The 57671-nt window shown below is 52.4% G+C and carries 34 protein-coding genes; 22 read left to right on the plus strand and 12 right to left on the minus strand.

Going from position 1 to position 57671, the window contains the following annotated elements; genetic code table 11:
* Window positions 1–296: 296 nt before the first annotated feature.
* The 14 genes from pheS (at window position 297) to MXE39_RS06790 (ending at window position 20405) form a co-directional block, all read left to right on the plus strand.
* Window positions 297–1280, plus strand: coding sequence for a phenylalanine--tRNA ligase subunit alpha (gene pheS / locus MXE39_RS06725; RefSeq protein WP_246978093.1), 984 nt, complete (start codon window positions 297–299; stop codon window positions 1278–1280).
* A gap of 164 nt (window positions 1281–1444) precedes the next feature.
* Window positions 1445–3823, plus strand: a complete 2379-nt coding sequence (gene pheT, locus MXE39_RS06730) for a phenylalanine--tRNA ligase subunit beta (RefSeq protein WP_246978094.1) — start codon at window positions 1445–1447, stop codon at window positions 3821–3823.
* Between the two features lie 447 nt (window positions 3824–4270).
* Complete coding sequence (xseB, locus tag MXE39_RS06735) at window positions 4271–4549, plus strand: exodeoxyribonuclease VII small subunit (protein ID WP_246978095.1); 279 nt, start codon at window positions 4271–4273, stop codon at window positions 4547–4549.
* 219 nt (window positions 4550–4768) lie between these two features.
* Window positions 4769–5722 carry a polyprenyl synthetase family protein gene (locus MXE39_RS06740; protein WP_246978096.1) on the plus strand — a complete coding sequence of 318 codons (954 nt, stop codon included), beginning with the start codon at window positions 4769–4771 and terminating at the stop codon, window positions 5720–5722.
* Between the two features lie 738 nt (window positions 5723–6460).
* Complete coding sequence (gene dxs / locus MXE39_RS06745) at window positions 6461–8509, plus strand: 1-deoxy-D-xylulose-5-phosphate synthase (protein WP_246978097.1); 2049 nt, start codon at window positions 6461–6463, stop codon at window positions 8507–8509.
* Window positions 8510–8658: 149 nt separating this feature from the next.
* Entirely contained in the window at window positions 8659–9153 is a 495-nt protein-coding gene (locus MXE39_RS06750; protein ID WP_246978098.1) for a YajQ family cyclic di-GMP-binding protein, read from the plus strand.
* 90 nt (window positions 9154–9243) lie between these two features.
* Window positions 9244–10740, plus strand: a complete 1497-nt coding sequence (locus MXE39_RS06755; protein ID WP_246978099.1) for an AmpG family muropeptide MFS transporter — start codon at window positions 9244–9246, stop codon at window positions 10738–10740.
* A gap of 1783 nt (window positions 10741–12523) precedes the next feature.
* Window positions 12524–13876, plus strand: a complete 1353-nt coding sequence (locus tag MXE39_RS06760; protein ID WP_246978100.1) for a Na(+)-translocating NADH-quinone reductase subunit A — start codon at window positions 12524–12526, stop codon at window positions 13874–13876.
* Between the two features lie 3 nt (window positions 13877–13879).
* A complete protein-coding gene (locus MXE39_RS06765) occupies window positions 13880–15124 on the plus strand; it encodes an NADH:ubiquinone reductase (Na(+)-transporting) subunit B (protein WP_348647472.1) in 1245 nt (414 codons plus the stop codon).
* Window positions 15117–15899 (plus strand): Na(+)-translocating NADH-quinone reductase subunit C, encoded by a 783-nt coding sequence (locus MXE39_RS06770; RefSeq protein WP_246978101.1) that lies wholly within the window; start codon window positions 15117–15119, stop codon window positions 15897–15899. The genes MXE39_RS06765 and MXE39_RS06770 overlap by 8 nt, the downstream gene beginning before the upstream one ends.
* A complete protein-coding gene (locus MXE39_RS06775) occupies window positions 15900–16559 on the plus strand; it encodes an NADH:ubiquinone reductase (Na(+)-transporting) subunit D (protein WP_246978102.1) in 660 nt (219 codons plus the stop codon).
* Window positions 16560–16564: 5 nt separating this feature from the next.
* A complete protein-coding gene (gene nqrE / locus MXE39_RS06780; protein ID WP_246978103.1) occupies window positions 16565–17164 on the plus strand; it encodes an NADH:ubiquinone reductase (Na(+)-transporting) subunit E in 600 nt (199 codons plus the stop codon).
* Between the two features lie 9 nt (window positions 17165–17173).
* Window positions 17174–18403 carry an NADH:ubiquinone reductase (Na(+)-transporting) subunit F gene (nqrF, locus tag MXE39_RS06785; protein ID WP_246978104.1) on the plus strand — a complete coding sequence of 410 codons (1230 nt, stop codon included), beginning with the start codon at window positions 17174–17176 and terminating at the stop codon, window positions 18401–18403.
* A 1546-nt stretch (window positions 18404–19949) separates the two neighbouring features.
* Entirely contained in the window at window positions 19950–20405 is a 456-nt protein-coding gene (locus MXE39_RS06790) for a YhcH/YjgK/YiaL family protein (protein WP_246978105.1), read from the plus strand.
* Window positions 20406–20659: 254 nt separating this feature from the next.
* Here MXE39_RS06790 and MXE39_RS06795 read toward each other — a convergent pair whose 3' ends face one another.
* From MXE39_RS06795 to MXE39_RS06820, 6 genes are all read right to left on the minus strand, one after another.
* Window positions 20660–21568, minus strand: coding sequence for an ROK family protein (locus MXE39_RS06795; RefSeq protein ID WP_246978106.1), 909 nt, complete (start codon window positions 21566–21568; stop codon window positions 20660–20662).
* 286 nt (window positions 21569–21854) lie between these two features.
* The gene (locus MXE39_RS06800; RefSeq protein WP_246978107.1) at window positions 21855–23390 is read right to left on the minus strand and encodes a sodium:solute symporter; all 1536 of its coding nucleotides are present in this window, start codon (window positions 23388–23390) and stop codon (window positions 21855–21857) included.
* 406 nt (window positions 23391–23796) lie between these two features.
* Entirely contained in the window at window positions 23797–24678 is an 882-nt protein-coding gene (locus tag MXE39_RS06805; protein WP_246978108.1) for an N-acetylneuraminate lyase, read from the minus strand.
* 163 nt (window positions 24679–24841) lie between these two features.
* Window positions 24842–25516, minus strand: coding sequence for an N-acetylmannosamine-6-phosphate 2-epimerase (locus MXE39_RS06810; protein WP_246978109.1), 675 nt, complete (start codon window positions 25514–25516; stop codon window positions 24842–24844).
* 369 nt (window positions 25517–25885) lie between these two features.
* Window positions 25886–26617, minus strand: a complete 732-nt coding sequence (locus MXE39_RS06815; protein ID WP_246978110.1) for an oligogalacturonate-specific porin KdgM family protein — start codon at window positions 26615–26617, stop codon at window positions 25886–25888.
* Between the two features lie 58 nt (window positions 26618–26675).
* The gene (locus MXE39_RS06820; RefSeq protein WP_246978111.1) at window positions 26676–27824 is read right to left on the minus strand and encodes an N-acetylneuraminate epimerase; all 1149 of its coding nucleotides are present in this window, start codon (window positions 27822–27824) and stop codon (window positions 26676–26678) included.
* Window positions 27825–30273: 2449 nt separating this feature from the next.
* On the opposite strand from MXE39_RS06820, the gene MXE39_RS06825 reads away from it, so the two are divergent.
* A complete protein-coding gene (locus tag MXE39_RS06825; RefSeq protein WP_246978112.1) occupies window positions 30274–31167 on the plus strand; it encodes a MurR/RpiR family transcriptional regulator in 894 nt (297 codons plus the stop codon).
* An 894-nt stretch (window positions 31168–32061) separates the two neighbouring features.
* Window positions 32062–34350, plus strand: a complete 2289-nt coding sequence (locus MXE39_RS06830; RefSeq protein WP_247073891.1) for a hypothetical protein — start codon at window positions 32062–32064, stop codon at window positions 34348–34350.
* 1336 nt (window positions 34351–35686) lie between these two features.
* Here the strand turns inward: MXE39_RS06830 and MXE39_RS06835 are convergent.
* Complete coding sequence (locus MXE39_RS06835; protein WP_246978114.1) at window positions 35687–36757, minus strand: aldose epimerase family protein; 1071 nt, start codon at window positions 36755–36757, stop codon at window positions 35687–35689.
* A 2202-nt stretch (window positions 36758–38959) separates the two neighbouring features.
* On the opposite strand from MXE39_RS06835, the gene MXE39_RS06840 reads away from it, so the two are divergent.
* Entirely contained in the window at window positions 38960–41581 is a 2622-nt protein-coding gene (locus MXE39_RS06840) for a DEAD/DEAH box helicase (RefSeq protein ID WP_348647473.1), read from the plus strand.
* A gap of 776 nt (window positions 41582–42357) precedes the next feature.
* Window positions 42358–43134 (plus strand): DUF4253 domain-containing protein, encoded by a 777-nt coding sequence (locus MXE39_RS06845; RefSeq protein WP_246978115.1) that lies wholly within the window; start codon window positions 42358–42360, stop codon window positions 43132–43134.
* 136 nt (window positions 43135–43270) lie between these two features.
* Here the strand turns inward: MXE39_RS06845 and MXE39_RS06850 are convergent, their stop codons facing one another.
* Window positions 43271–44443 (minus strand): MFS transporter, encoded by a 1173-nt coding sequence (locus tag MXE39_RS06850; RefSeq protein WP_246978116.1) that lies wholly within the window; start codon window positions 44441–44443, stop codon window positions 43271–43273.
* Window positions 44444–45667: 1224 nt separating this feature from the next.
* Between MXE39_RS06850 and MXE39_RS06855 the strand changes: the two genes are divergently transcribed.
* Window positions 45668–46552, plus strand: coding sequence for an aldo/keto reductase (locus tag MXE39_RS06855; protein ID WP_246978117.1), 885 nt, complete (start codon window positions 45668–45670; stop codon window positions 46550–46552).
* 229 nt (window positions 46553–46781) lie between these two features.
* On the opposite strand, the gene MXE39_RS06860 is transcribed toward MXE39_RS06855, so the two are convergent.
* Window positions 46782–48674 carry a class I SAM-dependent methyltransferase gene (locus MXE39_RS06860; protein WP_246978118.1) on the minus strand — a complete coding sequence of 631 codons (1893 nt, stop codon included), beginning with the start codon at window positions 48672–48674 and terminating at the stop codon, window positions 46782–46784.
* 2123 nt (window positions 48675–50797) lie between these two features.
* Between MXE39_RS06860 and MXE39_RS06865 the strand changes: the two genes are divergently transcribed.
* Window positions 50798–51502, plus strand: a complete 705-nt coding sequence (locus MXE39_RS06865) for a GntR family transcriptional regulator (protein ID WP_246978119.1) — start codon at window positions 50798–50800, stop codon at window positions 51500–51502.
* A 272-nt stretch (window positions 51503–51774) separates the two neighbouring features.
* On the opposite strand, the gene yfbR is transcribed toward MXE39_RS06865, so the two are convergent.
* The 3 genes from yfbR to MXE39_RS06880 form a co-directional block, all read right to left on the minus strand.
* A complete protein-coding gene (gene yfbR, locus MXE39_RS06870) occupies window positions 51775–52404 on the minus strand; it encodes a 5'-deoxynucleotidase (RefSeq protein ID WP_246978120.1) in 630 nt (209 codons plus the stop codon).
* Between the two features lie 648 nt (window positions 52405–53052).
* Entirely contained in the window at window positions 53053–54234 is a 1182-nt protein-coding gene (locus MXE39_RS06875; RefSeq protein WP_246978121.1) for a prephenate dehydratase domain-containing protein, read from the minus strand.
* Between the two features lie 167 nt (window positions 54235–54401).
* Entirely contained in the window at window positions 54402–55145 is a 744-nt protein-coding gene (locus MXE39_RS06880; RefSeq protein WP_246978122.1) for a Bax inhibitor-1/YccA family protein, read from the minus strand.
* Between the two features lie 898 nt (window positions 55146–56043).
* On the opposite strand from MXE39_RS06880, the gene MXE39_RS06885 reads away from it, so the two are divergent.
* Both MXE39_RS06885 and MXE39_RS06890 read left to right on the plus strand, forming a co-directional pair.
* Window positions 56044–56289: a hypothetical protein gene (locus MXE39_RS06885; RefSeq protein ID WP_246978123.1), complete on the plus strand. Its 246-nt coding sequence runs from the start codon at window positions 56044–56046 to the stop codon at window positions 56287–56289.
* Complete coding sequence (locus MXE39_RS06890) at window positions 56261–57235, plus strand: sugar kinase (RefSeq protein ID WP_246978124.1); 975 nt, start codon at window positions 56261–56263, stop codon at window positions 57233–57235. Before MXE39_RS06885 ends, MXE39_RS06890 begins: the two co-directional genes overlap by 29 nt.
* Window positions 57236–57671 lie beyond the last annotated feature (436 nt).

A 57671-nucleotide genomic window follows, 5' to 3' on the forward strand; every position in this document is an offset into this window, starting at 1 on the left:
GGCCTGTTTTGCCTGAAAGGGGGGACTGGGCGGGCGCTGTTTACTGGCAGCTGCCCGAGGCCGGGCGGGCTTTGGCACATGGGAGGGGCATTTTTGCGCAACCCGTGGACATATGCGATAATCAATGGCTTATTCAGGGGCGTTATGGCCCCTGAAGCGATCTTTTCTGGTCGCACACCAGCCTCTGTTACGGGCACCTAATGCTTGAGTTTAAGCATGCCCTTAGAAAGCACAGCTGCACTGAGGCCAGGCTTAAACTTAAGTTCTTTTGTCAGTTATTTAAACGGTTTTTGTTAATGGATAAGCTAGTTCAGGCTAAGCAGGATGGCATAGCCGCCGCTCAGGGTGTCCAGAATCTTCAGGATCTGGATGCGGTTCGAGTCAATTATTTAGGCAAAAAAGGCCTGTTTGCAGAGTTTATGAAAGAACTGGCCCAGCTTGATGCCTCTGAGCGTCCACAGCGCGGTGCCATCATCAACGAAGCCAAGCAGGAAGTAGTTGCCGCCATTGAGCAGCGTCGTGCCGAGCTGGAAAAGGCAGCCATGGATGCCCGTCTTGCCAGCGAAAAGGTTGATATTACTCTGCCTGGCCGTCACCGCGACACCGGTACCTTACACCCTGTAACCCGCACTGTTGAGCGTCTTACCGAGCTCTTTGCCTCCATGGGTTATGAGGTAGCCTCCGGTCCTGAAATTGAGGACGACTACCACAATTTCGACGCCCTCAATCTGCCTCCACACCATCCGGCCCGTGACAGTCATGACACCTTCATGTTCCCTAACGGCCTGCTGCTGCGTTCACAGACCTCCTCTGTACAGATTCGCACCATGGAGAAGAAGGCTCCTCCAATCCGTATTATTTCTCCAGGCCGTGTATATCGTAATGACTACGATATGACCCACACCCCTATGTTCCATCAGATCGAAGGTCTGTATGTGGACAGGAATGTTTCCTTTGCTGACCTTAAGGGCACTATCTACGAGTTCCTGCAGAAGTTCTTTGAAGAGGAGCTTGAGGTTCGTTTCCGTCCATCCTACTTCCCGTTCACTGAGCCATCAGCCGAAGTAGACGTACGTCGCAAAGGCGGCAAGTGGCTGGAAGTTTTAGGCTGCGGTATGGTCCACCCTAATGTACTGCGCAATGTAGGCATCGATCCTGAAGAGTACAACGGATTTGCTTTTGGTATGGGTATCGAGCGTCTGACCATGCTGCGTTACGGCGTAAAGGATCTGCGTGCCTTCTTTGAAAACGATCTGCGTTTCTTAAAGCAGTTTGCCTGATTTCAGCGTCCAGGTCAGTATGGCCCTCAGGGGCCGCTAAGATAACCAATAACTTATAGCTAAGCTCCCCGTTTAAGAGCAGTGTTCACCAGCAGCACAGCGCAGCTGTGGGTCAGTAAGAGACTGATGTGAACTGCCAGTACGGGCCGCTTAGGGGAAATATTATGAAGTTCACTAAAAGCTGGGTCGATGAGTGGGTTGCCAACTCCTTAAGCGCTCAGGAAATGTCCGATGCCATTACCATGGCCGGTTTAGAAGTTGATACCTGTGAGGGTGTCTGTGCCGAATTTGACGGCGTGGTTGTTGCCAGGGTTGTAGAGTGTGAGGATCATCCTGACTCTGACCACCTGCACGTTACCAAAATCGATGCCGGTACCGGCGAGCTGCTGCAGATTGTCTGCGGTGCTGCCAACTGCCGTGCCGGTCTTAAGGTAGCCTGCTCCAAGGTAGGTGCTCACCTGCCAGGTATTACCATCAAGGATGCCAAACTGCGTGGTGTTGAGTCTCACGGCATGCTGTGTTCCTACAAGGAGCTTGGTATGGCCGAGGAGTCCGACGGCATTATCGAGCTGCCTGAGGATGCGCCTGTAGGCACCGATCTGCACGATTATCTGCAGTTAAACGATCACACCATCGACGTTGATCTGACCACCAACCGTCCTGACTGCCTGAGCATCCGTGGTATTGCACGCGAAGTTGCCGTGCTGACCCGTGGTGAGTTCAAGGATCTGGAGTGTGCTCCAGTTGCTGCCGTCATTGACGACACTTTCCCGGTAAAGGTTGAAGACACCGAGGCCTGCCCTCGTTACCTTGGCCGTGTGATCCGTGGTGTTAACCAGAAAGCTCACAGCCCGGTATGGATGGTCGAGAAGCTGCGCCGCTGCGGTATCCGCTCCGTATCTCCAATCGTAGACGTAACCAATTACGTCATGATTGAGCTCGGTCAGCCACTGCACTCCTTTGACCTCAACCGTCTGCATGAGGGCATTGTGGTACGTTTTGCCTGTGAGGGTGAGAAGCTGGTACTGCTCTCAGGTGAGGAAGTTACCCTTACTGACAAGACCCTGATTATTGCCGACCACAAGGGACCTCTGGGCCTTGCCGGTATCTTTGGTGGTGAAAGCTCCGGTATTAACGATGAGACCCGTGATGTCTTCCTTGAGGCTGCTTTCTTCTCACCACTGGCAATCAAGGGCCGTGCCCGTCACTACGGTCTTAAGACCGATGCCTCCCACCGCTTTGAGCGTGGCGTAGATCCTAAGCTGCAGATGCGCGCCATGGAGCGTGCCACTGAGCTTCTGATTGCCATTGCCGGCGGTCAGCCAGGTCCTGTAGTTGAGTGCGTTGATGAGGCCCGTCTCAAGAACGATCACCAGATCACTCTGCGTCTTGAGCGCCTGAACAGAATCCTCGGCTGCACCATTGCCCCTGAGGAAGTTGAGCGCATTCTCAAGACCCTGGGCTTAAACCCTGTAGCCATTGAGGGCGGCTTTGCCACTACTGCTCCATCATTCCGCTTTGATATTGAAATTGAAGAGGATCTGATTGAGGAAGTAGCACGTATCTACGGTTACAACAGCATTCCTAACAAGATGCCTGTTGCTGACATGTTAATGAGTGCCGAGCGTGAAGAGGTTCTCAAGGACCGTGCTCTGCGCAGCAGTCTGGTACAGTCAGGTTTCCAGGAGGCCATTACCTACTCCTTTACCGATCCAAAGACCCTTAGTGTCTTTAATGATCTGGAGCCTCTGGTACTGTCCACTCCAATTTCCGTAGAAATGTCAGCAATGCGTACTACTCTGCTGGCCGGTCTTGCTCTTGCTGCCCGTTACAATGTTAACCGTCAGCAGAAGCGTGTCCGTCTGTTCGAGCTTGGTCTGAGCTACATTCAGGATAAGGATGCTGAAAACGGCGTTCGTCAGGAGCCTATGATTGCCGGTATTGCTATTGGTGATGCTGAGGCTGAGTGCTGGAATCAGAAGGGCCGTCATGTAGACTTCTTCGATATCAAGGGTGATGTAGAGGCTCTGCTGGCTCTGACTGCCCGTGCCTCTGACTACAGCTGGCAGCCAACCCAGTGCCCGTTCCTCCACCCAGGTCAGGGCGCTGATCTCTTCCTGGACGGCCGTCGCGTTGGTGTAGTTGGTATGCTCCACCCACAGGCTCAGAAGGCTCTGGGCTTCAAGATTCCTGTAGCTGTATTTGAGATTGAGCGCAGTGCTCTGAGCACCCGTGTAATCCCACTGAGCAAGGACATCTCCAAGTTCCCATCCGTACGTCGTGACTTTGCCTTTGTTCTGGACAAGACTGTTCCAGCTGCAGCCCTGACTGGCGAGATCAGAGCACAGGGTGGCGCTCTGGTAACTGATGTCACCATCTTTGACGTCTTTGAAAACGAGTCTCTGGGCGACAAGCGCTCCATAGCTCTGGGCGTGACCCTCCACGACAACGACCACACTCTGGAAGATGCCGAGGTTGAGGGCGTAGTAGCCAGAATTCTTGAGGCTGTTAAGACCAAATTTGGTGCTGCTTTACGTGAGTAGTCACAAATTCAGCATCTGGCCTTTCCCAAGTGGTATCAGCATCATGTAAGCTGTATGGCCGGAATACTGAACCGTACCTGCAACCTGATGGTGTTGCGGGTACCTGCAGCAGACTGATGACTGTATGCAGGCCGGAGTGGCATCACCTGCCCGGCGGTTATTTATGATGCCTTTGACATGCAGCTGTACTGAATGACACCTGAGGTGTTAACAGTACAGCTGCTTAATTTTGTCATCAGATAAAAACTGTTCAGCCTGTCTGAAAGCCTCACCCTTAAACTGCCATAATAAGAGTCGAAATGGCCGCTTAAGGCTGATGCTTACAGTGCACCAGGCGCACAGCTGTGCTGTTTTCCCTGTATTGAGGAAGGGGCATTTATCTGTGTGCAGTCGCTCTGACCATTTCAGTGCGGACCTGCAATAAGTTAATCCACAAGGAGTCAGTAAATGGCTAACGAGAATGGTTTAAAAAGTCTTGATGAGAACTTAAGACAGCTCGAGCAGCTGGTATCTTCACTCAATGACACCAGTCTTTCCATCGATGAGGCCATTGCCCGCTACTCTGAGGGTATGAATCTGGCCATCGAGTGCCGCAAGAGCATGAACGAAATGAGCCGCAAGGTTACTCTGGTCCGTCAGCAGGCCATGCAGGCCATGAATCAGCTCAATGAGGACGAGAGCGCCATCAAGACTGACGGCATGCAGAATCAGCCACCAGTACAGTAAGGTATCTCTCGGGACAGAAACATGTCTGTCCATGCCTGCACCTGTAATAAGGCAGGAACAGACGGCCGCCATGGCCAGCCCGCCTCAGGCGGGCTGGCAGCAGCCCCGGTTTTAACCGGAAATGACTGCATGGTCTGTTCTCAGAGGAAACTGAAACACCCAAATTCTTCGCAACAGCTGCGCGCCATTGTGCTGGCGCTGCGGATAAGTGAGCATGACATGGATTTATTAGAGTTTTTTGGCAAAGTTCAGCACCGGGTTGATGCCTGCCTCAAAGCACGTCTGGCCCGTCTTCCTGCAGAGCCGGCCGAGCTTAAGGAAGCCATGGAATATGCCCTGCTTCTGGGTGGCAAGCGTGCCCGTCCGCTGCTGGTCTATGCTTCAGGCAGAGCCTGCGGTGCTTCATGGGAGGATCTGGATTATGTGGCTGCAGCCATTGAGTGTATTCACTCCTACTCCCTGATTCATGATGACATGCCGGAGATGGACAACGACATGCTGCGTCGTGGTCATCCTACTGTGCATGCCAAATACGGCGCAGCTGCTGCGCTGCTGGCCGGTGATACCCTTCAGGCCCTGGCCTTTGACCTGCTGACCGACAGCAACTGCCGTCTGGCTCCTGATGTTAAAGGACGCATGTGCGCCTGTCTTGCCCGTGCCTCAGGTTTTGAGGGTATGTGTGGCGGTCAGGCTATCGATCTGGCCTCTGAGCACAAAAAGCTGCCTCAGGATCAGCTTGAAAAGCTTCATTCTCTTAAGACCGGCGCTCTGATTACCTGTGCGGTACAGCTGGGCTTTATGGCCGGCCGCTATCAGGAAGCATGGGAGAACCGTCAGTCTGATGCCATTGCCTCTGCTGTGGGTCTGGTTGAGTCCAACCATATGAACAGGGAGTTTGAGTGTCTGACCGAGTATGGCCGCAAAGTTGGTCTGGCTTTCCAGGTATGGGACGATGTGCTCGATGTGGCAGGCGATACTGCTGTCATGGGCAAGAATGCCGGCTCTGATGAGTCCCTGGAAAAGAGCACCTATGTCACCCTGATGGGCCTTGATGCTGCCCGTGCCTATGCAAAGCAGCTTGCTGATGAAGCTCAGGCCGTACTCAAAAAGCTGTCTGTTGATACCGATATCCTCAGCCAGTTTGCTCATTTCTGTGTCACACGAGATCACTGATCAGTCTGCTGTCAGATGACAGCTGGCAGCAGCAGTCATCATTCAGACGCGCACTTAGGCAGTCTGTTACTGCCTCCGGCTGTCAGATGATGACCGAGGCAGTCAGATGCTGACTGAGGCAGTCAGTCAATGCCCATGACTGTCAGATGATGACTGAGGCAGTCAGTCAATGCCCATGGCAGTCATATGCTTACTGAATACCTGCATCTTCATATGCATCTGCATCATTAATCACTGACGCATGTGCTGCTCACGCAGCTGAGGCTGCGCTGGCGGAAGCGGAAGCGCCACAACCGCTTGCAGGTGGCGTGGCTTGATGCTGACCTGATGCCTGGATTTTAAAGCCCGCAGTGTGCCTGTCACTGCTGATGGGCACGTGCCCGTAAGCCTCCTGTGGGGCGGGCGCCGGATCATTAAGCATGCACCATGATATGAGTTGTTATTGCTTTACCCGTGCAGGATCTAAAGAATTTACATGAAAGCAGACAGCTGCCAGGCTGTCTATAAGGTTTATACCGGCATAATGGTGCTGCCCCTGTGAGTTATCGGGGACAGACTGTCGTCTGCCGTGGCGCTGTGATTGACCTTTCTCGGGATCAGTCCACAAAAAAATGTTTTTTGCTGTAAGAAATTTATGAGGGGAATACCATCAGCCTGATTGAGCAGGTCCTGAGGTAATACCGAAGCTGTGTTGCATTTTCAGGGATCTGTCCGTCATGGCGGTGGTTCTGAACGTTTGTGGAAGAATCAGAGATTTACAAACTTTTAGGCAGTATTAACGATGCCGCTGATGTCAGGGCCCTGTCCCGTGATGACCTGCCGCTGCTGTGCGACGAGGTACGCTCCTGCATTATCGATACAATCAGTAAAACTGCCGGTCACCTGGCCTCCGGTCTTGGTGTGGTGGAGCTGACCGTTGCCCTGCACTATGTTTACGATACCCCTCACGACATACTGGTATGGGACGTAGGTCATCAGGCCTATCCGCACAAAATCCTTACCGGCCATCGCAATGAGCTGGCTACTATCCGTAAGTACAATGGGCTGCACGCTTTCATCTGGCGTAATGAAACCCCTTACGATCTTCTATCTACAGGTCACGCTTCCACTTCAATTGGTTCTGCCCTTGGTATGGCTGTTGCCGAACGCAACAAGCCAAAGGATCAGCGTCGCAAGGTAGTTGCTATTATCGGTGATGGCGCTCTGTCAGGAGGCTGTGCCTTTGAGGCCATGAATCACGCCGGTACCTTCAAGGACGTAGACCTTACAGTTATCCTCAATGACAATGAGATGAGTATTTCTGAAAACGTGGGTGTGGTTGCCCAGAGTCTCTCTCATGTCATTTCCAGCCCTCATTACGTCAAGATGGTCGAGGGTGGCAAGCGCATCTTAAAGTCGCTGCCTGCGGTAAAAGACTTTGCCATGCGTGCTCAGGAGCACGTAAAGGGCATGATTATGCCTGGCACCATGTTCGAGGAATTTGGCTTTAACTACATTGGTCCGGTAGACGGTCATGATGTCACCAGACTGGAGAGCATTCTGCAGAATGTAAAGGAAATGTCAGGACTGACTTTCCTGCATGTGGTTACCAAGAAGGGCAAGGGCTATGAGCCTGCTGAAAAGGATCCAATCTGCTATCACGGTGTACCTGCTTTTAATCCTGAAGAGGGTATTACCAGGGGCGCCAGCAGCGAAGATTGCTCTTACTCAGCTGCCTTTGGCCGCTGGATGTGCGACAAGGCTGTAGCCGATCGCAAGCTTATGGCTGTTACTCCGGCCATGCGCCTTGGTTCCGGTCTTGCTGAGTTTGCCCGTCTGTATCCTCATCAGTTCTTTGATGTGGCCATTGCCGAGCAGCACGCCATGGTCTTTGCTTCTGGTCTTGCAGCTGGCGGCATGCGACCTGTGGTCAATATCTACAGCTCATTTATGCAGCGCGCCTATGACGGCCTGATTCACGACATGGCCATTCAGGATCTGCCAATGATTCTCTGCCTTGACCGTGGTGGTCTGGTAGGTTCTGACGGTCCTACTCACAATGGCTCTTATGACATTGCCTATACCCGTACTGTGCCTAATCTGATGATTATGGCCCCAAGTACCCGTCATGAACTCTACTACATGCTCAATACAGCCTATGATTACGCCCATCCGGCCGTGATTCGTTATCCACGTGCCAATGGCGAGAGCTTCCTGAGCGACAGAAATGGTGAGGTAAAGAGCGAGCGTCTGAGCCTGGAGCGCATTATTCCTGCAGGTCAGGCCAGAGTAAGAAACCTTTCTGCCAACGCCCTCAAACGTGTCAGAGCCGATCTTGACAGCACCGGTACCAGTTCCTGTCATTATGAGCTTTTCGAGCTCAATGAAGAGGTTATGAATCCAGGGCACACCTGCGCTGCTGACGCCATGGGTTCAAAGAAGAATATAGCTCTGCTGGTCTATGGCCCAATGGCTGAAACCCTTGAGAACTTTGCCCGTGAGCAGGACATTACCCTGCTGGACATGCGCTTTATCAAGCCTGTCAATACAAAACTTATCGAGCGTCTGGCACAAAGCTACGACCTGCTGGTAACTTTTGAAGAGGGTGCAATTCTGGGCGGCATAGGTGAGCATATAGGTGCTCTGGTCGCTGCCATGCCGGGATCAGCTCCAAAGGCCCGTGTGGTGAACATCGGCCTTCGTGACAACTTTGTCATGGAGGGTGATCGCAATCAGCTGCTCGCCGAGCAGGGACTTGATGAGGCTGCAGTAAGGGCACGTGTAAGTGAGGTCTTTGCTACTTTGTAATAACAGAGCTCTCACAGGCCAGCAGCGCCAGCGTACTTTGATTTATGAGCCGGGCCCAGTGCCCGGCTCTTGCTATTGAGGGCCTTAGACATTATGCTTTTGCAGTCAGGATAAACTGACTGCCCAAGTCAAAGTAAAAGGGGAATGACATGCCATCATTTGATATTGTTTCCGAGCTGAAGAAAGACGAGCTGCAGAATGCAGTTGATAACGCCAACCGTGAGCTTCAGACCCGTTTTGATTTCCGTGGTGTTGAGGCCTCATTTGAACTGGTTAAGGCTGACAACATAGTAAAGCTCGAGGCTGATGAAGAGTTCCAGATTCAGCAGATGGACGATATCCTCACCCAGAAGCTGATCAAGAGAAATATTGAGCCAGGCTGTGCCGAGTTCAAGGAAATTACCCGCTCTGGCAAGAAGTCACTGCAGCAGGTAGTCTTCAAGGTAGGTATCGACAAGGAACTGGGCAAGAAGATTGTCAAAATCATCAAGGATGAAAAGATCAAGGTCGACGCCAAGATGAATGACGACACTGTACGTGTTCAGGGCAAGAAGCGCGACGATCTGCAGGCTGCCATTGCTGCTGTAAAGGCCAAAATCAGTGATCTGGGCCAGCCGCTGCAGTTTAACAACTTCCGCGACTAAGATAAGTTAAGTTCACGGCCGTACCGGGAGCAACAGAGGCTTTCAGTACGGCCTTATTGTCTGTGCATCATTAACCCCAGAGAGCCGTCCATGTCTCAAGCACAACAAAATCCTGATCAGGATCAAGCCCCATATCCTGATCTCAGCACTTCCCAGTCATCCCCTGACACATCTCAGTACCACTTTGGTGCTGACGCTCCAGACAATGCAGCCACAGATACAGCTGCTGCATCTGCAGCAGCCTCTGTTGCAGCCGGAGCTGGCGCAGCTGCAGCATCCGCTGCAGGCGCAGGCGCATCAGAGGATGCTCTTGATGATGACCTGGGCGGTAAGCGCTCGCTGCTGCATGAGATTTTCTCCAAACGAATGGGCATCTGCATGATCACAGGCTTTGCCTCGGGCATGCCTCTGTTTGTGCTTATCAATCTGCTGGCTGCCTATCTGCGCAAAGAGGGCCTTGACCTCAAGGTCATTGGCGCTTTTTCCCTGATGATGATTCCTTATACCTGGAAATTTGTCTGGGCGCCTTTTATAGACCGCTATCAGATCTTCTCCATGGGGCGCCGCAGAGGCTGGATCATACTCTCGCAGGTGATCCTTACAGGGTCAATCGCGGCCATGGGCTTTGTAAATCCACGTGATTCCATCATGGTGGTAGCAGCTCTTGCTAGCCTCGTGGCTTTTGCCTCAGCGACTCAGGATATCGTGCTTGATGCCTACCGTCGTGAGTTCCTGCCAGACAATGAGCTGGGCCTTGGTAATGCAATTTTCGTCAATGCCTATCGAGTAGCCGGACTGATACCAGGTGGTGTCTCGCTTATCATGGCTGACTTCTTCTCCTGGCAGACCGTCTTTTCATTTACCGCCGCCTGTCTGCTCCCTTGTCTTGTTCTTTCGCTCTTCCTCAAAGAAAATGATTGCGGTAATGCACCACGCACCTTAAAGGCAGCCATTGTTGAGCCTTTTTCCGAGTTTATTGGCCGTCGTGGTATCGGATACGCCATCTTTATCGTCTGCTTTGTCTTCCTGTACAAAATTGGCGATTCCATGGCCCTTGCTCTGGCTACTCCTTTTTACATGGATCTTGGCTATAACCTGACCACCATTGGCGTAGTGGCCAAAAATGTAGGTTTGTGGTCCACTGTAGCAGGCGCTCTGCTGGGTGGTGTCTTTATGCTCAAGCTGGGCATTAACCGCGCCCTGTGGGTCTTTGGCTTTATCCAGATGATTACCATTCTGGGCTTTGTGCTGCTGGCTCATCTTGGTCAGCAGGGCACACCATCTGTATGGCTGCTCTCACTGGTACTGGTCTGTGAGTACGGCGGTGGCGGCCTGGGAACAGCTGCCTTTGTGGCCTTCCTGGCCCGTGAGACCAACCCGGCCTATACAGCTACACAGCTGGCGCTGCTGACCTCCTTTTCGGCCATTCCCCGCACCTTCTGTAACGCTATCACCGGATACCTGGTAGAGTACCTGGGCTGGCAGGACTTCTTTGTACTGTGTACCGTACTGGCCGTACCAGGCATGGTACTGCTCCTTAAAGTGGCACCGTTTAACAGCAGCGAGTCGGACATGAAATCAGCCTGATGCCCAAGGCAAAACGCTCCTGCTGCCATGCCTGGCCCAGCCAGCCATGGTCGACGGCCTGCCCCGGCGGTCTGGCCGAAACCGCGTCATATAACAGCGCATGCTTCAAGAGAGGTATGCGCTGTTTTGGTATCTGCAGACGGTCTATTCAATGTTGCTGCATGCAGCCTGGCATGCATGCCAGCATGCATGCCAGTAAGCCTGCGCAAAACTGCCGTGCCTGGCATACATTCACAGTCGCCTTGTGCCCCGGCTTAATAGACTGCAGTATGACAAAGAGCAGGGGCATGGCCATGTATGCAGGCGGGCAGGAGCCATGCCTGCAGGTTAGTAGAGCAGGGCATGAATGATGGTGAGCAGAGCAGGGCATGGAGCAGGGGCAAAGGCGTGGTTGCAGGGGGAATGGCATCAGGCGGCGGCAAGGGGGCTATGAGGCCGGGTAATTTTGTCCTGGATCCTTGTATGTCATAGATGTGAGTGTATAGACGCGCGTGATTTAATAAGGGGCACAGATTTGACAAATTTACATCTGAATTTGTCAGTAAAGATTGTCTGACAACTTTTATATTATTAGGAAAACTAATGTTACATGTTTTGTAACAGTAACATTTGTGCTTAATGAGCCTGGGGAAAGACCGAAGTATTCAGAGATGTGAAATACCTGGGCTGCAATTGTAAACCGGGCTTTGAGAGCGCCCTGAAAGTGCCTTTTGATAGTATCTAGAGACAAAAGATATATGCCACTGGCGAGCTGATCTGGATGTTATTTTGTCCAGAGAATCAGAGTGTGTTTTGACTTGTATCAATGTGACATTGGAATTAGTTAAGCAAGTTTATAAAGTATCGATAACATCCAGGGTTCATGGCAGGCGGTTCAGATTTTTTTAGCTTTGTCACAAAGGCGTAAGCTCGCGGCTGTTGACTTAGATACGACCGTCATTTTGTGTTAAAATTTGGTGCTTGATGCCTGCCTCTGAATTAACGGTGCAGGTACCTGATTTCACTCATAAATTTCTCACAAATCAGCATGTGACGGGCGTCTCATTTCAGGCCGTAACATAATATTCTGATCAGGTGAGACAACCTCAATTCACGACAATTTCTTAAGACACTAATGGGTTTAGTGATAAGGAGTACATTCCCGCCAGTGGACTTATTAGCCCTTAGTAATTTGTTGTGACCCTCAGGCTGATTCAAAGATTTTGCCCTAAGTTTTTCTTATTAGTGCTAACAATCGACAGTTCCCATATCTTATGTAAAGCGTGTGCGCCTGTCAGGCTGGCATAAGTGTGGTCACAGGCTTTAAGCCTCCGTGGATGCTCTGGACACAGAATGTCAGAGGTACCCGGGACCACCTGACTAAAGCATGACAAGTAAAGTGCGGTGAGCGCCTCAGATAAGAATTCGGGCCAGCGATTGGCAGTGCATGGCGCTATGCGCTTTGACATGGGGCTGGTGATTGTAGCTGACAGGATTTTTGTAACAGTGAGTGTTCTTGGGAACCCCATCAGATTTCGTCGGCTGTCATCTCATGGCCTGGTACCTGCAGGGTATCTGCGCTGATGAGCAATGACATCTGACAAAAGTAAGGCAATGTGCCTGCTCGCCGACACGTCACGGCCGCCTCAGTGATGAGGTGTTCCGTGGAATGTCAGTACAGGAAGGCCCGGTGTAAACCTGCGGTTATAGCTGTTCTGATACCCATAAGCGTTGTGGCACTGCACAGAGGTCAGTCTGAAGTACGTGGAGTTTTACTCCTTAATGTTTTGTATTGGAACCGCCTATGATTAACATCAAAAAAGGATTGGATCTGCCTATCAGCGGCCAACCTGAGCAGTCAATAGGCGCATGTCCAGTGGTAAAGCATGTCGGCATTATCGGCAGCGACTACCCTGGTCTGCGTCCTTCCATGGCTGTTGAAGTTGGTTCAGCTGTTAAAAAAGGCCAGGTACTGTTCGAGGACAAGAAAAACCCTGGAACACGATTTACCGCTCCAGCCTCTGGTACTGTTGTTGCAGTCAACCGCGGCGAGCGTAGAGCATTCCAGTCGCTCGTTATCGAAGTAGACGAGTCAGTTAAGGGTGTCGAGTTCAAGAAGACTCCTGCTGACAAGCTGCTCGAGCTGTCACTGGAAGACGTAAAGAGTGAGCTGATTGAGTCCGGCATGTGGACTGCCATCCGTACCCGTCCTTTTGACAAGGTACCTCATGTCAACAGCCTGCCACACTCCATCTTCATCACCGCCATGGACACCAGCCCGCTGGCTCCTGAGGCAGGTCCTCTGATTGCTGCCGAGGCTGATGCCTTTGTCGCAGGTCAGGCCGTATTAAGCCGTTTTGGCGTAAAGGTATTTGTCTGCCACGACGACAAGTCCATTCCTTTATGCAAGGCTCCTGAAATTGCAGAAGAGATCTTCGTAGGTCCTCACCCTGCTGGTCTTGCCGGCACCCATATCCACTTCCTGGATCCGGTTTCCGAGAACAAGACTGTATGGCATATCAATTATCAGGACGTTATTGCCATTGGTCACCTCTTCACTGAGGGTGAGCTGTACAACAAGCGCGTTATCTCCATTGCCGGTCCTAACGCCAAGGAGCCACGTCTGGTCAAGACCATTCTGGGTGCTTCCGTTGCCGAGCTCTCTGCCAATGAGATCATTCCTTCCGAGTATGGCGTACGTGTAATCTCCGGCTCCGTACTGTGGGGTAATAATGCTGTCGGCGCTTTTGCCTACCTTGGTCGTTACCACTCTCAGGTATCAATCATTGAAGAAGGCAAGATGCACGACATCCTGTTCAAGGGCTGGCTGGGCCTGGGCTTAAAGCGTCACTCTGCTTCCAATGCCTATGCCTCCTCATGGTTCAAGCCATCCGAATACATCTTCAATACTTCAATCAACGGCGGCAGCCGTCCAATGGTGCCGGTCGGTCAGTTCGAGAAGGTTATGCCTCTTGATATTGAGCCTACCATGTTACTTCGTTCCATTGAGATCAATGACGTCGATCAGGCCAAGCTTCTTGGTATTCTCGAGCTTTCCGAGGAAGACGTTGCCCTGTGCACCTATGTTTGCCCAGGCAAGACCGACTACGGCCGTCTCATCCGTCGCAGCCTGACCAAGATCGAGCTGGAGGGCTAATACGTGTTGTTAAGTCTCTTTAAGAAAATTGCCCCAATGTTTGAGAAGGGTGGCGTACTCGAAAAGATGTACCCTCTCTACGAAGGCACTTTCACCTTACTTTATTCCTCCGGTCATGTAACTACCGGCAACACTCACGTGCGCGATTACCTTGATCTCAAGCGCATCATGATCGTTGTCTTCTTCGCCGTGTTCCCTGCCATGATCTATGGCTGGTACAACGTTGGCGATCAGACCGTAATGGCTTTTGCCAGCCTGCCTAACGGCGCCGAGCTCGCATCTGCCAGCTACTCACTGTTCAGCTCTGACTACCACTACGCCATCGTACAGATGCTCGGTGGTTCTCTGGGTGCTGATGCCGGCGTATGCAGCAAGCTCCTTATCGGTCTTGTTTACTTCCTGCCAATCTACATCGTCGTATTCGCCGTAGGTTCTTTCTGGGAAGTATTATTCTGTATCGTCCGTGGTCATGAGATCAGTGAAGGCTTCTTCGTTACCTCCATCTTATTTGCCTTAATCGTTCCACCTTCCATTCCATTATGGCAGGCTGCCTTGGGTATCTCCTTTGGCGTTGTGATCGGTAAGGAAATCTTCGGTGGTACCGGCCGTAACTTCATGAACCCAGCCTTAACCGGCCGTGCATTCCTCTTCTTCGCCTACCCAGCCTCTATTTCCGGTACCGCCTGCTGGGTTCCAGTTGACGGCTTCACCGGTGCTACTCCGCTGGCACAGTGGGCTGAAGGTGGTGAGGCTGCCCTGATCAACACCATGGGCGAGCAGATCACCTGGATGGATGCATTCCTCGGTAACATCCCAGGCTCACTGGGCGAAGGCTCCACCCTGGGCATCATCATCGGTGCTGCTTTCATCCTGATTCTGGGTATTGCTTCCTGGCGTATCATGGTCGGCATTCTGGTCGGCGCATTCATCTGCTCCTCCCTGTTCAATGCTATCGGCTCTGACACCAACTACATGTTCTCCATGACCTTCATCTGGCACGTAGTATTAGGTGGCTTTGCCTTTGGTACCGTCTTTATGGCTACCGACCCAGTGTCTTCTTCTTTCACCAATGGTGGCAAGTGGGCATTCGGTATCTTAATCGGTGTCATGGTTGTGCTTATCCGTGTCGTTAACCCAGCCTACCCAGAAGGCATGATGCTCGCCATCCTGTTTGCCAACTGCTGGGCTCCGCTGTTCGACTACTTAGCAACCGACCGCAACATCAAGAGGAGACTTGCCCGTGCTTAAGCTCAATAAGGACTCCGTATTTGGCACTTTCGTTGTTATTATCGGCTTCTGCTTAGTATGCTCGGTAGTAGTTTCCAGTGCCGTAGTTGCATTAGGTCCATTCCAGCAGGCCGCCATTGCCAATGACCGTCAGGTAAATATCCTGCGTGTTTCCGGCTTTGACATTAAGGGCTCTGTTGCTGCAACTTACAAGACTCACATTGAGGCCAAGCTGCTTGACCTCGAAACCGGCAAGTTCGTTGAAGATCCTAACAACGAGGCTGACGCCTACAACTTCCAGTCTTTAGCCAAGAACCCTGAGTTCAACACCGCCATTCCTTCAGACGTTGACTATGCCGGTATCCGTACCCGCACAAAGTTAATGCCTGTATATCTGTCCAAGGATGAGGCTGGCAATGTAGTCCGTTACATTCTGCCTTTCTACGGTCAGGCTTTATGGTCAACCGTTTACGGTTACCTGGCTGTTGACACCGACGGCAACACCATGAAGGCCGTAACTTTCTACAGCCACGGTGAGACCCCAGGTCTGGGTGGTGAGATTGACAACCCACGCTGGCAGGCTTTATGGGTAGACAAGAAGATTACCCGTGAAGACGGCACCCGTGGCTTCAACATCACCAAGACCCCTGATCACAACGGTGAGGGCAAGGACTACGACGTAGATTCCCTGTCTGGTGCTACCCTGACTGCACGTGGTGTTGACAACGCAACCAAGTACTGGTTCGACGTTGCCTACAAGGCCTTCTTAGAAAATGTTCGCAAGGGGGAGCTCTAAATGAGTGACGCAAAGACTCCTACTTGGAAAGAGGTACTTCTGGATCCGCTCATTGCCAATAACCCGGTAATGGTTCAGGTTCTGGGTATCTGTTCTTCCCTGGCTGTTACTTCTTCCATGAAGACAGCATTCGTTATGGGTATTTCCGTAACCTGCGTTTGTGCTCTGGCCAATCTCGCAGTTTCCTGCACCCGTAACTACATTCCAAGTTCCGTACGTATTATTGCTCAGATGACCATTATTGCCTCCCTGGTAATTCTGGTTGACCAGGTCTTAAAGGCCTTTGCCTATGACCTGTCCAAGCAGTTATCCGTATACGTAGGTCTGATTATTACCAACTGTATCGTTATGGGTCGTACTGAAGGCTTCGCTCTGAAGTACCCTCCAATGACCTCCATGGTTGACGGTATTGGTAACGGTCTGGGCTACATGCTTGTTTTATGTATCATCGCCACTGTCCGTGAGGTATTCGGTTCCGGTTCCTGGTTCGGCATTACCTTATTCGAGACTGTAAACAACGGCGGCTGGTACGTACCATGCGGTCTGCTCATCATGCCACCATGCGGCTTCTTCCTGGTAGGCCTGTTAATCTGGGTTGTTAAGACCTTCCGTAAGGACCTGGTTGAGCAGCCTGAGTACGAGACTCACAGAGAGGGTTAATAACAATGGTAGAACATTATCTTTCTCTGCTCGTTAAGAGTATCTTCATCGAGAACATGGCTCTGGCCTTCTTCCTGGGTATGTGTACCTTCCTGGCTGTGTCCAAGAAAGTTACTACATCCGCAGGTCTGGGCGCCGCCGTTATCATGGTGCAGATCCTTGCTGTTCCAGTAAACAACCTTGTTAACACCTACGTCTTAAAGCCAAATGCACTGGTTGAAGGTCTCGACCTGTCATTCTTAAGCTTCATTACCTACATCGGTGTTATTGCTGCTCTGGTTCAGGTTCTGGAAATGTTCCTGGACAAGTTCGTACCATCACTTTACAGTGCCCTTGGTATCTTCCTGCCATTAATCACTGTAAACTGCGTTATCTTCGCAGGTGTTTCCTTCATGGTTCAGCGTGAGTACAACTTCGCAGAGTCTGTGGTATACGGCTTTGGTTCCGGTGCCTCATGGGCAATCGCAATCGTACTGCTGTCTGCTATCCGTGAGCGCTTAAAGTACTCCGATGCTCCAGCAGGCGTACGTGGCTTAAGCCTGGTGTTCATCACCTCCGGTCTGATGGCTATCGGCTTCATGTCCTTCTCCGGCATTTCGCTCTAAGGAGTAAGCATGTTTACAATCGTTTCAGGCGTTGTGATGTTTGTGATCCTGGTAGCTGTATTAGTTGCCCTGATCCTCATCGCCAAGCGCTTCTTAGTTAATTCTGGAGACATTACCATTGGTGTAAATGGTGATGAATCCTTAGGCTTTAAGTGCCAGGCCGGTACCAAGCTGTTAAATGACTTATCCGACAAGGGTATCTTCGTTTCCTCAGCCTGCGGCGGCCGTGGTGCCTGCGGTCAGTGTAAGGTCAAGGTCACCAAGGGTGGCGGCGACGTCTTACCTATCGAGTTCTCTCACTTCACCAAGCGTCAGATCCGTGAAGGCTGGCGTCTTGCCTGTCAGGTTACCCTCAAGGGTGACTGCGAGATCGAGCTTCCAGCTGAGATCTTCGGTGTTAAGAAGTGGGAATGTGAAGTTATCTCCAACGATAACGTAGCTACCTTCATTAAGGAGCTCCGTCTGCGTGTACCTGAGGGTGAGGAAGTTCCATTCCGCGCCGGTGGTTACATTCAGATTGAGGCCCCTGCCCACACTGTGTACTACAAGGACTTTGATATCCCTGAGCAGTACCGTGCCGACTGGGATCACTTTGGTCTGTTCGACCTGGTTTCCAAGGTTGATGAGCCATCCATCCGTGCTTACTCCATGGCCAACTATCCTGAAGAGAAGGGTCTCATTATGCTTAACGTGCGTATTGCTACCCCTCCTCTGCGTCAGCTCAAGGAAATCAAGCCAGGCATCATGTCTTCCTACATCTGGAGCCTCAAGCCTGGTGACAAGGTCACCATTTCCGGTCCATTTGGTGAGTTCTTCGCCCGTGAGACCGACAACGAGATGGTATTCATCGGTGGTGGTGCCGGTATGGCCCCAATGCGCTCCCACATCTTTGATCAGTTAAAGCGTCTTGACTCCAAGCGTCGCATTTCTTTCTGGTACGGTGCCCGTTCCTTGAAGGAAGCCTTCTACGTTGACGAGTTCGACCAGCTGGCCAAGGATCATCCAAACTTCACCTGGCACCTGGCCCTTTCCGAGCCTATGCCAGAGGATAACTGGACTGGTGCTACCGGCTTCATTCACAACGTTCTCTATGAGAACTACCTGAAGAACCACAAGGCTCCAGAGGACTGCGAGTTCTACATGTGCGGCCCTCCAATGATGACCAAGTCCTGTGTTGATATGCTCCACAGCCTCGGTGTTGAAGACGAGAACATCCTCTTCGATAACTTTGGTGCCTAAAGCATGTCACCGCGCTGCCCTGGCCTGACGGCCAGAGCAGCCATCCAAAAAAAAAGCCCCGACCTTAACAGGCCGGGGCTTTTTTATTCGCAGCATCATCACAGCACCTGCATCACCAGGTCCAACCCGCCGCCAAATCAGTCACCTCCGCCCTCCCATTACCCTGACCAGCCAGCAGCAGCGCGTCAACCTTTATCGCGCTCCCGACATAACATGGCATCCCCGCGCCCATCAGCCATCGCGCTTTGATCACAGCGCCTGGCAACCCTGCCTCCGCAGACATCGCGCTTTGCTCACATAACCAGGCACCCCAGCCCTCCGCTGACACCGCGCTTTGCCCACAGAACCAGGCACCCCGCCCACCGCTGACATCGCGCTTTGCCCATAGAACCTGGCTCCCAGCCCTCCGCTGACATAGCACTTTCCCTCAGAACCCAGCATCCCAGCGCTCAGCTGCCATAGCGTTTGCCTAACATAGCCCAGCATCCCAGTGAGTCTTCCTCATATTTATCAATAAAGCAGCTAACAACATAGCTGGTTCAAATTACGCTTGCTTTCACTGTTGCTCAGACTGCTGCTGCCAGCTGGCTCTCAGGGGCTGCTGCAGATTTAACAGGCCGGCATTGGGATATGGGGTGAGTCGTTGCTGCAACAGATGCACTCGCGTGCTGTGGCTGACGCAATGCAGCTTGTGCAACGCCAGACATAGCTGAGGTGAGTTATTCCCTGCTACAGGCTTCGTTGATTTTGGTGCTGTCTGGTGCTGACACTGTCATGCTGTGTCAGGGAGATTCAAATATGCATTTTGGCGTTTGTTAGTCGTTTTTCAGCAAAAATGAGCTGTTTTTCTGCATTTTGACCAGAAATTTAACGATTTTGGGTCATTTCGGGCATTTGTGCTCTGCAACTCACTTCATTATCAGCTGGGACTACAGTATTAGCTGCAGGCCCTTGTATATGGCTTTGCTCTTGGGCAGGTGTGTAGGGTATGCTGCAGCGCATATTATTGGGCTGCGCATATGTATGAGTTGCTGGCGAGGCAGTGCTCTTAATGCAGTCATTAAGGTAGCCGGGCAGGGAGGTTGGCAACAGGCAGTGCGGCAGGCAGTGCGGCAGGTTGTTAGTCAGACAGGCGTGCGTTCTGTCAGTTATTCAGTTAGACAGGCGGGCGGGCGGGCCGTAGTTATTCAGTTAGTCAGGCGGGCGGGCGGGCCGTAGTTATTCAGCCGAGCAGGTATTGATATTTTGCTTTCAATATGGTTATGTAAAGCATGTAGTGGTGTTTTGATGGTGCTAAGTGTTGTATGTCGCGTTTTATAAAGTGTTATGTGCGCAAGCTGGTGGATGCTGGTGACGGGGCCTGGGCAGATAGTTGTGGCGGGAAATGTGAGGCTGCCAGGTGGAAAAAACGGGGGATTTTTACCAGGAAAAAAGGTTGGTAAATCGTGATAAAAACACTGTTTCCAGGGGGATTAAGGGCGTAAAATATATGTATGGAAGAAGAGCATCAGCTCTTCGCACACACAATAGAAAAGGAGCACATTACATGTTAGCTACTTCCCTTGAGCTTGCTGGTAAGTACGATTATCTGTCTGAGAAGTTCGCCAGGAGCATTGAGTGGTTAAAGAACAACGACGCCACCAAGCTTGAAAACGGCCGTTATGACATCTGCGAGGGTGCTTTTGCTCTGGTACAGCGCTATACCACTGTTCCATTCGAGGCTATCCGCTTTGAGGCTCACAACGATTACTTCGATATCCAGTATCTGGCTCAGGGCATTGAGTCCTTTAATGTCTGCCTCCGCAAGGACTGCCAGGTAACTGAAGAAGATCCTGCCAATGACATGGTTTACCTGAGCACTCCAGAGGTTTACACCTCCGTTACCTTAAAGCCTGGTGAATTTGCTATTGTTCCTCCAGAGGAGGGCCACCAGCCTCGTATCGCCTATCAGGGCAAGCCTGTAGACGTAGTTAAGGTAGTGGTTAAGGTCGCTGTTAAATAAGCGTGTTGATCCGAAGCTTCTGAAGGCTCACAGAGCAAGGAAATGAGCCTGACGACAGCTCAGTGTGTGGAAAGAAAAAAGAGGTATGACCCCAGGGTCATACCTCTTTTTTTGCGCTTTTATCGGGGCCCGTCAGCTGTCAGTGCCCCGGCTGCCCGCAGCGCAGCCGCCGGTTGGGGCGGCGGTGCGGCTGGCGGCTGTGTGTCTGTAGAGCTGCGCTGTTGTGTGGGTGCCCTGGTAGCATGGCGCTGTTATCAGGCCAGGCCACGGCGCTGGCGGAAGTTGTAGAATCCGCCTAACATGCCGGCGTCGTTGCGCAGAGTTGCAAACTCAATGCGGGTAGCACGGAACACAATGTCACGCAGCTTCTCTTTGAGTGAGGCCTCAATGCGTGGACGCAGGTATTCGTCACGGGCCATGATACCGCCACCTAAAATAACAGCCTGAGGATTCTGTACGGATACTACATTGGTAATACCGTCGGTAAGGTGCTCGATAAGCTCGTCAATGGCCTTGATTGCGATCTCATCGCCCTGTTCGGCTTCATTGAAAATACGTATGCCATTTACCTTTGAGACATCTTCACCGCGCAGCTGCGCATAGTATTTGACCAGATGAGTGGTGGAGGCCAGTTCGTGGAGCATGCCTCCTGGAACGCGCATGTAGGCAATCTCACCTGCTGAGTTGGAGGCTCCGCTAATCAGCTTGCCATCGCAGATCATGGCGCCGCCAATGGAGGTACCGATGGTCATGCAAAATACGCTGTGGCAGCCCTTACCGGCACCAAGCCACATCTCACCCATGGCAGCGCAGTTGACGTCGTTTTCTACCTCGCATGGCAGGGAGAACTCGCGGGTGATGATTTCCTTGTAGTTAACACCTGTGTAGTCGGGTATAGCATCTGGCAGGGAGTAAACAATCTTGCCCAGTTCAGGATCAACCATACCGGCAGTGGAGATGCTGACGCCCTTTATGAGATCACCGTGGGTATCAAGAGCAGCACGGGTGATGCTCTTAACCTTTTCTACAATGCCCGGACCGCCCTTTTCTTTGGCTTCGGTAGGCATCTCACCGCGCTCCATAAGGGTTCCGTCAAGGGTGGCTACGCCATGCTTGATGGCAGTGCCGCCGATATCAATGAGCACATATAAGTCTTGCTGCATATTTATTCCCGTAAACAGCCTTGTCAGCCTCATGGTCCAGTCCGCACCACGCAAGGTCGGGCCCTGCCTGGCCGGCCATGCCAGGCATGGCTCAGTCATGCCATGCCCAGCGGGCAGGGCATGTTGGGCGGGGCACGGTTGGGAGCCGGGCCATGAGAGCAAACAAAAAAAGCAGGGACGTGGCCCTGCTTATGTAGGTTATTTTCTATGATTCGATTTTGCTGCCGTGGCAGCTGCCGGGCTCAGGCCCATTGTAGCGGCTGCCTTACGGTGTGCTGCGGGCAGATTACTTGCCGGCAGTAGCAGTTAAGTAGGTAGAGCCTTCTGGGGCTTCAAAGGTCTTGCCTGTTACAGCTGCCTGAATCTTTGATACTACGATACCAACAATCAGGGTTACAGCCATGGCGATGAAAGCGTACATCCAGAAGGAGATGCTTGGAACCTGGTACTTGCAGTAGAACACAATGCCGGTTGCAGAGAGGAAGCCGATGAAAGCGCCTAATGCAGTGGTCTTACGGGTGAAAGCACCCAGTACGAATACACCAGCCAGAGCACCCAGAGCCTGACCTAAGAATGAGTTGAATAACTCATAGGCGGACTTAACGTCCAGACGGGCCAGGTACATGGCAACGAGGATAGCGAAGATACCGATAGCCAGGGAGATGTACTGGGCAATCTTGGTCTGACGCTCGTAGTCCATGTTAGGAGTGATCTTAACCTGAATATCCATAACCCATGAGGTAGCAACAGAGTTAATACCGGTGGACAGGGTGGACTGGGAGGCAGCGTATAAGGCAGCCAGAATGATACCGGTGATACCTACTGGGAGCTCATAGGTGAGGAAGTAGGCAAACACCTTGTCCTGAGAGTTACGGAAGGTTTCGGTAATTAACTCAGGGTTCTGCTGGTAGTACAGGTATAAAGCGGTACCAACCATGTAGAAGACGGAGGCGCAGAAGATGGACAGAACACCGTTACCGATGGTCATCTTGTTGAGCTGCTTGACGTCAGTAGTGGTGGTGAAGCGCTGTACAACGTCCTGAGAGGAAACATAGGAACAGAAAGTACTTAAACCGCCACCAACGAGGGTTACCAGTACGGAGGTGCCGAGCAGATTGGTCCAGTCAACCCACTTCTCGCTGTCAGCCAGGAAGCGGCCGCCAACAGTTAAGGAGTCGGTAACATCACCAAGACCGCCATCTAACTTGTAGATGATGTAGAACAGGGTCAGGGTAATACCGCCGATCAGAATGACACCCTGAATGAAGTCGGTCCAGAGCACAGCCTTTAAGCCGCCGGTGTAGGAGTACACAATGGCGATGGCGCCCATGGCGATAATCAGAACGTCTACGCTGATGTCAGTCAGACTTGCCAGAGCTACGCAAGGCAGATACATAACGATAGACATACGGCCCAGCTGGAACAGCACGAACATAACAGCGCCCAGAACACGTAAGGCTGGGGACTGGAAACGGATTTCCAGGTAGTGGTATGCGGTGTCGATGTCGAGCTTGGCGTAAACTGGCAGGAAGAAACGGATGGTAAGAGGGATGGCAATGATCATACCGAGCTGGGCAAACCATAACATCCAGGTGCCGCCGTAGGAGTTACCGGCCAGAGCGAGGAAAGAAATAGGGGAAAGTAAGGTTGCGAAAATGGAAACGGAGGTTACCCACCAAGGCACAGATCCGTCACCCTTGAAGAATTCCTTACCTTTCATTTCCTTCTTGGAGAAGTAAATACCTGCTAACAGCACGCCTATCATATAGACGACCAGCACGGTGGTATCAATCCAAGTAAAACCGTGTAGTTCTTCAGTCATAAACAAAACCTCAAAAACTAATCTTGAAGAAGACTGGGGACCGCATGTCAGATAAGGAACGCAGCTTCAGGCGTTTGATCTGGTATCGATCCAATTGCCCTGAATGTGGGGGAGAATCACGACATCCCGTCGTTATATACGACCTCAGTCGCTTTACCGAACCTGTCTAAAATAGCCCCCTGGGGACTTGCGTCCTTGAGGGGCTAGAGTGTGTGTGGTCCGTTTTGACAGCGGTGTTGCTGCTCCGCTGCCGTATTACAGGCAAAAAAAAATGCCCGTAATGAATCCGTGGCATTGCTGCCATGGTCTCCGGGCTCAGAGCATGGGAAAAGCCCGGAGACTGCTCAGGTAAGGCAATACCGGCTGTATTGCCTGACCCGGGCGATTAAACAGATGTGAGCAAGTCTTAGAAGTACTTGTGGTAGATCTTCTTGGCTTCCTCAATCATCTCTGGGGAGTAGGCGCCCATAGGCTGACGGCAGTAGCCTGCCTCAACACCGGCTTCCTGCAGGCAGATCTTTAAGGTGCCATACAGGCCGTTGGCCAGAACATCAGAGATGAAGTCGTTGGTGACGTGCTGAACTTCCAGAGCAGTCTTGATGTCGCCCTTTCTGGCGGCCTCAAAGATCTGACGGGCACGTACGCCGTTTACGTTGAAAGTGGAACCGATAGCGCCGTCAACACCCAGAACGGTAGCAGGGAGCATCATCTCGTCGAAGCCTGCGAATAATACCTTCTCAGGGAAAGCCTTGCGGAAGCGCTCTAATAAGTAGAAGTCACCTGCGGTGAACTTGACACCGGTAATCTTCTCGTTGGCGAATAACTCCTTGAACTGATCAACAGTGATGTTAACGCCGGTTAAGAATGGGATGAAGTAAACAACCATCTGGTTGTCAACATCCTTGAGGATGGTGTTGTAGTAATCCTTGATCTCGTTGAAAGAGAACTTGTAGTAGAAAGGAGTTACGGCTGATAAGGAGTCGTAACCCAGATCGGTAACCAGCTTGGCCAGATGTACGGACTCCTTGATGTTTAAGGAACCAACCTGAGCGATTAACTGGCACTGATCCTTGGCCTCATCCTTAACGATGTTGAAGATCTTCTCTTTCTCTTCGGTGCTTAATAAGAAGTTCTCACCGGTAGAGCCACCAACGTATAAACCGTCGACCTTGTTAACGTCGATGTTGTGGCGGACCAGCTCACGGATACCCTTCTCATTGAGGTTGCCGTCCTTGTCAAAAGAGGTTAACAGAGCAGAATAAATACCACCGATCTTCTTGTAAGCCATTTGGGATGTCTCCACTTAATAAAAAAACTGGTGCGCAGTTTACGGCACGGCAGGTCTGAGTATTTTTGCGAACCTGCTCAGTGCTTTCTGCGTAAAAAGTACAGGGTTAATAAATTTGCGCGTCGGGATTTATTTACACTTGCCGGCAGCGCCAGTACTGAAATCAGACCTTTGGCAGGGCATCAATGAACCACTTGCCAATAACCTGTGGGCGGGTAATAGCTGAGCCCACAATAGCGCCGTAGGCACCTACCTCATAGGCACGGACCAGATCAGCTGGAGTATTGATACGGCCTTCGGCAAATACAGGGATCTTGCAGGTGGCAACCAGACGGGCTACCAGGCCAAGATCCGGGCCCTCAAACTTAGGGCTGTATGGGGTGTAACCGGACAGGGTGGTGGAAATGGCGTCAAAGCCAATCTTTTCTGCGTTGTGAGCTTCTTCGTCGTTGGAAATATCGGCAAGACTCAGAAGTCCGGCATCTTTGATCATCTTGACCAGGTCTTCCAGCTTCTCGTCACCTGGGCGACGGCGCATGGTAGCGTCAAGGGCAATTACTTCGCAGCCGATATCGATTAAAGCCTGAACTTCTTTGCGGGTAGGGGTGATGTAGATTTCTGAATCGTCGTAATTCTGCTTGATAAGACCAATAACTGGCAGGCCTGTTACCTTTTTGATTTCTTTGATGTCTTCAACTGACTGGCAGCGGATGGCTACGGCACCTACCTGCTTGGCTGCAAGAGCCATGCGTCCCATGATGAAGGGACTGTGGAGTGGCTCATCTGGAAGTGCCTGGCAGGAAATGATCAACTTGTTCTTAAACTGTTCAAAAAGCATCGAATTAACCTCAGCTACGTCTTAGCTGACAAGGAAAGCATGGATCACTGGCAACGTTTACATCGATGTCTGTTATTGCCAGTCAAATGCACAACTGATCCGGTTTTTTCCAGTCAGCTCTCTACAATGTCCTGCCAAAAACCATAACACACATAGGTTTTTGTCTGGCAACAGCGGATAAAAAGCTGATCACCATATTCTGCAGCCCGGCTGCGCGGCATCTGTGTGCCTTTTGTGATGAGCAGTTTTTTAGCAACTGTCAAACTCCTGCAGCCGAAGCTGCAGGAGGGTGGAGGCCGCCCCACAGGGGCAATGGCCTCCGACCATGGTTTAAGTAATTTTTCGGATGAAAATCAGCTCAACCAGGGATTAGAAGGTGTACTGAACACCAACACGGAAGCGCATCTGACGCTTGTCAGTAGCACCGTTTACACCAATATCACCGATTTCAGCATATGGATTCCACTGACCGATACGGTAGTTGAATGCTACGTTGTGCTCGTAGTTGGTGTCCTTGTTGTCAAACAGAACCTGCTTGGTGCCATTCTCATTGTCATTGAGGGCCTTCATCCAAGTGAAGTTGTAGTTAACACCCCAGTTGTCCTTGTTGTAGCCAAGCCAGGCATCAACACGGGCACGCTTCCAGTCAGGATCGCTGCCACCGGAGTTACGCAGGTAGTCGTAACGTGGGCGTACGGCAAACCACAGACCGAAGTCGGTGTTGTACTGCAGACGCAGATATGGCTTGTAGAAAGTATCAGTTGAAGTCTCAGTGATGATACCTGGAGTTACGGTGAAGTTGCCAAACTTGAAGCCCCACCATAAGCTCATCTCAACAGCGTTAGCTGCGAAGTCGCCCCACTGGCCTTCCTTATAGCTAGGGTCAGTTGGCTGCTCGAGGATGTGACCAGACTTGACTGAGGAGTCAACGTAAGCGCCAATACCGTTGTCAAAAGCGGTAATGAAGCAGATACGATCGAAGTTCTGGCCGTACTCGGTACGGTACTCGTGACGGAGGTCAACAGTAACCTTAGCGGCGTTGGCAGCGGTTACGGCAACAGCGGCTAAACCTAATCCCAGAGCGAGTTTTGATAAGCGCATTTTTTATCCTAAACGTAAGTTTTTGGTTCAATAAAATTGAATTACAGCTGGCTCAGTATTACTTCTCAGTAACAACCTTGCCGTCCTTGACAGATACGGTGATCACATCGGTAGTAGCCTTACCACCGGAGGTCTCGCCGCCGACCATGATTAACTCATCGCCGTTCTGGATGCTTACACCGTAGGCAATTGGAGTGTCCAGCTTGCCGGCAAAGGTCCAGGCACCGTCAGCATAGGTGTAGATCTCGTCGCGCCAGGTCTTGGTGCAGCCTTCGTGAGCAAAGTTCTTGCCCTTGGCGTACTTGGCAGTGGAACCTGGGAAGTTGGCACCGCCAATAACAACCAGGGTACCGTTGGAGTAACCGGAGAATGCACCTGCAACACCTTCCTGAACCTTCTCACCCTTTGCAGGAATGAGGTCTGGAGCAGGAGTGAAGCGTGCAGCGCCGTCGACAACAGAGAACTCAACAGCAGTTGCAGTTCTCAGGCCAGGCTTGCGCTCGCCGTTTACAACGAAGACGCTCTGGTCCTTAGGGTCAACAGCAACAGCTGAACCTGCAGTACCAAAGTAAGGTAAATCACCTAAATATGACCAGGCATTAGCCTGAGGGTCGTACTGTAAAACAGCCTTATTGAAGAAGTAGTCTTTTACAGGCTTGCTGATGTAGTCGGCATTGATCTTGTCAGTCAGGGCCTTGTTACCCTTCTTGGCTGCATAATCAAGATCCTTGAAGTAACCGTCAAAGATTTCCTTGTTAACAGAGCCTACTACAATAGCGTTCTTGCCATCAGCACTTACTACGGTGTGACCGGTAAGGCCGATTGGTGAGCGAGTTAAGAGCTTTGACCAGGTGTTCTTGGCAGGATCGTACTCAAATACCTCATTGGATACGGAGAGGATATCTGAGGTGATTTTGCCTACGCCACCAAATACGTAGATCTTGTTATTTAAAGCAACAGCCTGAGCCTGATCACGAGCAGCTTCAGGGAACTTGGCAATGGCTTCCCACTTAGGGCTCTTGGCCTTGGTGTCCAGCTTGTACCAGTCCTGACCGGCGGTACCTAAACCAACGTAAATAACACCATCGTTCATGGCACCGGCGCCAGACTTGAATGGAACTGGCAGATCTGGAAGAGCGGCAGCAAAAGCTGATGTGGTGGTCATTGCGCCTAAAGCTAAGGCGGCGGCTAAATGCTTAATCTTCATATGACAAAACTCCTGATAATCGCAAACTCCATGATTGCTTAAACTCTCGGCATTTCCATTCTGATGCACGTTGCTGCTTGCACCAGCCTGTCTTACGTTCTCTGTCTGGCTGAGGGATATTTGGGATAGAGGGATAGTCAGACAAAGGCCCCAAGTTGATAAGTTGGAGTTAAATTTCACTCTCAATATTAATATAAGAAAATTTTTTCACAATCTTGTACGCACAATTTTGAGATCTGCATCACGAGTTGTGCATAAAGGCTCATTTATAAGCGGTTTGTGCTTGCAAGACGCGATAATTTTGTTCAAGCCCGTCTTTATGAGCTTTAACGCCATATATAAAGGCTTTGCAGACCAATTTGGAGCAAAATTTCACAATTTCGACATGGGCTATCAGATGCAACTTTTTAGCAAAACACAAAACTGTGATCCGTTCTTATATCCATGGTTAATTCTGTATAGTTTTCCTTAAAGGAGAAACTCCATAAATAAGCCCTGTCTGCGCAAAACAGCATACATTAGCTCTTATGTCGTCTGAATCATCTTGATTAGCTGTTATCAATTTTTAAGCAAATGGTCATTATGGTGTAGTTCTCGCTCTGAAATAATCACTCCAACATCTGATAAAAAGCCTGAATATCACTCTCTTTGCTGTGCAGCAGACAGAAAAATCACCCTCACTTCAGGTGTTTTTCAGCCAGCATCACCCATAGTGAAATTTTTCTCCACCTCTTTTTCTCCGCTCCTGTCTATGCTTATACCTGCATGATGTGGTGCAGGACATTATGTTAATGGTCACGGGCATGCTGCATTTATAAGCCACTTTTCTGCTGTATTGAGCATTACCGCTATGCAGACATAAGCTCTTCTGGCGTATGGCAGATCAGAAATTGCAGACAGCCTCAGTAACAGGACTGCAGGTACAGGCATGACGTCAAAGTATCCTAATGCAGCTTGCATGTGCTGCTGTCTGGGCAAATCAGGTACAGAGAAATATATATGTATGACAGATGCTGGCCGTGGATTTCATCATCATGACTGCAGTCCGCCCTGGTACAGGCGCATATATGAGTGTAATGATGTCATATCGATCAGGATGCAGCCGACAGTATCGTGCTGACGGTCATGGCGCAGGCTTTGATGAAGCCCCCGAATGTAATGGGCAGGGTGTGATGAAGCCGCCGTAAGTCCTGTGCAGGGTGTGATGAAGCCGCCGTAAGTCCTGTGCAGGCTTTGAGGAAGCTGTTGACGGCCATGGCGCGAGTGGGAGGAGGGGGCTGACGGCCATTGCGCGAGTGGGAGGAGGGTACTGGCAGCATTTTCTGGCATGGCTGAATTCATGGCCATGCTGGGGCTGCAGTGACAGGCAGGCATGTGCTCTGTGCTTACTGAGAGCACTGAGTATTGATTGCAGGGACTGATGCGAACAAGTGTTCGCCAGGGATGAAAAAACTGGTCTGTGCAGCGCATCAGGGGCTTGGATCCAGGGTTAATGGAGCTGTTTTTGGTAAAAAAGCCCGTTATCAGGCCATTGTTGAGCCATGTTTACGTTTACATGGGCATATTGATGGCGAATTTTGCGTATTTTGCATAAAAATAAGTCTATAATTGATTAATCGTGCTTCATGCTGCTGTAGAAGTTTCAGATCCCATTGTGGCTGGACCAAAGGCGCGCGGCGCCATGCCTTATCTTTGAGGTCAGCTAAATGGGTGTGTGTTAGGGATCTGACAGTATTGATGTCTGCTGTTACAGCGATATCAGATCCGTAATACCTTGGGATAAGTATCAACAGGACAGCGGCTTTTATATATGACAGTTAACGGGATATATTACTGTCTGAACGGAAGACATGATGTAAGGACAGAATACGGGCATGGACCTGACAGGTGCTGCTGTACAGGTTTTTGAGCTTTTGCTGTCCGAATTGATGAACACCGCTGGTGATGAGGCACAGCCCTTCTTTAAATTTGCTTGACTGTACAAATCTGGCCACGGACAGGGCCATAGTTTTCATATCGGAACACAGCTTTTCTTCCAGTGAATATCTGATGCATGCTGCCTGAGCCAGGCTTCATGATGCTTGACAGGCGGCCAGGGATAATGCATCAGCAGCTGCGCATTCACCTTGTCTGTGTCACGCTTTGTGCGATTGCCAAGAGCTTATATGAATCTCCCTCCGGGCCGCCTCACCAAAGTCACTACTTACTGCACATGATTTTCATGCTGTACAGGCTGCTGCGTAACAGAGATACCAGAGCTGTCAGATGAATTTATGCAAGGTATGCCGTTTTCTGACACTGCTGTCTTGAGCAGTGACAGCGTAATCCGTATACAGATTATGCTGTTATGGCTTACAGTACATAATGAGCCCGATCAGGGGCTGGCACAGTTAAAAACGCTGAAATCAGGGCAGTAAGGCTGAGTTGAGGCCTGACTAAGGAATTAACCATGGGCAAGTTGATTATCCCTAACAATATCAAAGGAAAGATTATCAGTACCCTCAGATCAATTGAGGAGGATCTGCCTATAGCTCTTAAGCGCCTGGCCCGCTTTATTCTCTCCAGTCCTGATGAGGTCATGGTTAAGAACGTAACCGAAATTGCCTCAGCTGCAGGTGTTGGTGAGGCAACTGTTATCCGTCTGGCAAAGGTGCTCAACTATCCAGGTTTCAAGGAGTTCCAGCTCGAGCTCATTAAGGAAATTGCCGGCAAGTCCCGCAACCAGGAGCAGATTCTTGATTCCAACATTGTCGATGGCGACAGTCATGAGGTTATAGCCAAAAAGCTCAAGCTGGCTATTTCCCGCTCACTGTCAGAGAACATCATGAACCTTGATGAGAAGGTTCTTTACCCTGTTGCAGATGCTATTTTCAAGGCCCGTAAGGTATTCATTATAGGTGTGGGCAACTCCTGCCTGAGCGCACTCTTTTTCAAGAACAAGCTGTGCCGTATCGGCATTGATGCCTATGCTGAGGCCATGAGCCACTTCATGTATACCTCCCTTGCCATGCTGGGCCCTGGTGATGTGGTTATTGCCCTGTCTCAAAAGGGCGGCAGCTACGAAACCCTTAAGGCCTTTTCCATTGGTAAGAGCACCGGTGCTCTGGCTGTTGCCATTACCAATAATCCTGTTGGCAAGATTACTGAAATGGCAGACTACGTCATTTTCAATGGTAATGAAGAGGGTGCCCTGCAGGGCGACAGTGCTGCAACCATGACAGCTCAAATCCATATCTGTGAACTGCTGTACACCATGGTGGTCTCCTTCAACCGTACCAAGGCTACCAAGACCAAGCAGCTGACTTTGCAGGCATTAAGCCGCGACTTTGCCAAGCTGCGCTAATGCAGTCAGCGGCCGCCTCCGCTTAAGCCGATGCCGCCGCAGCTGTCGTCGGCAACAGCTTTATGCAGCTGAGCCGCAGGCTGTGACCTGAAAATGCAAAAACCCGCCTCCGGCGGGTTTTTGCATTTTAGTTCATGATGCGACAGAGTTGAGGTGAGCTGAATAATCACAAAAATGGTGCCTGGTACCATAGTCTGGGAGCGCTGATGGGCCTGTGTATGGGGATTTGTCCAGCCATGTGGCACTTTGGCTGTGCACGGGACTCACAAAAAATGGGCAGTTGTCTCAGCAGGGTATGATTATGCGGTAATATGTGCGTAAGTGTCTGTACTTTTTCAGTGCAGGGCATGCAGACACCTGGCTTTCTCCTCAGCCCGGTCTGCAGTGGCGGTTGCCGCAGATATCTGACATATGACATAAGTTTATTTCTGGTCGGTACAGGTTCCACAGGACTGTTACCATGAAGTTCAGCCTGCAGCTAAGGCTGCACCAGGGGCTGCACCTGAGGCTTGAGCTGATGCTTCAGCATGTCGCACAGCTCTTACCTGTCTAACTCCGTCATAATGTCAGTATGAAGCCTGCCGATCCACAGAATTTCGTGATTGTAAGGATGGGCATGCACTTTAGCGCTGGCATGTCACAGCCATACTTTAATGTGGGGGAGTCAGATCGTAATAACTGCCATATGGCTTCTGCCAGCTTACGGCGGCTGTTACGGTTGGAGTTTTGGGGCTTATGGAAGAAAGCACTGTCAGGTATGACTCTGGAAAAATGTGTCATTACGAGACTGCATCAAACATGATCGGTCCGTCAGTGCTGACCATTTTTTACCGCCTGACCTCAATAGTGCTGGTATTACGGGCCCTGTTCAGTTTTATTGTTGTCCTTCCTGCGGTGCGATTTATCCTTTCTGCCGCACTGCTGTTCCTTCCTTTTAGAAGTCATGCACTTCTCACTGAAATGTGGGAGGCTGGCCGTCTTGATTACTCCTATGGCGGAGCTGAAGTAGCCGCCTTTGTTAACACACGTGAACAGATCCAGCTTCAGGTAGTGCTGTGCTCACGCCATCAGCCTTATGCCTACCGTCTGAGCGTGCTCCTGCCTCATGAACACAGTGCCTCAGGCATTATGCCGGTCAACCTTAATGTTGATGGCACAGTCACTCATGTCTATGCCGAGGTCCAGGGCAATTCTCTTGAATTTCAGGTGGGCGCCAATTTCCTGATTACTCTGCCTGACAGTCCTAATTTCGAAATGGAATTTACCAGGGATGACGCTCTTTTTCTCAAGATTCCCCAGGTTATTTCCTTTTCCATGAGCAATGCCAACCTGGTTTTAAGCGAGGTGGCCCGCTCCTGTGTAACTCTCAGCAATGAGCATAATTTCAGCAGCAACCAGCAGCTGCTGTCCGGTATTTTATGGCCACGCCATGGCTTTAACCGCCATCATGATTCTGAAGTCGACAGGCGCGCTGTTATCTCGGGCAATATGAAGCCCTCTACAGGCAAGGCTGATAATGTCATTGCCAGCGCATCACCTTCCGGCAGCTCCTCTGACTCCTCAGCCTCCACAGGATCAAAGCCACATAACAATGGCGCTGACGCGGCCGGAGCCGCTACAGCTGCAGGAGTCTCAGCTGGCACGGCAGCCAGAACGGCAGATGGATCCGCAACCGGCGCAGCCCAGTCTGCAGCTGTCTCTGGTCAGGGCGCGGCCGGAGCTGTAAAAGCCGGCAGGGCAGAGAGCATGGGCGGCCGGGACCATCCGGTAAGTGTTGCTCAGCGCGGCAGTGCCGGAGGGGGCAGCAGCAGCGATGATGATGAGACCTATCGCGATATTGACAGTCTGTGTCTGCGCTACAACTATGAAAGCAAGATTGAGCGCCCTGTAGTTAACGGCCTCGTAAGCTCCATTGACTCAGTAAATGAGATGCCGCTGTTTGTGCTTACAGACAAGTGCCGGGCGGCTCTTGATGACATTTATGAGGCTCATGGCAAACAGGCTCTGTCATTCCTGCCTGAGTTTTTCAAGGATCCTACCGGTCACTATCAGCGCTATGTCATGCTGTGGAATAACGTGCTGCTTGATACCTCTCGTATGGATTTCAAGCATCCTGACCGTCATCTTGATGATTTTGACTACTACCTGACACTGTTCTCGCTCTTTTCTGATACCCGCATCCGTCAGTATCCTCAGAGCTATTACGACATTCTCAAGCTCAAGGAAGATCCGTCCACTTTCCTTTACACCATGGACAACCGCTATGAGCTCGAGACGGTCAAGTATGCTTCAGTGCTGTCACGCCGCCTGACCGGTTTTCTTTCTCCGCAGCAAAATGCCTCTGAGGCTATTAGTGCCTGGCATAATTTCTACCAGGAATTAAGCAGCGCTCTGCCGCCAATCAGCAAAGCCCAGGCTATAAGACCGGTACTGTACCGTCAGATGCTGATGCGTATATGGCGTCTGGCCGGATATCCTGAGTCACTGCATCTGAGACCCAAGTATACCTTTGTTCAGGGTACCAATGGCAAGACAACCACCCGAGAGCCGCTTGAAGCACGCTGCTCGGTATTTGAAGGCTCCAATGGCGATCAGTTCTTCTTTGCCAGCAGTGACTGTGTGCGCAGTATCAGTACTGATTTGCGCAATCTGGGCATGATTAATCAGGAGTATCAGGAAGTTCTCAATAACTGGGATCGTTTTGCCCGTGAGTGGACAGCATCGGTTTTCTACAGTGATGATGCTCAGGATGCCGTAGGTGAGCATCTGCGCTCAGGATTTGCTCTTACCATGCTTTCGCTTTACAAAAATTATGGTTTTGGAGATTACTTCCTGCTGCGCAAATGCATCTCCAGCCGTGACAGCGATATCTGCGCCTATGAGGCCAATACCTATTATGAAAGCTACTACAGCGACCTGCGCAAAACAGTAGCTTCCATTGCCTCTGTTTCCAGTCAGGATGCCAGGGAGCTCAAGCGTCTCAATGACCTGTGGGTCAAGTATTACGAAAGCCTCAAAACTTATACCCGCAATCTGGCTCAGCGCAACAAAATACCTCTGTGGCGTGCCGCCTTTGTTCAGGGTGTGGCTGTGACCTCCCAGTCTGAGGCCATACTGAACTCCCTGTACTTCAGTCAGGCCTTTGCCGGCAGCCGCTCATCTCTGCCTACAGATGACTTCTGATACCCAGGCTTTCCGGACATCAGTCTTTCCAGCATCATTTTTTCCAACATCAGTCCTTCCCGGCACAGAGCTCCCCTGCCTTCCCGGCACAGGGCTGTCCTGCCTGCCGGGCTTACAGAATGTCCTTGCTACCTGACTGCCAGACTGCACTGGCAGCCAGGCTCCGTTATTGTCACCCCTTTGTCTGTTTTTCTGATCCCCATGCTTACTGCCCCGTGACTACGGGATTGTCTGGCCTGTGCATACTGCACTCTGGCTTTGTGTTAATAACATATGACCTGCATTGATGCCCTCCAGGCATTGCTGTGATTGAAGCCTCCTTGCGGGGTCGCTTGCAGCAGTCATCATTTGATCAGGATCAGGTGACCTTACTGGTATGGCACAGGAGTCGCCTTTTAAATCTGCGCATGGAGTACTTGTAAGCGAAGGATAAAGCTCAACAGCTCAACAGAGCTTATGGCAGTAAGTTATGGTATCTGAAAGTTGAGCTCAAAGGCGTAACTTCAGGTGTGAGCGCTTTATGCAGCATGACATTGAATGCAGCATGGAGCGAAGCTGTGAAAAGGCCAGGCGCTGGAGCGGGGGATGGGGAAGGATATGGAACAGTGAAAAGGACAGAGCCTTAAGCAGGTATAAGAGCTGTGAATAAAAAGGTATAAGGAAATGGTCTTGTGGCTGGAGGGTAGCCGTGGAGCAGGTATCTGTCTGTGGAGGTTGTTTTAGGAAGGAGAGGAGGACTCTCCTACACATAATATATCAGAGGTCATTATACCCCATGACTGCACATTCAATGAAATATATGGAGCCGCTCTCTTTTGAGAGCAGGATGGAGGTACAGGAGAGCAACATCCTGTACTCCAGCCGCTCTGTTCCATCCGTTCAGTCATGGCGTCTGCCACCTCATTGCCCGCCTTGAAAAGAACTTCCCGTCCAGCAGCATTCAAGAGCCTCCACTAAGTCAGGACAGCTGTGTCCTGACAGAGGAGGCTTTGTCGTCTTTGAGCAGTTCAACTTATCAGACCTGCGTTTTCTGCTCATCCTGCGACAAGGGCTCACAGTGCTGTGTCATATAGAGCATGACCCTGGTTATGGGTCATATTTGAGCCATGAGGCTGAACATGATGCTGAGCCCAGGCCCTGGTTTATGATTGCCCGTACTGTCATAAGGAAAAACAAAGAGCATACTGAAAAATCAGCATGCTCTTTGTTTTTATGAGGATAACACCTGATAGCCACACTCACAGGACATATGGCCTGTGGGGCATTGCCGGACAGCGGTTCATGGACTGCAAGTCTGACCTGCCCTGCCCTGCCCTGCCCTGGTCTCAGGGGCAGCTTAGATAGCGGTGAACTTGTAGGTGATAAAGCGCTTTAAAGGCTGCTCAGGGGTAACTGGAGGATTTAAGGCTCTGAAAGCTTCCAGATGTGGAGCATCAGGGTAGTATTCAGGCTCGAGAGCAAAACCTTCCCATGGGCCGTATGGTTTACCGGTGTCACGGGCAATGGCAATTTCAGGAGTGCCCTGGTTGATAGCATTGCCTGAATAGAACTGAATAGCAGGGTAGTCAGTAAAGACCTCGAGCTTTACCTGAGTGCCATCGATCTTTTCACCGGTAATGGTGACGCAAGGCACGGAAGCATTGCCGCCATCACGGATAAGGAAAGCATGGTCGTAGCCGTTGGTGTACTTCATGTTTTCATCACCTTCAAAGTCAGCTGGGCTGTCGGCCAGCTTCTTTGGAGAGGTGAAGTTGAAGTTGTCAGTTCTGTCGGTACGGGCAGTTGACCTGTAGACCTCGCCTGTTGGAATGGCACGGGAATCAATAACCAGAATTTCCTCGGAGTTGAACTGGGCAACATGGCCAAGAACTGAGCTCTGATGACCATTTAGGTTGAAGTAGGAGTGGTTGGTAATACAGGCCGGGCATTCGTGATCACAGGTACCCAGATAATCCATTCTCAGAGCGCCGTCATCACCAAGACTGTAGCTGACAGTGAGATCAAAGTTGCCTGGAAAACCCTCATCGCCATCAGGGGAGTGATGCTTTAATACCACAGTTGAGGAAGTTGAGCTTTCAACCACAAAGCGGCACTTGTCAAAGCCCACCTCACCGCCGTGGAGAACTACGTCCTTGCCACCACCTACAGTAAAGGTCTTACCTGCAGCAGTAAAGGTGCCCTTGTCGATGCGGTTGGCATAGCGACCGATGGTGGCTCCCATATAGCAGTTCTGTCTGTGGTAGTCCTCAGGACGGGCAGGACCGATGAGCATTTCGCGCTTGCTGCCACCTGCAACAGGAACCTTTATGGAGTGAATGGTTGCACCCCAGTCCATAATGGTTACCTCCATGCCGGAGGCATTGGTCAGAGTAAAGAGCTTTGGATTTTGTGGGAAGATATCGCTCATAGTAATCCTAATAACAGTTGGGAGGAACAGGGGCGGGCGCTGCACATGCAGCACGGATAAACTGGGCACTTTACATGTTATTACTGCAGCTGCCATACACGACTTTGCCTGAGTCCTGTCAGGCCCTCACAGCTGTGTTATGCGCCGGGCAGGTGCTGGCAGGAGCGGGTGTGGCGGCCTGAATTGCTGCCGCTGCATCAGCGTTTTTTGGGTTCTGCTGTCCAGGACAGGGCAAGTTGCAGCAGGCGGGCCATGGCATAGCAGGCAGCAGACTCCCCGAGTGCAGCGGACAGCCGGAGGGCAGCAGCCAGTCCGAAGTCAGCAGCCAGCCGTAGGGCAGCAGACAGCCGGAGTTGTCATGTGTTCAGCCTCCGCCGTGATATGGCCTGAGGTTCGTAAAGCCGTGCAGACGGCTTGTGCTGCTGAAAAGTCAGGCATGTAGTGCCAGCTGATATTTTATATCGAAAAGGGCGCAAGGGCCATTTTCCTGAGATTTGCGGCCGGTATATCCATGCCTGTCATACCACTTAGGCTTTTACCCCAGGTGCTCTTGCGTGCAATGGCACATTATGAATCTTGCGCCAGTGCAGTTGCAATGGATGCATGCCGTTATGCTGATCCGGGTGCACGCTCACGGGATAATAATGTGATAAAGCCCGATATGTGGACCTGTCTGAGCGTATGCAGCCATAGGGGGAGACCGTGCTTTGTGCCTTTGTGCGGGCATGTGCATATGTGTCAGCAAGGGTATGAAATTCGTGAATTATTGCTGAAATTCTGATCTAACTATGTATAATATGCACCGACCGAAGATCGGTGATATTTTTCGGAAAAATTCAGTTTTTCCGCAGCTGTCACCTCATCCCACGCCAGAGCTTTTCCTGGATCAGCTAATGACTGATATGGCCCTGTAAGTCCATTGTCCGGTCAAGCTGTAAAACTGACCGGCGCAGACCTTAATCACACAGCCAGGCGTCAGCTTATCAGGAACAAAAAACAGCCGTTGTCAGGTCCTTACCTGATTTTTGTTCATCCATCCTTCCTTGTGTTACCCGCTTTTGATTAACAGAACTGATATGAGCATCGGTGTTCATATCCTTTTTGCCATTGTTTTGTGCAAACGTTTTCTTTGCCAGGGATACGGGTTTTTAGTGACAGGAAAGGCAAAAATGTAAGGACAGTGCAAGCCCTTCACAGGAGGGCCGGGTTAGGAGCGGGGACTGGTGATTGATGGCCGGTAACCAGTGTTGCTGTCAGCATCTGGCAGACTACAGGCAAACGGCCATGTGCACGCACAGTCACGTTAATGTGCAGACATGCTGCTGCCTGTGGTGCCAGCGTGCCGACATGCAGGCATGCCAGTTGCCCGCAGGGCATGGCCATGGCTTGCCAGGCCCTGGACATTCCGGGCAATGTGATGCCATTCCATGACTGTGTCATGGCTGTGATTCCAGTAAAGGGAGAGCTGTGCATTGTCAGGCTGATAATGTCGCTGTTGCGGTCAGTGAACTTCCTTAACTCTGACGGTCAGGTACCTCCTGAACTTTGTCAGATAAACGCTGTGAGTTAAGGGCGGTCCCGGGGCATGAAAAGCGGTTTATGTGACTGACAGATGTCAGCTGGATTAAGCTGCCGTATGTTCCTGTGATGCGGTCCGTGGCGCATGGGCGCTGCTGGCAGATTTGCTGTCAGCTCAAGGCCGGTATCTGAGCTCTGTCAGTGTACCGGCTGCAAGATAGTGCGCCGTCTGCAAGAGAGTGCACCGGCTGCAAGAGAATGCACCGCCTGCAGGGGTATTTATCACCTGTCAGTACCTGTGTCTTATGGTGCTGCAGCTGTGATTTTAAAAGTCCCGCCAGGGCGGAATCAGCGCAGTTGAGTGCGCGGCGGCAGTGATGTCGTATCAAGCGGGGCGGCAGCAGTGCCGCCAGATTTTTTTTCTGCGTATGCAGTGTGGATATGCGCCGGAGTTAATGATTACTTCGGAGCGCCGGTCATGGCAATCGGACTTTGCTGTCATGTGGACAACAGGGGAGAGCGCGATTGAGGGATGACACTGGCAGGGCGTTGCCTCACCGGATCAGCTCCGGTATGGCAGGAGGCCTGAGCATATGGTGTGTATGGGCAGAACCTGATGGCACAGGAAAGGGCTTATGTCGGGCCATCAGGCAGGGAACAGTAATTTTTACGGTTGGATAAGTAATGTCAGATTTTGTCAAAGAGCAGGAACAGTCCCAACTTTACGGTGAGCAGGGCTCATCTGCTGATGGTTCTGTATACAGAAAGAAAAGTGCCCGTACCGCTTTTGTAACCGAAAGCACTGGCGCTGATCAGAGCCTGCTGTTACAGGGAGATGATGATGACTCCCTGGATGATGATTACCCGATTGAGGATGCACAGGAGCATATGAGCTCAAAGCGTACCCCTGCCCCATGGAGCTCTGCTCTGGGCGCACCTGTTGAAGATGATTTTATTCCTGAAGGCTATAAGGCTCACGGCAGTCAGCTTACTCCTGATTCTCAGGAAGATTATGAGGATACTGACGAAGAGTTCTGTGAGCGCGCTGATGACGACTGTTACTGTCAGGATGATGCTGACTGTGATCCTGATGAAGTTGAAGATAACGTTCAGGGCGATGATCTTGACGATGCCGATGAGGGCGACGATGAGGTCAACAGCGTCGATGCCGAGGCTGAAGAGCAGGCTGAGCATGCCGGCATGAGCACTCTGCTGGCTGCCGGTGATGAAGAGGATGATGACGACTCTGATGAGGACGAATTTGTCCAGGAAGAAGAGGACGGCGAGACCTTCGAGGCTCTGGGCCTGAGCTCTGAGCTGCTGCGCGCCATTAAGGACCAGGGCTTTGAAAAGCCAACTCCTATACAGCTGCGTTCCATTCCGGTAATGATGTCCGGCCGTGACATGATTGGTCAGGCTCAGACCGGTACCGGTAAGACTGCCGCTTTTGCTCTGCCTGTCTTAAGCTGCATGCCAAAGCGCCAGAAGAATATCTTCGCTCTGATTCTCGAGCCTACCCGCGAGCTGGCTCTGCAGGTTGCCGAGTCCTTTACCCGCTTTGCCCGTCATATTGACGGCTTCCGCGTAGCTCCTGTTTATGGCGGTGCTTCCTATGACAGCCAGATTCGCTGCCTGCGCCAGGGCGCTCAGGTGGTAGTTGCCACTCCTGGCCGTCTTATTGACCTTATTGAAAAGGGCCGTCTTGATTTCTCTGATGTGCAGTACATCGTTATTGATGAAGCTGATGAAATGCTGCGTATGGGCTTTATCGATGATGTGGACTGGATTCTTGACCAGGTAAATTCCGATCATCAGACTGCGCTGTTCTCAGCTACCATGCCTCCGGTAATACGTCGTATTGCCCGCTCTCACCTGACTGATCCTGAAGAGGTTCATATTGAGTCCAAGACCACTACAGCCGCTACCGTGCGTCAGCGTTACTGGGTGGTTTCCGGTGCCAATAAGATTGATGCCATGACCCGTATGCTCGAGGTTGAGCCATACGAGGCCTCCCTGGTATTCGTACGCACCAAGACCGATGCCGAGGAGGTGGCCAATCAGCTGACTGCCCGTGGTCTGCAGTGCGCTGCCTTGCATGGCGATATTCCTCAGCGTCAGCGTGAAAAGATTATCGAGCGTCTCAAGCGCGGTCTTCTTGACATCATTATTGCCACCGACGTAGCTGCCCGTGGTCTTGATGTTGATCGTATTACCCTGGTATTCAACTACGACATCCCTTACGATGCCGAGTCCTATGTGCACCGTATTGGCCGTACCGGCCGTGCCGGCCGCAATGGTGAGGCCATTCTGTTCGTAACTCCAGGTGAGCGCCGTGCTCTGCGCCGTATTGAGCGTGTTACCCGTCAGCGCATTGAGCCTATGGCCATGCCTACCATTGCTGACGTAAACCGCCGCCGCCTTGAGAATTTCCGCAAGCAGATCGTCGATACTATCGATGCCGGTGGTCTTGATGACTATCTGGAGTTCGTCAATAACCTGCTCGAAGAGGGCACCATGGAGCCAAATATGCTCTGTGCCGCCCTGGCACGTATGGCCCAGCGCGATGGCCGTCTGCTGCTTGAAGAGTCAGGTCGTGAGCCTAAGATGCGCTCCTTTGATGATCGTCCTGAGCGCGGTGAGTTCTCCGAGCGTGGTGGTCGCCGTCATGAGCGCCGCTCCGGTGGTCCATCTGCCGAGGCCGTACCATTACACGACTTCCCTGATATTGCCATGGTGCGCTACCGTCTGGCCGTAGGCCGTCGTGACTCGGTTAAGCCAGGTCAGATTGTCGGTGCCATTGCCAATGAGGCTAATATCGAGAGCAAGTACATTGGTGAGATTTCCATCTACGACAGCTTCTGTACTGTGGATCTCCCTGAGGGCATGCCGGCTGAAACCCGTGAGATTCTGGCCCGTGCCCGTGTCTGTGGCCGCTCACTTGATCTGCGTGTCTATACCGCTGAGCCACCTGCACCACGTGACCGCTACCGTGACCGCTCTGATCGCTTTGATCGTGGTGACCGCCGCCGTTCCGACCGTGGTGATCGCGGTGATCGTGGTTTTGAGCGCTCACGTCGTGATGAGTTTGATTACATGGACGAGGGTGAGTACCGTCATGAGAAGGGCGATATTAATGGCAACTCCATTAACTACCGTCCAGGCGGCTCCCGTCGCAGCGCTCCACGCGATCGCGGCTTTGCGCCTCGTCCGGGCTTTGATTTTGGCTCAGGCCGTCGTGACAGCCGTCGCTCTTCAGGTGCATCACGTCCACGCCCACGTCTGGGCAGCTCCCGTCGCGGCTACTGATAAACGCCCGCCGCGTGCCGCTCCGGCAGCCGCAGGCACAGCTGCTGCCGCTGCCGCAGGCACAGCCACGGTTGTTGCAGCAGCCTGGGCGGCAGTTTTAGCTGCATCTGCCCAGGCAAAGCAGGACGCAAAGTGACGGTATTCAAATTGATTACAGGGCCCTGATCGGTTTAGTCCGGTCAGGGCCCTGGTGCATTCTAAAACCAGTGAGTGATGCGTCATGAGCGGCTGCAGAGCAACTCAGTGGAGCATCTGCAAAGCACCTCAGTGGATCAGCTGCAGAGCTGCTCAATTGCGGGTGCAGAGGCTGTCAAAGGCAGGCGCAGGACCAGGTCAGGGGCAGGGCCCGTCATGGGCAGCTGCAGTAATTGGCTGCAAGCTGGCAGTGCGGCTGCACCGCTCCTATGCGCAAAGGCGTCGTGACAGCACATGCTGTCCTGATGCTGTCAGCACAGGCCTGGGGGCAAGTGAGATGCCAGTCGCAAATTAAAAGCTAATGTATTGATTCAGATGGTAATGGGGGTAGTGTAGTATGTGTTATGGCAAAGCTGCTCTGAGTATATGACTCAGGGCTGTGGCGCCTGTGAGCACTGTCGCCTGACCTTGCAGCGCCTCCGTCAGGATAAGCTGTAGTCTGGTAATGCTGTTGCATGGCGGGACCTCCGTCAGGCTGGTCCTCCGTCAGGAGGTGGTGTTGCCTGGTGGGGCTGCTGTCCGTAATGCTGTCGGCAGGTGGACCTGTCAGTCGTTTCTTTGAGTATCACAAGGAGAATGGTATGCCCGAATATTCATCAGTAGTCGGAGCCGTGGTCAGTTTTCTGGATTGCCCATGTACATATTTTGCTCCCATGATCGATGACGATCCTCTTACAGAAGCTTATGAAAAGGCCATGGATGAGTTTGTCCGCAAGGGCGAGCACTTCCCTGTATTTGTCATTCCTTCAGATACCCTGCTCGAAACCCTGATTATGAACTCTGATCCTGATGCTGAAAGTAATGATGATGAATGGTCAGCAGAAAATGTTCAGCAGTTCCGTGCTGCCATGCTTGAGGCCGACACCTCCGATGGAGAGCGCCGCCTTGGGGATCTGATTAACATCACCCGTGAGGTGCTTGAAGAGCCTGAGGCTTTTGAAAGCATGCTCCATGAGGAGGGCGGTGTGGTCGAATCCCAGGATCGTATTATTTCCTGGTGGGATTACGATACCGGCATGACCCGTCATATTGTCCTTGCCATGATTCCTGTCATGCGCCCATGGCAGATAATGGCCTGGCTGCCTTTTGGTGGCTGGAATGACTGCCCTAACAATGAGTCGCTGATGAGCATTGCACGTCTGTGGTATGAAAAATATGGCGCCGTTCCGGCCGTTATCAGCTCCGATTCCATGGAATTTGTCCTGCAGTCTCCGGTACCGGAAAATGAGGCGCTGGATCTTGCCATCAAGCATTATGCTTTCTGCCCTGACATTATCGAGCAAAGTGACGGCATTACCATTCCATCTCATGCCGAAGCCCTGAAAAAGTCGCTCTCATGGCCATTCTGGTGGGATTAAATCAGGCCCAGGATCAGGCCGGCAAAGTGCCATTCAGGCAATGAAAAAAGGACCTCATTGAGGTCCTTTTTTCATTGGGGCGCGCCAGCCGGGCCTGTGGCCAGGCTGCAGCCTGACCGCAGAGCGGGGCGGGCGGTCAGACTACGCGTGGCGGACGGCGCACAAAGAAGAGAATGAGTACGCCCAGGGCCGATATGATCAGGCTGGTCTGGTAGATGATGACATAGGAGCCGCTTTCGGCCATGGCGATAAGACCGCCACCTGCAATCTGGCCTGCAGTGGAGGCGTTGATGTACAGGGAGGTTGCCTGACCTGGAATGCTTGGCAGCAGCTCCTGGAAAAATACCATGCCCATGGAGGCTACAAAGGCAATATACAGAGCGGCAAAGAAAGAGGATGCCAGCAGCTGATTTCTGGTGGTGCTCATCAGAAATACCGCCAGGAATACCGGCATGGCAATGGCTCCGATAATAACAATGAGCTTAAGACCAAAGGCCTTGGACAGGCGTGCTGCCAGGAACATCAGTGGAATTTCAATAAAAGCAGCAAGGCCCAGCATATAGCCTGGCAGCTCCTCGGCCATCTTGAGCTCCTGTGTCAGATACAGGGGCATGGTCGTGATATATGAGGAAAAGGCGGTAAAGAGAAAGGCAGTGGCAAGGAACAGAGCCATTACTGAGCGGTTGGTCCACCATTTGATGTGGTTGTCCTTATTGGTAATGGACTTGTCCAGAACATTGGGCAGAAAGAAAAATGAGGTCAGACAGACTACGGCAAACATCACAGCAGTGACGATAAAAAGCATGTCAAAGCTGTGGCCTATGGCAATGGCATAGGCAAGCGGTGGTCCTACTACCCAGGACAGTGAGGCAAGGGAACGCAGGAAGGTGGCAAACATGATGGAGCCGCCCATATAGCGCACCGAATACTCACGTGCTGAAGCAAAGATCTGAGGGAAAGATACAGGGTAGGAGCCAAGGCATATAAGTCCCAGGGTACACAGCACCAGGAAGGAAGGATGCATGTACAGCAATATGGAGCTTGCGATGCCGAATATTGAGGAAATACAGATAATGGCCGGTCGCTGCAGGCCCATGTCAGAAAAGCGCGCCACCGTCTGCACAATAATAATGGTGGCTAAGGGCAGCAGGATGAAAAAAATGGAAATCTGCAGCGGGCTGAAGTGCAGCTTCGTGTTTAAAAACAGCGACAGCACCGGGTTAAACAGCGAGCTGGCAGCTGACACCAGAATACACATGGCAATGTAGGTTGCAGTGTTACCACGACGGTTGGCGCCAAGAGTTTGCATGAAAACCTCATAACACAAAAGGTCCAGACAGCATGCCTTATGTTACCGGGAACATATAAGGCGGCAGTGCTGCTGTAAAAACACAAACCGGAAAGGACATTTCAAAACATGTCCTGGCCAGAGAATGAATCAGTAATGCTTTTTCAGGGAAGTTCAGCTCAGGCACAGGGGATATGCAGGCCTGCCGGAGGATCTGGCAGGTAAGCCTGGCACAGACCGGCAGATAATAAGTGTGAATATGCCGGCAGGCTGATAAATATGCATATGCGCAGACAGAGTTGCGCTCGGGCAGGGCTCACTCACATGCTGTTTTATCGAATAAGGGTAATGATAAAAGACAGCCCTGGACAAAAGCAGAGGCGATATGTTTTTCCCCGTGCCAATGACAACGTTTGCATAAGCAGGGAGCCTTAATAGCAGTTACGCTCAGCCGCTAATATTATCCCCAATTCCGGGGTATTTTTGTTAACTGATCAGGCAAAATTAATCGCTGATTTGAGGTATATGCAACAAGAATATTGCACAACAAAGGTGATCTGTGCTGTAATTCTGATAAAAAGGGGCGCTGCAGGGCCGATATTGACTGTGCTCTCAATTGCGTCTAACGTTTTCGTGGCATATTCTTTTTCATATATTTAGACGGACTGCCTCACCTCAGGCACCACGGCACTGCACAGTCCCGCATGCAGGCAACACCATCAGCGAAATACTGACAGCCCGGGAGCCCGGCTACGGCCGGACTTGCCTGCCCGGCAGGCCTTGCCAGCCCGTCCGCCAGGGCGGCCTTGCTGTCATGGCGGCCTGGCCGTCGGGGCTGACCAGGTCATGTCCGGCCTTGCAGCTTTACCTTGTTAATGGAGCAGTGGCACAATGCAATAAGCTTCATAAAGCCAGCAGGTGAGCTTCTGGCTCAGCAAGAGTGGCGCAGCCGGCGAGCGCATGCACTGCAATGCATGCAGGCGGCGCCGGACAGACAAATCTTGACGGGCGCCGGGCTGTGAGCCGGAAAGTGCCGGGCTGTGGTCTAAGACCCCTGTGTGGTGAGGGGTAAAAGGTTAATGAAGAGGTCAGATGACACGTGCATGGTCTGACTTCAAATGCTGCAGGGAACACAGATTCTGCAGTTTATGGAATTTAGCTGCCGCACTTAGGTTTTGTGTGTGGTCAAGCAGGCATATTGTCTGACCACTGGTAAAGACAAAAGCCTCTCAAAGGAGTATCAAGATGGCTATTGAAAAGAGACCCGAAGCTCTGGCCAGAGCTGTTGAGTTACGTGAGGCCGGTCCTTTACTGGCTTCAGGACACCGTATGCCGGCAGTGGGCTTTGGTACATCCGGCCTTGCTCCTGGTATTGATACAGAAGAGGCCGTCAAATGCGCCATGATTCACGGCTACCGTCATTTTGACTGTGCCGCCAAGTATGGCAATGAAATCAGTGTCGGCGTGGCTCTGAAAAATTCCGGCATTGAGCGTGAAGAGTTCTTCATCACCTCCAAGGTATGGCTCGACAGCATGACCTACGAGGGCACCATTGAGTCCTGCCACCGCTCCATTCGTGATCTCAAGTGCCAGTATCTGGACCTCTATCTTATTCACTGGCCTGCAAGCCCTTACAAGCAGCCTAACTGGCGTGATATCAACCTCAATGTCTGGCGCGCCATGTGTGACCTTTACAGGGAAGGTCTGGTCAAGTCCATTGGTGTGAGCAACTGCAAGGAGCTGCATCTTGATGATCTGCTCAAAAGCGAAATACCTCCAATGGTAAATCAGCTTGAGGTGCATCCTGGCCATGCTCAGCGCAGCCTGCTCAAGTTCAGCCAGGACCGCAATATGGTTATCCAGGGATGGAGTCCACTGGGCCGCTCCAAGGTAGTACGCAATGAGGTGGTCATTGAAATGGCCCGCAAGTATGGCCGCACTCCGGCTCAGATCTGCCTGCGCTATGACTGGCAGCTGGGCGTGGTACCTCTGCCAAAGGCAGTTAACATTGACCACGTAATTACCAATCTCAACTTCCTCAACTTCGAGATTTCAGATGAGGACATGGAAGTACTGCACAAGCTGGAAAATGCCCAGGTAGGCTTCTCCTACGAAGACCCTGACATGTAGCCCCATTGGCAGCTATTAAGGTGCCTTAAGACACGTCCTGGCCTTTCCCGGGGCAAAAAAATACCCGACAGCAAAAACTGTCGGGTATTTTTTGGCTGCCGGAAATGTTCCTGGCAACTGCAGCGGCGGGACGGGCCAGGCTGTCAGGCCTTGCCATGCCCCAATCCGGGCAACGCCCAGGTCCAGGTCCTGGACCAGGGCCATGCCTTGGGCCATAACCGGCCCTCAATTACTGCTGCTCAGTGCTGTCACTGGCCTGCCCGGCACTGTCCTGGGCCTGCCTTGCGCTGTCCTGGGCCTGCCTGGCAGCGGCATCGCCATCGGCTGTGCCGGCCTCGGCAGGAGCAGCGTCAGCTGCGTCGGCCGGGGCACAGGCCGGGGTGGCATCGGAGGCCACGGCGTCGGCGTCCTGGGCGCCGGTGGCGCTGCTTAAGGACTTGAGCAGGGACTCGTCGGCACTGTCATCGCTCTGCCCGTCCTCGTCAGATGGCAGGGCGGCGGTGTCGAGGCGGCGCAGACGGGCCATGTAGAAGCCGTCAAAGCCGGAAGATGGCCAGATGGTCTGATCTTCTTCGAGCACAAAGCTGTCCTCATGGCGGGCAAGGAAAGCCTTGATCTGCTCCTGGTTTTCCGATGGCAGAATGGAGCAGGTGGAGTAAACCAGCTTGCCGCCTGGTTTTACCATGCGGGAGTAACGCTCGAGAATGTCGGCCTGAACCTTCTTGAGCTCAATAAGGCGTGGCTGAACATCGGCCCACTTGGAGTCGGCAGTGCGGCGCAGCACGCCAAGACCGGAGCATGGAGCGTCGATAAGGACACGATCGGCCATGCCATAAAGGCGCTTTACCACCTTGGTAGAGTCGATGGTGCGGGTATCGATATTAAAGACACCGTCGCGGCGGGCGCGCTTTTTGAGGTCGTCGAGCTTCCAGCCCTCAATATCAAGGGCAATAAGTGAGCCCTTGTTCTGCATCAGGGCTGCCAGGTGCAGGGTCTTGCCACCTGATCCGGCGCAGGTATCGATAACGCGCATGCCCGGCTGGACATCGAGGAAAGGAGCAATGAGCTGAGAGCCGGCATCCTGCTGCTCAAACAGACCTTCTCTGAAAGCAAGAGTGCGGAACAGGGCTGCATTGGAGGTAACTTCAAGAGCAGTGCTTATGTTCTTGACGGCACGGGTAACTACGCCCTCCTCAGACAGACGGCTGGCCAGTTCGTCGCGGGTAGTCTTGAGAGTGTTAACGCGAATATAGCGTGGAGCGGCCTCTCCAAGGGCCTTGCGCTGCTCAGGCCAGAGCTCCTTGAGCTCACGGGAGCACAGCTCCTCAAGCCAGTATGGGCAGCCCTCATTGAGCAGAGGATGCTCCTGAGCCTCAATCAGACGCTTTTTAACACCGGTGCGGTCAAAGCCCTCGGCATTGAGCTCAGGCAGTGGCCACTCCTGGAAGGCGCAGTAGGTGAGGATAAGGCGGTTAACATGACGCTGGAAGTCAGAAGGGCGCTTGAGTCCGGCTGCATGAGCAAAGAAGGACAGCCTTCTGAACATGGCATTGATGTGTTTGATGATAAAGCCCTGCTCTACAGCAGGAATCTTTACCTTGGCAAACCACTGGGCATAGGAGCGGTCAAGAGGTTTGCCCTCGGCAAGAGTGGTATTGAGTATGCTCTGCACCAGGCGCAGCTGGAAAGTGGAGAAACCTGGCTGATTGCGTGGACGGTCAGTGGAGATTTCCTTGCGGCGTGGCAGGCCTGAACGCATCTTGCGCTCACCACGGCTTTCAGAGCTGTTGCCCTCACGGCGACGGCTGAAGCGTGAGCCATGAGAAGAGCCCTCCGGGCGGGAGCGACGTGCCGGACGGTCACCATGCTCACCATCGTGATTACGGCCACCATGGCTGTCATGATCGACAAAGTGACTGCGTGAGGAGGCTGGAGCCGGCTCGGAACCGGCGCGCTGACCATCACGGAATACCGAGCGCACACGGCCCTCATCGGCCTGGCCGTCACGGCCATGACCACGGCCACCGCCAGGGCGGCCTGATTTTTTGAAATTGGCGGCACGTGACCTGTCGCTGAAAGCAGCGCTCTTTACACGCTTTGAAGGATGGGCATCAAATGACATAAACATTCTCCAATTGAGCAACGGGCGTCACACCGCGCAGGGCTGGTTCAAAATTCGTTCAGGGCCGGTCCTTGTTATCCGGCATCATCGTCCTTGACGCGCAGACGCGCAGCGCCTGCTGCGGCGGCTGCACGTGCCGCTGCGCCTGGCGCTCAGGCCAGGCGGGCTGGCCGGCAGGGCGGAGGTGCTGTGCGGCCATGCCGGGCAAGCTACGGTAAATCTCTTTGTCTCAGGCGACAGCATACGGGCCATCAACACAGCGAAGACACACTCCACTGCCGCTGGGCCTTATGTTTTTAATGGTTATTCGGAATCATCCGGCCTGAAAGGCCAGGTCTTTAATCAGCTGCATGCTGATAAGGGGAAAGGTATGAGGTGACGGGTAGCCATTATGGCCTGTGGCCCTCAGGGCTCAGGTCCCTTATGGCCCAAAAGCGCCTGCAGATTCTTGCTGCCGGTCGCCTGTCGGCAGGCTCAGGGGCTTTTGGTTTATACAGCCATGGCCCGGGCCTGTTTTCCACTGCTGTCGTGCTCCTGTATTGCTGCGGCACCCATGCCGCGCGGGCGGGCTCGTAACGCCCCGGCCCTGTTCAGGACAACTTGCCATTATATCATGAAAGCAATAAGCATCAGCCACGCTTTTGCTCATGCCCTGAGCGTGCAGGGCACGCCAATACCAGGCGCCTGACAGGGGGCTGTGCCCGTACCGCCGCAACAGCCATGGCTGCTGCTTACAGCTGCGGGCGTCCGGCCATGACAGCGGCCGTGGCTTTAGCTCTGCGCTGGCAGCCGGCAGCTGGCAGCCGGAAAATGGAGATGCACATGTGCAGGCCGCAGCATGGGGGCCTTAAGGTTAAGGCAAACCCCTGCTGGTACCGCTCATTGCAGGGCAGTCCATGGAGCACTGAGCCGGGATGCCTGTGCATATGTGCAACTGACAGCGGCCAGAGCGGGCTGGTGCACGGGGCCTGCAGATGCTGCTTTGGGCTTTGCGGCTACGGCTACTGGCGTAAAAGCACAGTCAACGGTGGCTGTTATGGCCAGGGATGCAGGATGTACAGCACGTATGTATGGGCCATTGCGGGGCTTAAGGGCAAAAATATGGCTCTTATTTGATCATGGTTACCGTGCTTTTTGTGCATTGTGCTCAATTGCATGTGATAATGCTGTATGGCTCACATACGGTATGAGTCGATATCTATATACTGTTAGAGGCCTTGCACGGTACAGTCAATACATTAACGTATTCAAACAAACAGCAGTCACTGTCTGGCGTTTACAGGACTGCATATTATTATCCGTTCCCAGTAGCTGACTGTACTTTGCGGTGCGTCACCTCTTCGATGATGTGGCTGGGCAGGTGCTGCCGCGCGGCATTTACTCATTATGCAGCTTAGCTCACTGCGGCTGTGCAGGCCGCAGCCGTGCTGAGCAGGGCACGGCCGTGCAGTGCAGGCAATGGCCATGCTGTGCAGGGCAAAGACATGCTGCGCCATGGCCAAATCCAGGATCAGTGTGTGGACAGGTCAGGGCCCTTGGCTGATCTCTGCTTCAGGCAGGCCGCATGTTGCCCTTTGCATGTGCAGTGTATGCATCTGCAGTGCACGCATCTGCAGTTGAAGAGCCTGCCATGGGCATTTGCATGGTCAGGCTCCTGATGCCTGCAGGCCAGCGCTGGTGCAGCAGATGCAGCTGTGGCTGCAGAGCATGGAGCTGTGGCTGCAGCGCATGGAGCGGCTGCATGGCCCGGGCAGGGGATGGCGCTGTGGGCTGCGGACAGCTGCATTTTCTTATGTTGATTTAGACAGACATGTTATTTGAGTGATTCGGGCCTTTCATGGTCTGGAGCACTGTTCATTAAGTGCCCGATTTGGGGTAAAGTATGTTTTTCACTTCGCGCCGTGCTACTTGCCCGCAGGAACGGGCCAGGCAGGTATATGCATGTAATTATGTGACTGTGAAGTGACCGGTTCATGCCTGATATTTGAGGCTGTTGCTGCCTGAGGACGGGTTACAGGTCCGTCCGGTATTGTGTTGTTCAGACAGTAATGCAAGGGAGCTCACCGGCTGCCCGCTTTCGAGCCTGAGTGTGAATACAGTTTATTAAGGTTAAGGAGGACGATATGTCAGAAAACGTGCGCCCGGACGCAGTAACCAGTGAAGTAGTTACCTATATGCGACGCATGATCAGCTCTGGCAAGTGGCCGGTTGGCTCCAAGATACCGTCCGAAAACCAGCTGCGTACCCGCCTTAATGTGTCACGCACCTCGCTGCGCAGTGCCATTATGCAGCTTGCTGCTCTCAATGTGCTCAAGGCCAAGCAGGGCATTGGTACCTTCGTTATTTCCTCCCTGCATGACGAAGCAATTTTTGAAGAGACAGGCAAGAACCTGGCGGTTAAAAAGGAAATAGTCCAGATTCTCGAATTCCTCAAAATCGTGGCTCCTACAGCTATTTTTCTTGAGATTAAGAAGTTCAACAAATGCTTCAAAGGCCTGGAGCGCCAGCTCAACAGTGCCGTAGAGTCTCAAAGAGCCCTTGCCTATACCGATCAGGCCGCTTTCCTCAATTCCTGCTTTGAATTTCACATTCTGATCTTCAACTCCATTGTTAACGAATTTGTCCGCAACTCTGTAGTTGAGGCTATCTCCCGTCTGCAAAGCTCCATTGCCGCGCTGCAGCCTACCATCTCCTCCCAGGTGATTCTCACCCTGCACTCCAAGCTCATCAGCGCCATTGTCGACGAGGATGCCAAGCGCGCCTGCAGCGTGCTCAAAAAGCTCTACACCTACCTTACCGCTCACGACTATCTGCGCAACTTAAGCTAAGCCCTCCTGCCAGCAGCCACAGTGCATCTGTTGCGGCCGGCTGCCCGTCCGGCAGGCCTGGCTGCAGGCAGCTGCAAGCTGCCAGCAGCAACCGCTTCAGCCGGTCGATGAGGCGCGTTGGAGTTGCAGATAACAATAAAGCCCCGTATGCAAGGCACACGGGGCTTTATTGATCATGAGGGAGGCTGACCTGCCGGGCATGGGCCTGTGCCCATGCCCGGCAGGTCAGCGAGGTGGGTTGAGCTGCACGGCCTCCATGGGCGGCGTGCAGGTCAGCTGGTGCGGCCTTCGTCGAGGCCTGAGAGCTTGTCAGCCGGGGTCCAGCACAGAGGGACAAAGACCTCCATGAAGTATTTGACCTCAGGCATGGTCTGACAGTATTTCTCGAGCACCGGAGTCAGGCCCTCGCGTACATGAGTAAACTCCTGGTTGTTAAAGCGCAGCTCATCATTGGCCTTGATGTAGGCGGCAATGCTGTCGGCGGCTTTGACAATGAGCTTGAGCTCAGGGTCGGTGTTGTCCTGGATAACCAGCTGCTCAAAATCAGCTCTGAGTTCGGCAGGCAGGGTATTGAGGCACTCAAGCTCGGCCTGGTGCTCGATTTTCTTGTACTCGCGGGTGAACTCAGGATGCAGGTACTTGGTCTTGCTGTTGAGATCCTGCAGCTTGCTCTCTGACACCTCATGGTACAGAGCCATGACTGCAGCCTGATTGGCATCAATGGTCCCGCCATAAAGGCGGTTTTTGATGATGCACAGCATATGGGCTATTACTGCGGTCTGATGGGAGTGCTCGGAAACATTTTCCTCACGGAAGCAATGCATCAGGGCCCAGCGCTTAATCAGTGCCAGGCGCACAATCCAGGCCATAAAAGTGGACTGGCGCTCTTGTGAATCACTCATAAATAACCTCGGCTGATACTGCCTGACAGAAAAGACATTTTTCTGCCCGCAGCACAGCTAACATAGCACTGAAAGTCAGGCCAGGTAACAGCCTGCAGCTTACATTGCAATGCAGGTCACTAAGGCAGGGCTGCAAAGAGCGCATTATGTGACCATGCTGCTCAGTTCATACAGCGCCCCCGCGCGCCTGCTGCACGCCCTGTGCCGTCTGCTGTCGTGGCCAGGCAGCAGCCGGGAGCATAAATACAGGCCTCGTTGTGGCTGCCACCGCCCCGGATTTTGTCCTCTTTGCATAAAGCAAAACGCCCCGCCGGCAAGTAAGCCAGCAGGGCGTTCTGGTTCCAGGCGGGTTACATTAAGCCTGGGGCTGCCTGCAGGAGCGCTGCTGCTTTTTTCTGCAGGCGGCCGGGCTGCCAGTGCGGGGCAGACCTTTCGACCGGGCCTGTGCAGCCTTTGCCTGAGGGCCCCTCCTGGTTCGGGGCAGTTCAGCCCGGTGACGCGGCCAGGTGATGCTGCCCGGTGATGCTGTCAGGCAGTGGTGGCCGACTTTGGCGTCCGGCGACGCGGCCAGACGATGCTGCCCGGCAGTGGTGGCCGACTTTGGCGTCCGACTTTGGCATCCGGCGGTGGGGCTGGTTGTGGTCAGTGCTAGAGATTGTGCTCCTGGGAGATGTAGCATCCCAGGACCTTGAGATTGGTGGTGTGCTCCTTGATGCGCTCAAGTATGGTCTGCATCAGAGGGGTGTTGAGATTGGCCTCAACATCAGCAAAGAAAATCTCCTCCCAGGCATCACGGTTACGGGCCTCAAGAGGGCGTGAGTACAGCTTGGTCAGGTTGATATGACTGTTGGAGAACTCGTTGAGCACATTGATAAGTGAACCAGGGGTGTACTTGCGGGTGCTGAACAGTATAGAGGTCTTGGCTGACATTGTCTGAGGTACGTTAATCGGGATTTTGCTCAGCACAATAAAGCGGGTGAAGTTTTTCTTGTTGTTGGCCACATCGCGTACCAGGGAGTTGAGGCTGTAGTAGCGTGCAGCGTGCATGGAACCCAAAGCTACGGCATGAGGGTCGTTAAGTTCACGCACCTTGTCCATGGCCTCAGATGAGGAGTTGGTGTAGACCACCTGGGAATGGCTTAAAAAGTCCTTGATGAAGCGGGAGCACTGGGCTACCGGCTGAGGATGGGAGTAGATGGTGGTTATGGAGGAAAAGTCGATGGCGTCATGCTCGCCATTAGGGGCCTGCAAGGTAGAGAGAATGGAGTGATCGATAGGCTGGAAAATCTCACCTACTATTGAGGCATTCATGCTCTGCATGGTATCGACAGCTTCATTGATGGAGCCTGAATTGGAGTTCTCAATAGGCAGAACGCCATACTCGCAGGTGCCGTTTTCTACCTTTTCCACAATCTCGGAGAAGGAGCTGCAGGAATGCTCGGTCAGGCGACCCTCGTAATTTTCAAAGTAATTGTGGACAGCAAGGTGTGAATAGGTGCCCCTGGTGCCAAGGTAGGCAACTGAGGTGGAGCGGGCAAACTCACGGCCATTGATTCTGTCGACAATATAGCTCTGCTCAAAGGAGACGGTATGAGCCATGACCTTTTCATAAATCTCGCGGACCATGATTGGTGAGATGCCAAAGGTAATGGCCTTGTCCATCAGAGTACGGATCTTTTCAGCCTCACGGCGCTTGTCGACAATGCCCTGGTCATGGTGCAGTTTGTAGATGGCGACATCTCGGGCCACTTCCTGGCGCTCCTGCAGGAGCTGCATGATTTTGCTGTCAATTTCATCAATGGCATCTCTGCAATCAAGTAAGTCGCGCATGAATTCTCCTTGGCAATATGAAAAAGAAAAAGCGATTTGCGCCCCCTTACAGTGCAGGATAAAGCAGCAAATCGCTTTTAATCATATGTTAACTGGACCGGCAATAACAGTCAGGGGCATTTTTGAACGAATTTGATGCAAATTGCCCCGCTATCGGCCGGTGTCTGCTATTCGCGCTTGGAGAGCAGACGCAGAATTTCGATGTACAGCCAGCAGATAGTAACCAGTAATGAGAAGGCGCAGTAGAACTCAAAGTACTTTGGCAGACCTTCGTTTACTGACTGCTCGATCATGTCGAAGTCCAGAACCAGGTTTAATGCGGCAATGGTGCATACGATCAGTGATACTGCAATGGACAGCGGGCCGGAGCTTGGCAGCAGGGTAACGCCGAACATGTGCAGGACAAAGTTGAGCAGGTACAGGATAGCAACACCGGCGGTAGCACCTACTACAATGCTGCGGAAACGGGCTGTTGGAACAATCAGCTTGAACTTCCACAGAGCCAGCATGCTCATTACTACTACGAAGGTAGAGATAACGGCAGTGGCTACAATGCCTGGGTACTTGAGCTCAAAGGTAGCGCTGATGCAGCCCAGAGCCACGCCCTCACAGACAGCATAGGTCGGTGCGGTAACGGCAGAGTACTGAGGCTTGAAGATAGCAACAATGGCTACCAGCAGGGATACGATTACAGAGCCCCACAGCAGAACCTTAGGTACGGAACCGGTCATGAAAATCTGCTCGAAAGAGTACATCATGCTGAAGTAGCCGACAACAAAAGTAATGGCTACGAGCAGGATGGACTTGGTAGTGGTTCCGGAAAGAGTAGCAACCTCACCTAAACCACCAAAGTTAAACTCTCCAGACGCAGCGCGATCAAGCACGCCCATTGCTGGATTTGAAGAGGCCATAGAAAACTCCTTAAAAATGGGTATTTTTTAGCGATTTTAACAAAAATCGGCTGATTTACAGGAAAGTTTAGCAATATTTTCGTACATCCGGACCACTGTGCTGCCACCTGCCACAAAGGCGGCCTGTTCTCACGGGTTTTATTCCCGTATTACCTCAGAGTAAATCCCGCATATAAGCCCCTGCCCCGGCTCAGGCCCCTGCTTCCCCGCACCATGGCCACATGCGGCCATTGCACTGAGGCAAAGAACAGACAGCTGCCCAATAAGCCAGTACCGTGGCACCATGGCAAAAGTACCTGGAGCAGTGCCAAAGGCACCAGGGCAAAGTCACCAGAAGCAGTGCCAAAGGCACCAGGGCAAAAGTACCAGAAGCAACGGGAAATTTAACCGGGCAAAGTTACATGGCCTAAAGCACCAGGGCAAAGTCACCAGAAGCCGCCAATGGCTTATACGCTATACCCGGCCTCTTCCAGGAGGCCTGCTGCCCCCGTAAGACAGCCGCTACAGAGGAAGAGCTGTCAGGCAGGGGCCTGGAGGACTGCTGCCTGGGGGACATCAGCCATGCCCGGCTGTATTAAGACAATTCATCATTGACGCACAGGCCGTGCCGGCCCTGTCTTAGTGCCTGCATCAAGGTCAGGCGCGGCACCAGACTGCGCGCCTGCAGCTGCAGGGAGACGTAGTATGGCGGTAAGAGCGGCCAGAGGCTTAGAGCAGTTAGAAATGCTCCGCGCAGTGGGCTCATAAACTGGCTGGGTGTGTAATGGGCAGTGCGTCTGCTGCATAAGTCGGGGCTATGGGCAGGGGCAGATCGCATGCTGCATAAGTCGGGGCTCGGGGCAGGGGCAGTTTGCCGGATCCTGAGTTAATCGACACTGGGGAAATGCCAGGCAACCTCATGATGGCTTATGCCGGCAGGAGCGAAGAGGTGATGACGGGACGCGGTGTGGTCGAAGAGGTGATGACGGGACGCGGTGTGGTCGAAGAGGTTATGACAGGACGCGGCGTGGTCGAAGAGGTTATGATTAAATGCGGCGCGGGCGCTGTTGCCTGTAACAGGCAGCTGTATGGCGTTATTATCAGCGCATGGCAAAACACGAAGGTCAGGAGAAATTATGGAAAAGAAAGTGTTGCTGGCTGGTGAGGCTATGGGCCTGCTGATGGCTGTTAATACCGGTCCTCTTGAACGCTCTGAGGGCTTTGACTGCGGTATTGCCGGTGCCGAGTTCAATGTGGCAACCGGACTTAGCCGACTTGGTCATCAGGTTTCCTATCTTACAAAGGTGGGCAATGATCCTTTTGGCCGCATGATTATCAACAGAGCTCAAAGTGAGGGCATGGACTGCTCTTTGATTGCAACCAGTACCTCATTGAAAACAGGATATATGATGAAGTCCCTGGCCACTTCAGGTGATCCGGAAATCTTCTACTGTCGTGAGGGCTCAGCCGCCTCCACTCTGGACAGTGAGGATATTGGCTCAGTAAATCTGAGCTCATTTAGCCACCTGCATCTGACCGGAATTCTGCCTGCCCTGTCGCAAAGCTGTCAGACCGCGACCTTTGATCTGGCTATGAGAGCACGCGATGCCGGACTGTTTATCAGCTTTGACCCTAATATCAGACCACAGCTGTGGCCATCTCAGGATCGCATGGTAGCTGTACTCAACACCATGGCAGTACTGGCCGGTCTGGTTATGCCCGGACTTACAGAGGGCAGACTGCTGTGCGGTGACATGCAGGCCTCTCCGCTGAAAGTTTGTTCATTCTTCAACAGCATGTCCTGCGATGTCTGCCTCAAGCTTGGCAGCGAAGGCGCCATTGTGGCCCCGGCAGGAGGTACACCTCGCGCGGTCAGCGGCTTTGTGGTTGATAAGGTAGTCGATACCGTAGGTGCCGGTGACGGCTTTGCCTGCGGCGTGATCTCAGCCCTGATATCAGGCGCCGACCTCTATGAGGCGGCCCGCGTTGGCTGTGCCATTGGAGCCCGTCAGTGTACCTTCCGAGGTGACAATGAGGGCCTGCCAACACAATCAGAGCTCGACGATTTTATAAAGCATACTCCCGAGGCTTCTCTGCCCCAGCTCATCTGATATCAGCACAATCAGGCACAGCCACACAAGGCACGGCCCTCCCAGCCTCCCTGGCACGTCCCGCTATGCTTCTCTGGCATGTCCCTCCCTGCCTCCCTGGCATGTCAAGCCAGTCAGAGTTGCCTGCATGAGCCATACTGTCCACTGGTCATGGCATCAGCCTAATGCTGATGAGCAGGCAAGTGGCCAGTACCCTGAGGCACAACGTTATTGCCTGGCAGTCTGCGCCGTGAGTGTGGGACCTTGATGCGTAACCGGTGGTCCCATGACCGGTAAGGGCGATGCCCTGAGTAAGGACAGGCATGCAGAAGAGCCGCTTTAAGGCAGCTGGTGCAGGGGCGAATGAGACATAGCTCCTCCATGCTGAGAACTGACTGGACGTATTCAGGCGGCTCATCATGGAGGGTATCATTGCTTATGGCTGACGAACGTATGG

Source organism: Anaerobiospirillum sp. NML120511 (assembly GCF_023050955.1).
Lineage (GTDB): Bacteria > Pseudomonadota > Gammaproteobacteria > Enterobacterales > Succinivibrionaceae > Anaerobiospirillum.

Excerpts from the sequence above, each read along its gene's own strand:
- MXE39_RS06760 (WP_246978100.1), top strand. The coding sequence starts at position 12,524 with ATGATTAACATCAAAAAAGGATTGGATCTGCCTATCAGCGGCCAACCT.
- MXE39_RS06790 (WP_246978105.1), top strand. The coding sequence starts at position 19,950 with ATGTTAGCTACTTCCCTTGAGCTTGCTGGTAAGTACGATTATCTGTCT.
- MXE39_RS06775 (WP_246978102.1), top strand. The coding sequence starts at position 15,900 with ATGAGTGACGCAAAGACTCCTACTTGGAAAGAGGTACTTCTGGATCCG.
- MXE39_RS06800 (WP_246978107.1), bottom strand. The coding sequence starts at position 23,390 with ATGACTGAAGAACTACACGGTTTTACTTGGATTGATACCACCGTGCTG.
- MXE39_RS06845 (WP_246978115.1), top strand. The coding sequence starts at position 42,358 with ATGCCCGAATATTCATCAGTAGTCGGAGCCGTGGTCAGTTTTCTGGAT.
- MXE39_RS06795 (WP_246978106.1), bottom strand. The coding sequence starts at position 21,568 with ATGCAGCAAGACTTATATGTGCTCATTGATATCGGCGGCACTGCCATC.
- MXE39_RS06890 (WP_246978124.1), top strand. The coding sequence starts at position 56,261 with ATGGAAAAGAAAGTGTTGCTGGCTGGTGAGGCTATGGGCCTGCTGATG.
- MXE39_RS06835 (WP_246978114.1), bottom strand. The coding sequence starts at position 36,757 with ATGAGCGATATCTTCCCACAAAATCCAAAGCTCTTTACTCTGACCAAT.
- pheT (WP_246978094.1), top strand. The coding sequence starts at position 1,445 with ATGAAGTTCACTAAAAGCTGGGTCGATGAGTGGGTTGCCAACTCCTTA.
- MXE39_RS06805 (WP_246978108.1), bottom strand. The coding sequence starts at position 24,678 with ATGGCTTACAAGAAGATCGGTGGTATTTATTCTGCTCTGTTAACCTCT.
- nqrE (WP_246978103.1), top strand. The coding sequence starts at position 16,565 with ATGGTAGAACATTATCTTTCTCTGCTCGTTAAGAGTATCTTCATCGAG.
- MXE39_RS06865 (WP_246978119.1), top strand. The coding sequence starts at position 50,798 with ATGTCAGAAAACGTGCGCCCGGACGCAGTAACCAGTGAAGTAGTTACC.
- MXE39_RS06840 (WP_348647473.1), top strand. The coding sequence starts at position 38,960 with ATGTCAGATTTTGTCAAAGAGCAGGAACAGTCCCAACTTTACGGTGAG.
- nqrF (WP_246978104.1), top strand. The coding sequence starts at position 17,174 with ATGTTTACAATCGTTTCAGGCGTTGTGATGTTTGTGATCCTGGTAGCT.
- MXE39_RS06880 (WP_246978122.1), bottom strand. The coding sequence starts at position 55,145 with ATGGCCTCTTCAAATCCAGCAATGGGCGTGCTTGATCGCGCTGCGTCT.
- yfbR (WP_246978120.1), bottom strand. The coding sequence starts at position 52,404 with ATGAGTGATTCACAAGAGCGCCAGTCCACTTTTATGGCCTGGATTGTG.
- MXE39_RS06815 (WP_246978110.1), bottom strand. The coding sequence starts at position 26,617 with ATGCGCTTATCAAAACTCGCTCTGGGATTAGGTTTAGCCGCTGTTGCC.
- pheS (WP_246978093.1), top strand. The coding sequence starts at position 297 with ATGGATAAGCTAGTTCAGGCTAAGCAGGATGGCATAGCCGCCGCTCAG.
- xseB (WP_246978095.1), top strand. The coding sequence starts at position 4,271 with ATGGCTAACGAGAATGGTTTAAAAAGTCTTGATGAGAACTTAAGACAG.
- MXE39_RS06850 (WP_246978116.1), bottom strand. The coding sequence starts at position 44,443 with ATGCAAACTCTTGGCGCCAACCGTCGTGGTAACACTGCAACCTACATT.
- MXE39_RS06875 (WP_246978121.1), bottom strand. The coding sequence starts at position 54,234 with ATGCGCGACTTACTTGATTGCAGAGATGCCATTGATGAAATTGACAGC.
- MXE39_RS06820 (WP_246978111.1), bottom strand. The coding sequence starts at position 27,824 with ATGAAGATTAAGCATTTAGCCGCCGCCTTAGCTTTAGGCGCAATGACC.
- MXE39_RS06860 (WP_246978118.1), bottom strand. The coding sequence starts at position 48,674 with ATGTCATTTGATGCCCATCCTTCAAAGCGTGTAAAGAGCGCTGCTTTC.
- MXE39_RS06810 (WP_246978109.1), bottom strand. The coding sequence starts at position 25,516 with ATGCTTTTTGAACAGTTTAAGAACAAGTTGATCATTTCCTGCCAGGCA.
- MXE39_RS06825 (WP_246978112.1), top strand. The coding sequence starts at position 30,274 with ATGGGCAAGTTGATTATCCCTAACAATATCAAAGGAAAGATTATCAGT.
- MXE39_RS06755 (WP_246978099.1), top strand. The coding sequence starts at position 9,244 with ATGTCTCAAGCACAACAAAATCCTGATCAGGATCAAGCCCCATATCCT.
- MXE39_RS06855 (WP_246978117.1), top strand. The coding sequence starts at position 45,668 with ATGGCTATTGAAAAGAGACCCGAAGCTCTGGCCAGAGCTGTTGAGTTA.
- MXE39_RS06740 (WP_246978096.1), top strand. The coding sequence starts at position 4,769 with ATGGATTTATTAGAGTTTTTTGGCAAAGTTCAGCACCGGGTTGATGCC.
- MXE39_RS06750 (WP_246978098.1), top strand. The coding sequence starts at position 8,659 with ATGCCATCATTTGATATTGTTTCCGAGCTGAAGAAAGACGAGCTGCAG.
- MXE39_RS06885 (WP_246978123.1), top strand. The coding sequence starts at position 56,044 with ATGATGGCTTATGCCGGCAGGAGCGAAGAGGTGATGACGGGACGCGGT.